The organism is Streptomyces sp. NPDC050416 (assembly GCF_044458845.1).
Taxonomy (GTDB): Bacteria; Actinomycetota; Actinomycetes; order Streptomycetales; family Streptomycetaceae; genus Streptomyces.
This window is the reverse complement of the sequence record NZ_JBITII010000001.1, coordinates 508,154-563,775: the sequence shown is the minus strand read 5'-3', so window position 1 is coordinate 563,775 and position 55,622 is coordinate 508,154. Positions and strand designations below refer to the sequence as shown.

51 protein-coding genes, 1 tRNA gene and 1 pseudogene (2 of these 53 running past the window's edge) are annotated in these 55,622 nt (G+C 71.6%); 24 read left to right on the top strand and 29 right to left on the bottom strand.

Going from position 1 to position 55,622, the window contains the following annotated elements:
• The 6 genes in view from ACIBL4_RS02555 to ACIBL4_RS02530 are tightly spaced (at most 46 nt apart) and all read left to right on the top strand, a layout consistent with a single transcriptional unit that may run on beyond the window.
• On the top strand, positions 1-455 hold the 3' end of the coding sequence (locus ACIBL4_RS02555; RefSeq protein WP_399405728.1) for a M24 family metallopeptidase. 883 nt of this gene lie to the left of the window's left edge; 455 of the gene's 1,338 nt are visible here — the last part of the coding sequence; its start codon lies off the left edge, out of view; the stop codon is at positions 453-455.
• Complete coding sequence (locus tag ACIBL4_RS02550; RefSeq protein WP_399405726.1) at positions 455-1,432, top strand: thiamine pyrophosphate-dependent dehydrogenase E1 component subunit alpha; 978 nt, start codon at positions 455-457, stop codon at positions 1,430-1,432. Before ACIBL4_RS02555 ends, ACIBL4_RS02550 begins: the two co-directional genes overlap by 1 nt.
• Positions 1,420-2,400 (top strand): alpha-ketoacid dehydrogenase subunit beta, encoded by a 981-nt coding sequence (locus tag ACIBL4_RS02545; RefSeq protein WP_399405724.1) that lies wholly within the window; start codon positions 1,420-1,422, stop codon positions 2,398-2,400. Before ACIBL4_RS02550 ends, ACIBL4_RS02545 begins: the two co-directional genes overlap by 13 nt.
• Before the next feature lie 46 nt (positions 2,401-2,446).
• Positions 2,447-3,817: an amidohydrolase family protein gene (locus tag ACIBL4_RS02540; protein ID WP_399405722.1), complete on the top strand. Its 1,371-nt coding sequence runs from the start codon at positions 2,447-2,449 to the stop codon at positions 3,815-3,817.
• The gene (locus ACIBL4_RS02535) at positions 3,814-4,695 is read left to right on the top strand and encodes a cupin domain-containing protein (protein ID WP_399405720.1); all 882 of its coding nucleotides are present in this window, start codon (positions 3,814-3,816) and stop codon (positions 4,693-4,695) included. The genes ACIBL4_RS02540 and ACIBL4_RS02535 overlap by 4 nt, the downstream gene beginning before the upstream one ends.
• A complete protein-coding gene (locus tag ACIBL4_RS02530; RefSeq protein WP_399405718.1) occupies positions 4,692-5,381 on the top strand; it encodes an SDR family oxidoreductase in 690 nt (229 codons plus the stop codon). Before ACIBL4_RS02535 ends, ACIBL4_RS02530 begins: the two co-directional genes overlap by 4 nt.
• A gap of 12 nt (positions 5,382-5,393) precedes the next feature.
• On the opposite strand, the gene ACIBL4_RS02525 is transcribed toward ACIBL4_RS02530, so the two are convergent.
• From ACIBL4_RS02525 to ACIBL4_RS02510, 4 genes are read right to left on the bottom strand one after another with little or no spacing between them, the layout of a single operon-like run.
• Positions 5,394-6,041, bottom strand: a complete 648-nt coding sequence (locus tag ACIBL4_RS02525) for an endonuclease (protein WP_399405716.1) — start codon at positions 6,039-6,041, stop codon at positions 5,394-5,396.
• 5 nt (positions 6,042-6,046) lie between these two features.
• Complete coding sequence (locus tag ACIBL4_RS02520) at positions 6,047-6,391, bottom strand: DUF3140 domain-containing protein (protein ID WP_399405714.1); 345 nt, start codon at positions 6,389-6,391, stop codon at positions 6,047-6,049.
• Positions 6,392-6,443: 52 nt separating this feature from the next.
• Positions 6,444-6,926, bottom strand: coding sequence for a DNA starvation/stationary phase protection protein (locus tag ACIBL4_RS02515; protein WP_356922785.1), 483 nt, complete (start codon positions 6,924-6,926; stop codon positions 6,444-6,446).
• Complete coding sequence (locus ACIBL4_RS02510) at positions 6,923-7,180, bottom strand: WhiB family transcriptional regulator (RefSeq protein WP_399405712.1); 258 nt, start codon at positions 7,178-7,180, stop codon at positions 6,923-6,925. Before ACIBL4_RS02510 ends, ACIBL4_RS02515 begins: the two co-directional genes overlap by 4 nt.
• 182 nt (positions 7,181-7,362) lie before the next feature.
• Between ACIBL4_RS02510 and ACIBL4_RS02505 the strand changes: the two genes are divergently transcribed.
• Entirely contained in the window at positions 7,363-8,550 is a 1,188-nt protein-coding gene (locus ACIBL4_RS02505; protein WP_399405710.1) for a thiolase family protein, read from the top strand.
• Positions 8,551-8,575: 25 nt separating this feature from the next.
• On the opposite strand, the gene ACIBL4_RS02500 is transcribed toward ACIBL4_RS02505, so the two are convergent.
• Positions 8,576-9,316, bottom strand: a complete 741-nt coding sequence (locus ACIBL4_RS02500) for a DUF6193 family natural product biosynthesis protein (protein ID WP_399405708.1) — start codon at positions 9,314-9,316, stop codon at positions 8,576-8,578.
• A 73-nt stretch (positions 9,317-9,389) separates the two neighbouring features.
• Between ACIBL4_RS02500 and ACIBL4_RS02495 the strand changes: the two genes are divergently transcribed.
• A complete protein-coding gene (locus tag ACIBL4_RS02495) occupies positions 9,390-10,163 on the top strand; it encodes a sulfite exporter TauE/SafE family protein (protein WP_399405706.1) in 774 nt (257 codons plus the stop codon).
• Here ACIBL4_RS02495 and ACIBL4_RS02490 read toward each other — a convergent pair.
• From ACIBL4_RS02490 to ACIBL4_RS02475, 4 genes and pseudogenes are all read right to left on the bottom strand, one after another.
• Positions 10,149-10,973 (bottom strand): HAD-IIA family hydrolase, encoded by an 825-nt coding sequence (locus ACIBL4_RS02490; RefSeq protein WP_399405704.1) that lies wholly within the window; start codon positions 10,971-10,973, stop codon positions 10,149-10,151. The two genes, ACIBL4_RS02495 and ACIBL4_RS02490, sit on opposite strands and share 15 nt — an antisense overlap.
• A gap of 82 nt (positions 10,974-11,055) precedes the next feature.
• Positions 11,056-13,131 (bottom strand): MDR family MFS transporter, encoded by a 2,076-nt coding sequence (locus tag ACIBL4_RS02485; protein ID WP_399405702.1) that lies wholly within the window; start codon positions 13,129-13,131, stop codon positions 11,056-11,058.
• A gap of 81 nt (positions 13,132-13,212) precedes the next feature.
• A pseudogene (cobF, locus tag ACIBL4_RS02480) lies at positions 13,213-13,792 on the bottom strand (precorrin-6A synthase (deacetylating)); the annotation flags it as partial.
• Between the two features lie 204 nt (positions 13,793-13,996).
• A complete protein-coding gene (locus ACIBL4_RS02475; RefSeq protein WP_399405700.1) occupies positions 13,997-14,599 on the bottom strand; it encodes a DUF309 domain-containing protein in 603 nt (200 codons plus the stop codon).
• 102 nt (positions 14,600-14,701) lie between these two features.
• On the opposite strand from ACIBL4_RS02475, the gene ACIBL4_RS02470 reads away from it, so the two are divergent.
• The 3 genes from ACIBL4_RS02470 (at position 14,702) to ACIBL4_RS02460 (ending at position 16,807) form a co-directional block, all read left to right on the top strand.
• Positions 14,702-14,775 (top strand) — tRNA-Pro (locus ACIBL4_RS02470).
• 155 nt (positions 14,776-14,930) lie between these two features.
• A complete protein-coding gene (locus ACIBL4_RS02465) occupies positions 14,931-15,914 on the top strand; it encodes an aldo/keto reductase (protein WP_399405698.1) in 984 nt (327 codons plus the stop codon).
• A 56-nt stretch (positions 15,915-15,970) separates the two neighbouring features.
• Positions 15,971-16,807, top strand: a complete 837-nt coding sequence (locus ACIBL4_RS02460; RefSeq protein ID WP_399405696.1) for a DUF427 domain-containing protein — start codon at positions 15,971-15,973, stop codon at positions 16,805-16,807.
• Here the strand turns inward: ACIBL4_RS02460 and ACIBL4_RS02455 are convergent.
• On the bottom strand, positions 16,761-17,501 hold the full coding sequence (locus ACIBL4_RS02455) for a TetR/AcrR family transcriptional regulator (protein WP_399405694.1): 741 nt from the start codon (positions 17,499-17,501) through the stop codon (positions 16,761-16,763). The genes ACIBL4_RS02460 and ACIBL4_RS02455 overlap by 47 nt on opposite strands.
• Before the next feature lie 152 nt (positions 17,502-17,653).
• On the opposite strand from ACIBL4_RS02455, the gene ACIBL4_RS02450 reads away from it, so the two are divergent.
• Complete coding sequence (locus ACIBL4_RS02450; protein WP_399405692.1) at positions 17,654-18,736, top strand: phosphotransferase family protein; 1,083 nt, start codon at positions 17,654-17,656, stop codon at positions 18,734-18,736.
• Complete coding sequence (locus ACIBL4_RS02445) at positions 18,733-19,818, top strand: GNAT family N-acetyltransferase (protein ID WP_399405690.1); 1,086 nt, start codon at positions 18,733-18,735, stop codon at positions 19,816-19,818. Before ACIBL4_RS02450 ends, ACIBL4_RS02445 begins: the two co-directional genes overlap by 4 nt.
• Positions 19,819-19,826: 8 nt before the next feature.
• On the opposite strand, the gene ACIBL4_RS02440 is transcribed toward ACIBL4_RS02445, so the two are convergent.
• Complete coding sequence (locus ACIBL4_RS02440; RefSeq protein ID WP_399405688.1) at positions 19,827-20,714, bottom strand: alkaline phosphatase family protein; 888 nt, start codon at positions 20,712-20,714, stop codon at positions 19,827-19,829.
• Positions 20,715-20,894: 180 nt separating this feature from the next.
• Between ACIBL4_RS02440 and ACIBL4_RS02435 the strand changes: the two genes are divergently transcribed.
• From ACIBL4_RS02435 to ACIBL4_RS02425, 3 genes are read left to right on the top strand one after another with little or no spacing between them, the layout of a single operon-like run.
• On the top strand, positions 20,895-22,724 hold the full coding sequence (locus tag ACIBL4_RS02435) for a glycosyltransferase (protein ID WP_399405686.1): 1,830 nt from the start codon (positions 20,895-20,897) through the stop codon (positions 22,722-22,724).
• The gene (locus ACIBL4_RS02430) at positions 22,721-24,448 is read left to right on the top strand and encodes an NAD(P)-binding domain-containing protein (protein ID WP_399405683.1); all 1,728 of its coding nucleotides are present in this window, start codon (positions 22,721-22,723) and stop codon (positions 24,446-24,448) included. The genes ACIBL4_RS02435 and ACIBL4_RS02430 overlap by 4 nt, the downstream gene beginning before the upstream one ends.
• A gap of 4 nt (positions 24,449-24,452) precedes the next feature.
• Entirely contained in the window at positions 24,453-25,268 is an 816-nt protein-coding gene (locus ACIBL4_RS02425) for a family 16 glycosylhydrolase (protein ID WP_399405681.1), read from the top strand.
• A 7-nt stretch (positions 25,269-25,275) separates the two neighbouring features.
• Here the strand turns inward: ACIBL4_RS02425 and ACIBL4_RS02420 are convergent, their stop codons facing one another.
• Genes ACIBL4_RS02420 through ACIBL4_RS02400 form a run of 5 tightly spaced genes read right to left on the bottom strand, consistent with a single transcriptional unit; the run spans position 25,276 to position 30,525 of the window.
• Positions 25,276-26,100 carry a polysaccharide deacetylase family protein gene (locus ACIBL4_RS02420; RefSeq protein WP_399405679.1) on the bottom strand — a complete coding sequence of 275 codons (825 nt, stop codon included), beginning with the start codon at positions 26,098-26,100 and terminating at the stop codon, positions 25,276-25,278.
• Positions 26,097-27,068: a glycosyltransferase family 2 protein gene (locus tag ACIBL4_RS02415; protein ID WP_399405677.1), complete on the bottom strand. Its 972-nt coding sequence runs from the start codon at positions 27,066-27,068 to the stop codon at positions 26,097-26,099. The genes ACIBL4_RS02420 and ACIBL4_RS02415 overlap by 4 nt, the downstream gene beginning before the upstream one ends.
• Positions 27,065-28,429 (bottom strand): lipopolysaccharide biosynthesis protein, encoded by a 1,365-nt coding sequence (locus ACIBL4_RS02410; RefSeq protein ID WP_399405675.1) that lies wholly within the window; start codon positions 28,427-28,429, stop codon positions 27,065-27,067. Before ACIBL4_RS02410 ends, ACIBL4_RS02415 begins: the two co-directional genes overlap by 4 nt.
• Positions 28,430-28,438: 9 nt before the next feature.
• Complete coding sequence (locus ACIBL4_RS02405; RefSeq protein ID WP_399405673.1) at positions 28,439-29,737, bottom strand: glycosyltransferase; 1,299 nt, start codon at positions 29,735-29,737, stop codon at positions 28,439-28,441.
• Positions 29,734-30,525 (bottom strand): glycosyltransferase family 2 protein, encoded by a 792-nt coding sequence (locus ACIBL4_RS02400; RefSeq protein WP_399405671.1) that lies wholly within the window; start codon positions 30,523-30,525, stop codon positions 29,734-29,736. Before ACIBL4_RS02400 ends, ACIBL4_RS02405 begins: the two co-directional genes overlap by 4 nt.
• Positions 30,526-30,677: 152 nt before the next feature.
• Here ACIBL4_RS02400 and ACIBL4_RS02395 point away from each other — a divergent pair, with 152 nt between their 5' ends.
• Entirely contained in the window at positions 30,678-32,528 is a 1,851-nt protein-coding gene (locus tag ACIBL4_RS02395; RefSeq protein WP_399405669.1) for a glycoside hydrolase family 15 protein, read from the top strand.
• Between the two features lie 63 nt (positions 32,529-32,591).
• Here ACIBL4_RS02395 and ACIBL4_RS02390 read toward each other — a convergent pair whose 3' ends face one another.
• The 8 genes from ACIBL4_RS02390 to iolC form a co-directional block, all read right to left on the bottom strand.
• The gene (locus tag ACIBL4_RS02390) at positions 32,592-35,705 is read right to left on the bottom strand and encodes a putative bifunctional diguanylate cyclase/phosphodiesterase (protein ID WP_399406540.1); all 3,114 of its coding nucleotides are present in this window, start codon (positions 35,703-35,705) and stop codon (positions 32,592-32,594) included.
• A gap of 72 nt (positions 35,706-35,777) precedes the next feature.
• On the bottom strand, positions 35,778-36,875 hold the full coding sequence (galE, locus tag ACIBL4_RS02385; protein ID WP_399405667.1) for a UDP-glucose 4-epimerase GalE: 1,098 nt from the start codon (positions 36,873-36,875) through the stop codon (positions 35,778-35,780).
• An 87-nt stretch (positions 36,876-36,962) separates the two neighbouring features.
• Entirely contained in the window at positions 36,963-37,748 is a 786-nt protein-coding gene (locus tag ACIBL4_RS02380; RefSeq protein WP_399405665.1) for a GntR family transcriptional regulator, read from the bottom strand.
• Between the two features lie 20 nt (positions 37,749-37,768).
• Positions 37,769-39,265, bottom strand: a complete 1,497-nt coding sequence (locus tag ACIBL4_RS02375; protein WP_399405663.1) for a CoA-acylating methylmalonate-semialdehyde dehydrogenase — start codon at positions 39,263-39,265, stop codon at positions 37,769-37,771.
• A gap of 55 nt (positions 39,266-39,320) precedes the next feature.
• The gene (iolD, locus tag ACIBL4_RS02370) at positions 39,321-41,195 is read right to left on the bottom strand and encodes a 3D-(3,5/4)-trihydroxycyclohexane-1,2-dione acylhydrolase (decyclizing) (protein ID WP_399405661.1); all 1,875 of its coding nucleotides are present in this window, start codon (positions 41,193-41,195) and stop codon (positions 39,321-39,323) included.
• Entirely contained in the window at positions 41,192-42,085 is an 894-nt protein-coding gene (iolB, locus tag ACIBL4_RS02365; protein ID WP_399405659.1) for a 5-deoxy-glucuronate isomerase, read from the bottom strand. The genes iolD and iolB overlap by 4 nt, the downstream gene beginning before the upstream one ends.
• 38 nt (positions 42,086-42,123) lie before the next feature.
• Positions 42,124-43,002, bottom strand: coding sequence for a deoxyribose-phosphate aldolase (locus ACIBL4_RS02360; RefSeq protein ID WP_399405657.1), 879 nt, complete (start codon positions 43,000-43,002; stop codon positions 42,124-42,126).
• Between the two features lie 12 nt (positions 43,003-43,014).
• Complete coding sequence (gene iolC, locus ACIBL4_RS02355) at positions 43,015-43,992, bottom strand: 5-dehydro-2-deoxygluconokinase (protein ID WP_399405655.1); 978 nt, start codon at positions 43,990-43,992, stop codon at positions 43,015-43,017.
• Positions 43,993-44,314: 322 nt separating this feature from the next.
• Here iolC and ACIBL4_RS02350 point away from each other — a divergent pair, with 322 nt between their 5' ends.
• Genes ACIBL4_RS02350 through ACIBL4_RS02330 form a run of 5 tightly spaced genes read left to right on the top strand, consistent with a single transcriptional unit; the run spans position 44,315 to position 49,269 of the window.
• Positions 44,315-45,334, top strand: coding sequence for a sugar ABC transporter substrate-binding protein (locus ACIBL4_RS02350; protein ID WP_399405653.1), 1,020 nt, complete (start codon positions 44,315-44,317; stop codon positions 45,332-45,334).
• Entirely contained in the window at positions 45,334-46,410 is a 1,077-nt protein-coding gene (locus ACIBL4_RS02345) for an ABC transporter permease (protein WP_356922816.1), read from the top strand. The genes ACIBL4_RS02350 and ACIBL4_RS02345 overlap by 1 nt, the downstream gene beginning before the upstream one ends.
• Positions 46,411-46,415: 5 nt before the next feature.
• Positions 46,416-47,327 (top strand): ATP-binding cassette domain-containing protein, encoded by a 912-nt coding sequence (locus ACIBL4_RS02340; protein ID WP_399405651.1) that lies wholly within the window; start codon positions 46,416-46,418, stop codon positions 47,325-47,327.
• A gap of 1 nt (position 47,328) precedes the next feature.
• Complete coding sequence (locus ACIBL4_RS02335) at positions 47,329-48,231, top strand: sugar phosphate isomerase/epimerase family protein (RefSeq protein ID WP_399405649.1); 903 nt, start codon at positions 47,329-47,331, stop codon at positions 48,229-48,231.
• A gap of 18 nt (positions 48,232-48,249) precedes the next feature.
• Positions 48,250-49,269 (top strand): Gfo/Idh/MocA family protein, encoded by a 1,020-nt coding sequence (locus ACIBL4_RS02330; RefSeq protein ID WP_399405647.1) that lies wholly within the window; start codon positions 48,250-48,252, stop codon positions 49,267-49,269.
• Positions 49,270-49,313: 44 nt separating this feature from the next.
• Here the strand turns inward: ACIBL4_RS02330 and ACIBL4_RS02325 are convergent, their stop codons facing one another.
• From ACIBL4_RS02325 to ACIBL4_RS02310, 4 genes are all read right to left on the bottom strand, one after another.
• The gene (locus ACIBL4_RS02325) at positions 49,314-50,330 is read right to left on the bottom strand and encodes a Gfo/Idh/MocA family protein (protein WP_399405645.1); all 1,017 of its coding nucleotides are present in this window, start codon (positions 50,328-50,330) and stop codon (positions 49,314-49,316) included.
• Positions 50,327-51,331, bottom strand: coding sequence for a Gfo/Idh/MocA family oxidoreductase (locus ACIBL4_RS02320; RefSeq protein WP_399405643.1), 1,005 nt, complete (start codon positions 51,329-51,331; stop codon positions 50,327-50,329). The genes ACIBL4_RS02325 and ACIBL4_RS02320 overlap by 4 nt, the downstream gene beginning before the upstream one ends.
• Positions 51,332-51,476: 145 nt before the next feature.
• Positions 51,477-52,253: an SDR family oxidoreductase gene (locus ACIBL4_RS02315; protein ID WP_399405641.1), complete on the bottom strand. Its 777-nt coding sequence runs from the start codon at positions 52,251-52,253 to the stop codon at positions 51,477-51,479.
• An 8-nt stretch (positions 52,254-52,261) separates the two neighbouring features.
• Positions 52,262-53,419 (bottom strand): phytanoyl-CoA dioxygenase family protein, encoded by a 1,158-nt coding sequence (locus tag ACIBL4_RS02310; RefSeq protein ID WP_399405639.1) that lies wholly within the window; start codon positions 53,417-53,419, stop codon positions 52,262-52,264.
• A 108-nt stretch (positions 53,420-53,527) separates the two neighbouring features.
• Here ACIBL4_RS02310 and ACIBL4_RS02305 point away from each other — a divergent pair, with 108 nt between their 5' ends.
• Both ACIBL4_RS02305 and ACIBL4_RS02300 read left to right on the top strand, forming a co-directional pair.
• Positions 53,528-54,556: a LacI family DNA-binding transcriptional regulator gene (locus ACIBL4_RS02305; protein WP_399405637.1), complete on the top strand. Its 1,029-nt coding sequence runs from the start codon at positions 53,528-53,530 to the stop codon at positions 54,554-54,556.
• A 65-nt stretch (positions 54,557-54,621) separates the two neighbouring features.
• Complete coding sequence (locus ACIBL4_RS02300; protein ID WP_399405635.1) at positions 54,622-55,242, top strand: TMEM175 family protein; 621 nt, start codon at positions 54,622-54,624, stop codon at positions 55,240-55,242.
• A 3-nt stretch (positions 55,243-55,245) separates the two neighbouring features.
• Here the strand turns inward: ACIBL4_RS02300 and ACIBL4_RS02295 are convergent, their stop codons facing one another.
• Positions 55,246-55,622, bottom strand: partial view of a Gfo/Idh/MocA family protein gene (locus ACIBL4_RS02295; protein ID WP_399405633.1) — the final stretch only. The gene runs 787 nt beyond the window's last position; the window shows 377 of its 1,164 coding nt (coding positions 788-1,164); its start codon lies off the right edge, out of view; it ends in the stop codon at positions 55,246-55,248.

Here is a 55,622-nt window from a genome sequence, read left to right as displayed (position 1 = left end):
ATGTGCGCTGCAGGGAGTACATGGACCAGGCGATCGCGCTCGTCCGGCCCGGTGCGACCACCGCCGACATCGTTGGCGTGTGGCCGCGTGCGGAGGAGTTCGGCTTCGCCGACGAGACCGCCGCCTTCGCCCTCCAGTACGGCCATGGCGTCGGCCTGTCGATCTGGGAGAAGCCGATCTTCAGCCGCCTGGTCTCCCTCGACCACCCCGAAGTCCTCGAAGAGGGCATGGTGTTCGCCCTGGAGACCTACTGGCCGGCCGCCGACGGCTGGTCCGCCGCCCGGATCGAGGAGGAGCTCGTCGTCACCGCCGACGGCTGCGAGGTCATCACCAAGTTCCCCGCCGAGGAACTGCTGGTGGCCGGGCGCAAGTACTGGACGGTGGGCGGCGAACTGAACACCCGCCGGGAGGCGCAGTCCCATCTCAACACCTCTCGTGACGACGGAGCGGACTGATGGACGCCGCCGGGCTCCTCGCCTGCTACGAGCGGATGGCCGTCATCCGCCGTACGGAGAAGGCCGCCCACGACCTGTTCCTCCAGGGCCTGGTGAAGGGCACCACGCATCTCGCCGCCGGGCAGGAGGCGATCGCCGTGGGCGCGAGCGCCGCCCTGCGCCCGGACGACTATGTGTTCGCCACCTATAGGGGCCACCACCATGCCCTCGCCCGGGGCGCCACGCCCGAGGAGTGCCTCGCCGAGCTGATGAGCCGGGCGACCGGGCTGTGCAAGGCCAAGGGCGGCTCCATGCACCTGACCAAGGCGGCCACCGGCATGCTCGGCTCGTACGCCATCGTCGGTGCCCATCTGCCGATGGCGGTCGGCGCGGCCTGGTCGGCCCGGCTGCGTGGCACGGACCAGCTCGCGGTCGCCTTCTTCGGGGACGGCGCGACCAACATCGGCGCCTTCCACGAGTCGCTCAACCTGGCCGCCGTGTGGAAGCTGCCGGTGCTGTTCGTGTGCGAGAACAACCAGTACATGGAGTACACGCCGATCGCCGACGTCACGGCGGTGGCCCGGCCCGCCGCCGACCGGGCGCCGGGCCACGGCATCCCGGGCGAGGTCGTCGACGGCAACGACGTCGAGGCCGTCGAGGAGGCGGTGACGCGGCTCGCGCGGCGGGCCCGGGCAGGGGACGGGCCCGCCGTCCTGGAGGCCGAGACCTACCGGCACTTCGGGCACAGCCGCTCCGACCCGGCGGCCTACCGTCCGGCCGAGGAGGTCGAACGGTGGCTGAAGCACGACCCGCTGGACCTCGCCCGGGGACGGCTCGCCGAGCTGGGAGTCGAGGCGGAGACGGTCGACGAGGCCGACGGGCGGGCCAGAGCCGCAGTGGATCGGGCCGTCGAGGCGGCGAAGGCCGGGCCGCCGCCCGATCCGCGGGAGGCGCTGACCGACGTGTGGGCGGACGGAGGTGCCGCATGGCGGACGTGATCACCTACCGGGAAGCCGTCGCCGAGGGCATCGCGCGCGAGATGCGCCGGGACACGTCGGTCGTGTGCCTCGGGGAGGACATCGCCGCGGCCGGCGGTGTGTTCAAGACGACCGTGGGTCTGCTCGACGAGTTCGGGCCCGAGCGGGTGTGGGACACGCCCATATCCGAACAGGCCATCGTGGGTGCGGCGATGGGCGCCGCGATGACCGGGATGCGGCCCGTCGCGGAGATCATGTTCTCCGACTTCCTGGCCTGCTGCTGGGACTACCTCGCCAACGAGATCCCCAAGGTCCGCTACATGACCGGCGGCCAGGTGACGGTGCCCCTGGTCGTGCGCACCGCCAACGGCGGCGGTCTCGGCTTCGGCGCCCAGCACTCCCAGGCCACCGAGAACTGGGCGCTGACCGTGCCCGGCCTGAAGATCGCGGCACCGGCCACGCCCGCCGACGTCATCGGCATGATGGCGGCGGCGATCCGCAGCGACGACCCCGTGGTCTTCTTCGAGCACAAGGCCCTCCTGGCCACCAAAGGGCCACCGCCACCGCCTGACCATGTCGTCGAGCTGGGCCGGGCGGCCGTCGTGCGCGAGGGCGCCGACGTCACGCTCGTCGCGCTCGCCTCGACGGTGCCCCTGGCACTGAAGGCCGCCGACGTGCTGTCGGGGGAGGGGATCGAGGCGGAGGTGATCGACCTGCGCTGCCTGGTCCCGCTGGACGCCGCGACCGTCCTCGCCTCGCTGAGCAGGACCTCGCGGCTCGTCACCGTCGAGGAGAACCCGTACCAGGGCGGCTGGGGCGGCACCGTCGTCTCGATCGTCGCCGACGAGGGCTTCGGCCTGCTGGACGCGCCCGTGCGGCGGGTGGCGGGGGAGTGCGTCCCGCTGCCGTTCGCCGACGCGCTGGAGGAACAGGTCATCCCCACCGCCGACAAGGTCGTCGCGGCGGTCCGCGCACTCGCCGCCTATTGAGCCGCCCGCCCACCCACGTACCGAAGACCCCATGGGAGGAAGCACGATGACCACGAGAACACTTCTGCGCAATGGTCACGTGATCTCGATGGACCCCGCCATCGGTGATCTGCCCCAGGGGGACGTCCTCGTCGAGGACGGCAGGATCGCGGCCGTCGAGCCCGAGATCGGCGCCGACGCCGAAGTCCTGGACATGAGCGGCCACATCGTGATCCCCGGTTTCGTCGACACCCACCGCCACACCTGGGAGGCGCCGATCCGCGGCGTCGCACCCGACGCCACCCTCGACGACTACTTCGTCGACATCCTCGACACCTTCGCACCCCTGTACACCCCGGAGGACGTCTACGCGGCCAACCTCGCGGGCGCGCTGGAATGCCTCAACGCCGGTATCACCACCCTCGTCGACTGGTCGCACATCAACAACACCCCGGACCACCCGGACGCCGCGATCCAGGGCCTGAAGGAGTCCGGCATCCGCGCGCAGTACGCGTACGGCAGCGCCAACACCTCCCTCGCCGACTACTGGTTCGAGAGCAAGATCGCGATACCGGCCGAGGACGTCCGGCGGATCCGCACGACGCACTTCGCGTCCGACGACGGCCTGCTGACCATGGGCCTCGCCACCCGCGGACCCGGCTTCTGCGTAGGCGACGTCGTCGCGGCCGAGTGGGCCCTCGCCCGCGAACTCGGCATCCCGATCACCGTGCACGTGGCCATGGGGCGGCTGGCCGGCCGCTTCGGCATGGTCAAGCAGCTCCACGGCATGGGCCTCCTCGGCCCGGACACCACCTACGTCCACTGCTGCTACCTCAGCGAGGAGGAGTGGCGGATGGTCGCCGACAGCGGCGGCACGGTGTCCGTCGCACCGCAGGTGGAGCTCCAGATGGGACACGGCTGGCCGCCCGTGATGCAGGCGATCGAACACGGGCAGCGGCCGTCGCTCAGCATCGACGTCGTCACCACCGTGCCCGGCGACATGTTCACCCAGATCCGCGCGGCCTTCGGCGCCGAACGCGCCCGCGTCAACGCCGACTGCTGGCAGGCCAACCTGCCCGTTCCCGGCAATATGCTGACAGCACGTCAGATGCTGGAGATCGCCACCGTCAACGGCGCCCATGTCGCGGGTCTGGAGGACCGCACCGGCTCCCTGACCCCCGGCAAGCGCGCCGACATCGTCGCGATCGACGCCACCGCGCTGAACGTCGCGCCCGTGCACGACGCGGCGGCCGCGGTGACCCTGTGCGCGGACGTGTCCAACGTGGACACCGTCCTCGTCGACGGTGTGATCCACAAGCGCGACGGCAAGCTGCTCGCCGACGCCGGGCGTGCCCTGCGGCTCGTCTCCGAGGCCCGTGACCGGCTCCTCGCGGTGAAGGAGACGAAGACGCCGAAGGGGGAGAAGGCCCCGGCATGACGCAGCATCTGGTCCGCCGCGCGGCCGAGCTGCCGGAGCCGCCGTACGACGCCCTGGGCCACCGGCGGCGGACGCTGGTCGGCGAGGACGACGGCAGTGTGCACACCGGGTTCGGCCTGTGCGAACTGCGCCCGGACGGCCGTGTGCCGGCCCACGTGCACTCGTACGAGGAGAGCTTCCACGTCCTCGACGGGGCCGTGGTCCTCGACGTGCCCGAGGGCTCGTACCTGCTGGAAGAAGGTGACTACGGCCTGCTGCCGATCGGCGTCCCGCACGCCTGGCGCGGTGCCGGGGACACCGGCGGCCGCTGGGCGGACATGCTCGCCCCCGTGCCGCGGGCCCGTTACGGGTACGACACGCAGACCGTGCCGGACCTGCCCGTCCGCGACCCCGTCCGGGTCGACGTCCGCGACCCGCGCACCCGCTCCTTCGGTCACTTCGAGCCCGCCCAGATGGACCCCGGCAAGCAGTCCCAGGACCTGCTGGCCGTCACGGCGAGCATGCGCACCGCGCTGCTGGTCTACAGCGGCATCACCGTGAAGATGATGGTCGACAGCGACCTGGGCGCGGTCGGCTCGACGATGTTCATGGTGCAGTACGCCTCCGACGGCGTGATCGGCGCCCACGACCACCCGTTCGAGGAGACGTATCTGATCCTGGAGGGCGTCGCCGAGACCACCCTCGACGGTGAGCGGTACCGGCTGGAGCCAGGGGACCTCGCGTGGGCGGGCACCGGCTGCGTGCATGGGTTCGTCAATGCCGGGCAGGGGCCCCTGCGGTGGCTGGAGACACAGGCGCCGCAGCCACCGTCGCGGCACTCGTACCGGTTCACCAGGGACTGGGATTATCTGCGCCAGACGCTTCGGGAGGGCTCATGAGCAGTGTCCTTGTCGTCGGCGGCACGTCGGGCATCGGCCTCGCGTTCGCCCGGGCCCGCGCCGAGCAGGGCGACGAAGTGGTCCTCACCGGCCGCGACGCTCACCGCGCCGACCTGATCGCCAAGGAGTTCGGCGCCCGGGGTATCGCCCTCGACCTGGGGCGGCCGCTGGAGATCGCGGCGGCGCTGGCCGGCGTGGGACGCGTCGACCATCTGGTGCTCGCGGGGGTCTCCCGGGACGACAACAAGGTGAGCGAGTACGACATCGACGCCGCCCTGCGGCTGGTCACCCTCAAACTCGTCGGTTACACCGAGGTCGTGCACACGCTGCGGACCCGGCTGCACGACGACAGCGCCATCGTCCTTTTCGGCGGACAGGCCAAGGAACGCCCCTACCCGGGGGCGACGACCGTGGCGACGGTCAACGCGGGCGTGCGGGGCCTGATGAACTCCCTCGCGGTCGAGCTCGCTCCCGTCCGGGTCAACGCGGTGCACCCCGGCGTCGTCGGCGACAGCCCGTACTGGCAGGCCAAGCCGGAGAAGGTACTCGACGTACTGCGCACCGAGACGCCCACCGGGCGGCTGGCCTCCCTGGCGGACGTGGTGGACGCGGTCGACTTCCTGCTGCGCAACCGGTCGGTCAACGCGGTGGAACTGCCGGTGGACGGAGGGTGGTTGCTCGGCTGACAGGCGGTTCGGTCACCCGGCCCGGCGCATGGCGTCCTCGGCCACGTCCTTGTCCACCGCCGCCCGCACCAGCGCGGCGGCGAGGACGGCCGGGTCGGTCCGCCCGGCCAGTTCGGTGAGACGGCCCGGGTCCTTCGGCAGCTTCAGCCGCTCGGCGCCCTGGAGGGCCTTGGCGTCGAGGTAGGGGGCGGCCTCCGGCCACACGCCCTGCACCTCGCGCAGGAAGATGTCGGCTCCGGCCGGGCCGATCCCGGGGAATTCCTGGAGCAGGTGGCGCAGCTCGGACACCTTGCCGTCCGCCTCCCGGCGCAGTCGCCGCAGATCGCCGCCCCACCGTTCGTTCAACAGCTCGGCGGCCTCACCGAGCTGGGTTGCGGTGCGCTCGTCGTAGCGCCGGTAGCCGCCCCGGCCGAGCGCGTCCACCCGCTCCTGCCAGTCGGCCTCAGCCATGCGGCGCGGGTCGCGCAGGCCCGCCTCGTGCAGGGCACGGGCGGTGGCCAGCGCGATCGAGCCGCGGATGCGGGCGCTGAGGAGATGGGCCAGCACCAGCAGCCGGTACAGCGGCTGCGGGGTGTCCTTCAGCGGGATGCCCGCCTCGTCCGCGTACGTCCGGCCGTGCGCGTCGAGGAGTTCGCGCACGACGCGCTCCTGCCGGTCCACGACCACTACCCCTTGAGGGGATCGTGGCCGACCGTCATCAGGCGGCGCCGGCGGCGCGTGTCCTCGGGCGTCACCTCGGGCAGCGGCTCGTCCTCCAGGTCCACCTGCGAGGTGACCCTGTCCACGACGTTCCGCATCACCCGCAGGTCGTCCTCGGTCAGGTCGGTGCGCCGCTTCTGCAGGATCGCCAGGACGTGCTGCCCGGTCTCCGTGCCCGCCTGGTCGGGCAGCGGCTCCGCGTCCTCGTCGGCGTCCCGCATCCGCAGCCAGGCCGCGAGCTCCTGCGAGGTCATGTTCACCACGCGGTGGAAGTCCTCCCACAGCGCGTCGAGTTCAAGGGCGTCGGTCATCACATGCCCCTTCCGTACGTACGTGCGCGCGCTGCGTACGTGCGCGCGCCGGTCAGCCCTCGCGGGGGAAGTTCTCGGCGTCGAACATCCAGCGCTGCTTCTCCAGCTCGGCGGTGATGCTGATCAGCAGATCCTGTGTGACCAGGTCGGCCTTCTCGGTCGCGTCGATGCGCTCGCGCAGCCGGCCGATGGCGTCCTGGAGGGACTCCACCATCACCTGCACGGCATCCGAGTCGCGCACCCAGCCCTCCTTGGGGGCGGGCAGCGTGAAGGCCTTGGCGATCGTCTCGGGACGGCCGTCCGGCGGGACACCGAGCGCCGCGGACCGCTCCGCCACCGTGTCGGCGAAGTTCCGCGCGGACGAGACCACCTCGTCGAGCTGGAGGTGGATCGACCGGAACCGCGGTCCGACGATGTTCCAGTGCGCCTGTTTGCCGATCAGCGAGAGCCCGAGCAGATCCACCAGGGTGTCCTGGAGTGCCTCGCACGAGACCCGGCGGGCTTCGTCGGGCAGTGTGCTCCGCACAGCCGTCATAGGGCGTTTCTCCTTCTCTCGTCGTTCCTCGTGGTCCGGAGCAGTGCGTCGCGCTCCTGCTCGCAGGTTCCGCCCCACACGCCCGCGGCCTGGCCGCTGCTCAGCGCGAAGCTCAAGCACTGGTCGATCACCGGGCAGCGCCCACAGATCCGCTTCGCGGCGTCTACGTCCCGCAGGGCCGGACCCGCCGTGCCCACGGGGAAGAACAATTCGGGGTCCTCGTCCACACAGGCGGCGCTCCGCAACCACTCCATGAACGCGCGGGTGCCCAGGGCCCACTGGGGCAAACCCGATGCGGAAGCACGCAGGCCGGTTGTTCCGACCTGCGGTAACGCCCTCCGATGGCACTCCTGTCCCCGGAATCTTCACAGGGGGCGACCGAGGGTCTATAGTCCAAAACTAGCAGTGCTAATTAAGCGGTGTGAGGAGTCCACTCGTGCGTCCCGTCCACTTCGCGGCCGCCCGCCGCACGCCCATCGGCAAGCTGCGGGGTTCCCTTTCCTCCGTGCGGCCCGACGACCTCGCCGCGACCGTCGTCCGCGCCCTGGTCGGCGACGTGCCCGCCCTCGACCCGGCCCGGATCGACGATGTCTACTGGGGTGCCGCCAACCAGGCCGGCGAGGACAACCGCAACGTCGCCCGCATGGCCGCGTTGCTCGCCGGTCTCCCCGAGTCCGTGCCCGGCGCCACCGTCAACCGCCTCTGCGCCTCCGGCCTGGAGGCCGTGACCACGGCGGCCCGCACCATCGCCGCCGGCGAGGCAGACATCGTGATCGCGGGCGGCTCCGAGTCGATGAGCCGCGCCCCCTTCGTCCTTCCCCGCCCCGACGAGGCCCTGCCGCACCGTATCGAGACCGCCGACACCCGCCTCGGCTGGCGCCTGGTCAACCCGGCGATGCGGGACCTGCACGGCCTGCTCGCCATGGGCGAGACGGCGGAGGAGGTCGCCGCGCGCTACGGCATCTCCCGTGAACGCCAGGACGACTTCGCCCTGCGCAGCCACCAGCGCGCCGCCCTCGCCCGCAGATGCGGCCACTTCGACGACGAACTCCTGCCCGTGGAACGCCCCGACGGGGTGGTCGTCGACACCGACGAGTGCGTCCGCGAGGACACCTCGTACGAGAAGCTGTCCCGGCTGAAGCCGGTCTTCCGGGACGGCGGCACGGTCACCGCGGGGAACGCCTCCCCGATGAACGACGGCGCCGCCGGCCTCCTCCTGGTCAGCGAGGACGCCCTGCGCGAGCTGGGCCTGGAGTCCCTGGGTCGCTACGTCGCCGGAGCCTCGGCAGGCGTCCACCCCGACGTCATGGGCATCGGCCCGGTCCCCGCCACCCGCAAGGTGCTGACCCGGGCCGGCTGGAACATCGGCGACCTGGAGGAGGCCGAGTTCAACGAGGCCTTCGCGGCCCAGGCCCTGGCCTGCGTGGACCAGCTCGGCATCGACCCCGACCTGGTCAACCCGAGCGGCGGAGCCATCGCCCTCGGCCACCCGCTGGGCTGCTCGGGCGCCCGCATCCTGACGACGCTGCTCCACCGGATGCGGCGAACCGGAGCGGGCCGGGGCCTGGCGACGATGTGTGTCGGGGTGGGGCAGGGGAGCGCGCTGCTGGTCGAGCGGGCGTAGCCGCCCCTCGGGCAGCGACGCGGGGTCAGCCGCCGAGCGCGGTCGGGCCGAGGCCGGCCGGCAGCCGGCGCACGGCCAGCGCCACGGCTTCCCGAGCCGTGCCGAACAGGCCCAGGTCCGGAGTGATGAAGCCCCGGCCCACTCCGAACATGCCGTCACTGCCCGCCGTCAGGCACGGCCCCATGAAGGTCAGGCCCGGCCGGGTGGTGGTCGAGAAGCGCAGCGCCCAGTGGCTCGTGAACGGATACAGGGCGCGCAGGGCGGGCTCGGCGTACGCCGCCTCGATCAGGGCCTGATATGCCTCCTGCCAGTCGTACTCCAGTTCACTCGCCTCCTGGAGCATGCCCTGCCACTCGGATTCCGTCAGGCGCGCGGGATCGTTGCCGGGCACCTCGAACCGGCCGGTCAGATGCACGAAGGACGCCGCCCGGCGGATGTCTTCGAGGGCCGCCCCGTGGTGCCACGCCCGGGCCGCCCTGGCCACCTCCGCCAGGTCGTCCGTCCTGCCGTCGATGAGCGGCATGCCCTGGAACCGAACCTCGCCCCGGACCGACCACCGCCGTTCGTGCGACCACGCGCTGATCCGCAGCGGCTCGCGGTACAGGAGGGTGCCGGCCACCGTCGCGTGGAGCAGCGGAGCGGAATCCGGAGAGGTGACGGGGACGGCGTCCAGGCGGCCTCCCGCTACCGCCCGGAGCGCCGTGGCGAGACTGCCGCAGGCCGCGGCGTCGGGATACAGAACCGCGGGATCAGGAGGGGTGGACACGGCCGCCGATTATGCCCGACCGGCGAGACGGCTCTGCGAGGCCCGGTTCGTTGCACATAGCATCAGTGCTCGCATGAACACGATGACGCTCTGGTCCATCACCGGCTGGGAGTTCGCCGCGCTCGCCTGCGCGGCCCTGCTCGTCGGCTTCTCGAAGACCGCCGTGAGCGGGGCCAACACGGTCAGCCTCGCCATCTTCGCCGCGGTGCTGCCCGCCCGTGCCTCCACCGGGGTGCTGCTGCCGATCCTGATCGCCGGGGACCTGCTCGCCGTCGCCACCTACCGGCGGCACGCCCACTGGCCCACGCTGTGGCGGCTGTTCCCGGCGGTCGCCGCGGGCGTCGTCGTCGGCACGGTGTTCCTGATGTGGGCGGACGACGCGATCGTACGGACCTCGATCGGCGCGATCCTGCTGCTGATGGCCGGGGTGACGGTCTGGCGCAGGCGTACGGCGGACGCGGAACAGGAGCCGGAGTCGGTCACGACCCCGGCGGGCCGCATCAAAGCCCGCTCCTACGGCGTGCTCGGCGGCTTCACCACCATGGTCGCCAACGCGGGCGGCCCGGTGATGTCGATGTACCTGCTGTCCGCGGGCTTCCGCAAACTCGGCTTCCTCGGCACGTCGGCCTTCTTCTTCCTGATCGTCAACGTCTCCAAGCTGCCCTTCAGCGCCGGTCTCGGCCTGATCGACGGCCGCTCCCTGCTCCTCGACCTGGCGCTCGTGGTGTTCGTCGTTCCCGGCGCGTTCTTCGGCAAGTGGGCGGTGAACAAGATCAACCAGCGGTTGTTCGAACAGCTGGTCATCGCGGCGACGGTCGTGGGGGGCCTGCAGCTACTGCTGCGCTGAACGCCGCAGCAGGGCGGGAAGGTCCGCGAAGGAGTCGATCATGTGGTCGGGCGTGCCGTCGGCGGCCCGGAGGTCCTCCGGCTGGAACTTGCCGGTCCGGACGAGGACCCCGGTGATCCCGGCCCGCTGCGCCCCGAGCACGTCGGACTCGATGTCGTCCCCGACCATCAGGGCCTCGCCCGCACCCGCGCCCAGCCGGGCGAGCGCCGCCTCGAAGAATGCTCGGGCCGGTTTGCCGGTGATCTCGGCCTCCACCCGGGCGGCCTGCTCCAGTCCGGCCAGGAACGCCCCCGAGTCCAGGCGCAGCCTCTCGGCCGTACGCCAGTACAGGTTGCGGTGCATCGCCACCAGCCGGGCTCCACGCTGGAGATGCCCGAAGGCCCGGTCCAGCGCCGTGTAGTCGAACTCCGGACCGGCGCCGCCGACCAGCACGACATCCGGCACGTCATCTGGCGCGGTATCCGGCACGGTGGAGGAGTCCGCCGCGCCGACGACGGTCACACCCTCGAGGTCCTCTGCGATGTCGCCACTGTTCAGCAGCGCGCACCGGGCAGCCGGACAGTGCTCGGCGAGGTAGGAGGCGGTGGCGGCGGGGGCGGTCAGGATGTCCTCGGCGGACACCGGGAACCCCGCCTCCGCGAGCGTCCCGGCGATCGACGCCCGCGTCCGGGACGTCGTGTTGGTGACCAGCAGCACGGCGAGCCCGGACTCCCGGATCTCCCGCAACGCCTCCACGGCTCCCGGCAGGGGACGCCACGAGACGGTCAGCACCCCGTCGATGTCGACGAGCACGGCACGCACGGACTCCATGTCTGGACGATAACCACGGTGAGCCGTGTCCGCCGGTCGGTACCCGGGGCCCGGGCGGCAGCCGCCCGCCACGCCGTGCTGATCATGCCGTACTGGTCGCCAGGGCCCTTTCCGGCCTGCCCGGCAGGCCGTGGCTCAGGTCCTCCACCAGCAGCCGCTTCGCGATCGCGTCGACCGCGACGCGCAGGTCGCTGTCCGACGGACGGCCGATGTCCTGCCCCAGCCGGTCCTCCAGCCAGGAAGCCCAGGCCCTGCTGATGACCGCGGCCTCCCGGGCGCCGGCCTCCGTGTGGGAGAGGAGGGAGCCGTCGCGGGTCAGGAACCCCTCGTCGACCATCCGATCGAAGACCGGCAGCAGCACCTCGGGCGGCATCCGGCGCCGCGCGGCGATCAGCCCGAGACTGGCATGACCGACCATCCGCGTGAACAGCTCGACCTGCATCACCGCCCAGGCCCCCGCCACATCGAGCCGGGTGTCCGACTCCAGGATGATCCGGCGCGCGGTGTCCAGGTCCGTACTGCCGATGATCTTTCCGACGGCGGCCTCCAGCACCCGCCGCGAGTCCGCGCCGCTCGGCGAGGCGAAACCCTCGCCCATGTCGGTCGATCCCGTCCGCGCGGTGTCGCGCAGCCGGACCTGCTTGAGGAACAGGGCGACGAGGAAGCCCAGCGCGGCGACCGGCACCGTCCACAGGAACACGGTCTGGAGGGTGTCGGCGTAGGCGTCGATGATCGGGCCGGCCGTGGCCGGGGGCAGTCCGTGCACGCCGTCCGGGCTGGTCGCCGCCCTGGCGACGGTGCCCGGTTCCACGCCGCCGGTCTGCGCCGCCCGCGCCACCCCCTCGCGGAGGTTGGGCGCCAGCGCGTTGGTGTAGATCGTGCCGAAGACGGCCGTGCCGAAGGAACTGCCGAGCGTGCGGAAGAACGTCACCCCGGAGGTCGCCGTGCCCAGGTCGGCGTAGTCGACGGTGTTCTGCACCGCGATCGTCAGCACCTGCATGCACAGGCCGATGCCGGTGCCCATGACGAACATGTACAGCGACTCGAGCCACGCGCCGGTGTCCGGCCCCATGAGGGACATGAGGAACAGTCCGACGCCCATCACCAGCGCGCCGACGATCGGGAACACCCGATACCGCCCGGTCCTGCTGACGACGCTGCCGCTGAAGACCGACGCGATGAGCAGCCCGGCCACCATCGGCAGCGTCCGCACGCCGGACACCGTGGCCGAGTCGCCGTCGACGTACTGGAGATACGTCGGCAGGTACGTCAGCGCGCCGAGCATCGCGAAGCCGACGATGAAGCTGAGCACCGAGCAGACGGTGAACACCGGGTTGGCGAACAGCCGCATGGGCAGCATCGGTTCGCGCGCCCGGGTCTCCATCCAGCAGAACAGGCCGAGCGCGAGCACCCCGCCCACGAAGAGCCCGATGATCAGGCCCGATCCCCAGGCGTACTCGTTGCCGCCCCAGCTCGTCGCCAGGATCAGCGCACTGGCACCGACCGCGACGAGCGCGATGCCCAGGTAGTCGATGACCGGCCGGGAGACCGACTTCACGACCGGAATGGTCCGTGCCGCCGCCAGGACGACGACGATCGCGATGGGCACGTTGACGTAGAACGCCCACCGCCACGTCAGATGATCGGTGAACAGCCCGCCGAGCAGCGGCCCGATGACCGTGGACACGCCGAACACCGCGCCGATCGCACCCTGATACTTGCCACGCTCGCGCAGCGGAATGACGTCGGCGATCAGCGCCATGGACGTGACCATCAGCCCGCCCGCGCCGATGCCCTGCATCGCCCGCCAGGCGATCAGCAGCGACATGTTGGTGGCCAGACCGCACAGGAACGAGCCCGTGATGAACACGATCGCCGAGACCTGGAAGACCACCTTGCGGCCGAACAGATCGCCGAACTTGCCGACCAGCACGGTCGCGACGGTCTCCGCCAGGAGGTACGAGGTGACCACCCACGACATGTGATCCGCCCCGCCCAGGTCCGAGACGATGGTCGGCAAAGCGGTGCCGACGATGGTCTGGTCGAGGGCCGCGAGCAGCATCCCCAGCATGATCGTCACGAAGACGACGTTGCGGCGACGGGTGTCCAGCACCGGGGGCTGGGAGGCGGGCAGTGCGGCTTCCTGCACGACGGTCACGACGTCACCTTCACACCTGGGGGCTACGTGCGCATGCCAGAACGTCCGCACGGGTGCCCGGTGATGTGCACCGCAGTCGTGTCAGTCGCGGGGGTGCCGGCGCAGCAGATACGTTTCCATGATCCAGCCCTTGCGCTCGCGGGCCTCGGCGCGCAGCCGCTCGGTCCGAGGCCCGGCCTCGGCGATCGGACCGGAGACGAGGATCTCGTCCGGCGTACCGAGGTAGGCGCCCCAGTACATCTCGGTGTCGTCGTCCGCGTACCGCCGGAAGGCCTGGTGCGCGTCGAGCATCACCACCACGCCGTCCGCGCCCTCCGGGAAGCCCTCCGCGAGCCGCCGGCCGGTGGTGATCTGCACGGGCCGGGCGACCCGGTTGAGGCCCGTCCGGTGCCGGGCGGCGAGCGCCGAGACGCTGCTGATGCCCGGCACCACGTCGTACTCGAACGCCACGCCCCCGCTCCAGCACCTCATCCAGGATCCCCAGCGTGCTGTCGTACAGCGCCGGGTCGCCCCACACCAGGAACGCGCCCGTCTCCTGCGCGCCGAGCACCTCACCGATCAGCCGCTGTTAGACCGCGGCGCGGGCGCTGCGCCACTCCTCGACGGCGGGGGAGTAGGCCGCGCCGCCGGCGGCCCGGTTCCGCTCCGGGGCCGGGGCCTTGCGCGGGGCTGCCCTGCTCAGCGGCCTGGGGTGGTTTTGCGCGGGGCTGCCCTGGTGAGCGGCCTGGGCCGCGCGGGGCCGTCCTGTCCGGCGCCTCGGTGTGGTCTTGCGCCGCGACCTCCTTGCCCGGCGCCCCGGGGTCGCCCCACACGGGGCCCGCTCGCATGCGCACCCGGCACGCTCGCACTCCGCGCCCAGCCCCTGTCAGCGCCCCGCGTCCATGCCCCGCAGGCGAGGCGCCCGAGCCCCGGCGTCCACCGGGTTGCCCTCCCGCGCCACCTCCTCGGCCAGTTCCCGTGCCCAGGTGGCGACGCTGCCGATGTCGATCCCGTGCGGCGTCGCCTCCCCGGAGGCGGATGCCCACTCCTCGGCCGCGCCCGCACCGCGCCGCAGCAGGCGCGCCCCGCCCGTGAGGTTGCCGCGGGCGGTGTGGGTCAGGCCGACCGCGAGCTGGGCGAGGCCGCGCCACAGTTCTCGTTCCGTGTCGGGGCCCGACTTCCAGGCGTCCTCGAAGACCTCGTGCGCGTGGAACGGTTTCCCCTCGTCCAGCAGTCGCTGCGCCTCGGCGACGGTCTCCTGCGGGGTGCGGACGACGCCCTCGGGCTGTCGCGGCACGCCCGGCGCGTCGTACGGCAGGGGCCGTCCGAGCCCGTCCCGGGGCCGGGCATTACGCGCCCGCCCCTCGCTGTCACGGTCCCGGGCGCCGCCGGGCGGATCCGCAGCCGTGCTCCCCGTGTTTCCCCTGCTCCCGGCGGTTTCCGGGTTTGCTGTGTTCTGCGAGCTTCCCCTGCTGTCTGTACTGCTCATACGGCGATTGTGCCCCGCCGGGGGCCGACTTTCGGCGTGGCCGGGGGTGTGGGGTAAAGTGCTGTTCGCGCGATCACGCGGTTCACCGCGGTGGGCGCGCACCGGGACGTGGCGCAGCTTGGTAGCGCACTTGACTGGGGGTCAAGGGGTCGCAGGTTCAAATCCTGTCGTCCCGACGGTGCGAAGGGTTCCGCAGGCCGATGCCTGCGGGACCTTTTTCGTTGTGTGGCCTCCTTGCCCCGCCGCACGCCCTTGACCTCTAGTGCGCTCCAAGCTGAAGACTCCCTTTCGTGCCCCGAGATCCGGGGCGCCAACGGAGGGAGCAACAGCCATGCGCTACCGCACGATCGGCACGGACCCGCGCACCCGCCGCGAGGTGAGCGTGCTCGCACTCGGCGCGATGCTGTTCGGTTCGGTGACGGACGAGAAGACGTCCTTCGCCGTCCTCGACCGGTACGTCGAAGCCGGTGGGAACTTCATCGACACGTCCGACAACTACGCCTTCTGGGTCGACGGCGGCCAGGGCGGCCAGAGCGAGGAACTCCTCGGCCGCTGGCGGCGCAGCCGCGGCATCGGCGACGAGATCGTCATCGCGACCAAGCTCGGCGCCCGCCCCCTGGCCCCCGGTACCAGCTACGTCGACAACCCCGAGGGTCTGTCGGCGAAGGTGATCCGCGAGTCCGCCGAACGCAGTCGCGAGCGGCTCGGTACGGCGAAGCTGGACCTGCTGTACGCCCACATCGAGGACCACGAGGTCCCGCTCCAGGAAACAGTCGAGGGCTTCGCCGCCCTGGTCGCCGAGGGCACCGTAGGACTGCTCGGCGTGAGCAACCACGCCGCCTGGCGGGTGGAACGGGCCCGCGCCCTCGCAGCCGCGGCCGGACTGCCCGGCTACGAAGTGCTCCAGTATGCGCACAGTCACCTGCGCCCCCGCACCGACGTACCCGAGGCCCTCTTCCCGGACGGCAGCCTCGGCCACGCCGGCCCCGACCTGCTGAGCTACCTGCGGGCCGAGCCCCGACTGACCCTGGTCGCCTACTCACCCCTGCTGAAGGGCGCCTACACCCACCCGGACCGGCTGCCCGCGGACTTCGACCACCCCGGCACCCCGGCCAGGCTGGCGGCACTGCGGGAGGTGGCCCGGGAGACCGGCGCGACCGTCAACCAGGTCGTGCTGGCCTGGCAGATCGGCGGCGACCTGCCGATCGTCCCGCTGGCCGGCGTCTCCTCGGTGGCCCAGTTGGAGGAGAACCTCGCCGCGGTGGACCTGGAACTGACCGCCGAGCAGCGGGCCAGGCTGGACGCGGCGCACTGAGCTCGTGGGACCGTGGAGGGAACCGGACATCCGGACCTCCGGAAGGAGCACCGGCCATGACCACCCACCCGGCCCACCCCGCCGCCCGGTCGATCAGGACCACCCCTGAAGGCCTCCTGTGGGAGCCCAGCGAGCGCTGGGTGCGCGGCCGCAAGGGCGACATCACCGTCGTCGACAGCCGGCACCCGGTCCTCGTCTGGGAACCCCACCTGCCCGTGCCGCAGTACGCCTTCCCGCACGACGACGTCCGCACCGACCTCCTCCGCCCGGCACAGAACCCGCCCACCGGCAAGCACACCGGCTCCCGGATCTTCTACGACCTCGACGCCGACGGCGAGGTGCGCGCGAACGCGGCCTGGACGTTCCCCGCGGACGACCTGGCCGGCCACATCGCCTTCGAGTGGTTCCTGCGCACCGACACGGGCCTCGACCACTGGTACGAGGAAGAGGAAGAGATCTTCGTCCACCCCCGTGACCCGCACAAACGCGTAGACGCGCTGCCGAGCAGCCGCCATGTCCGGGTCGAGATCGAGGGCCAGGTCGTCGCGGACACCCACGCCCCCGTCCTGCTCTTCGAGACCTCCCTGCCGACTCGCTACTACTTCCCCCGCGAGGACGTCCGCCTGGACCTGTTCGACGCCACCGACCACAGCACCGGATGCCCCTACAAGGGCACCGCCGAGTACTGGTCCTGGCGCCGCGAGGGCGATGTGCCGCCCAACATCGTCTGGAGCTACCCCGAGCCACTCCCGGCCGTGGCGCCGATCCAGGGACGCGTCGCCTTCTTCAACGAGGCCGTCGACATCACGCTGGACGGCGAGCGCCTGGAGCGCCCGGACACGCCGTTCAGCGGGATGCTGCGGAAGGCAAGCCGCTCCCGGAACCGCCCGTGAAGCTGTCGAGCAGGGCGTCGAACCCGGCAGCGAGGCCCTCCGGGCCGCCCCGCTCGGCGAGCGCCGCCGCGGTCTCCCGCAGCGTCGGCAATTCCTTGGCGGACAGCCGGTGCAGCCCGAGCCGGAAGGCCGGATCGGTCTCGTCCGGGTTGTCGACCATGGGGCGCAGCTCCACGGACACATAGCCGAGCAGCCAGGCGGTGAAGGCGCGGAACACAGCGGAGACGGTGGCCTCGTCGAACCCGGCCTGCCGCAGCAGCGCGAGCACCCGCTCGTGATCCCGCAGCACCGCGGCGGGCCGCCGGGCCAGCGGGACGGCCAGCAGACGCGTGGCCAGCAGCGGCACGGCCTGGGGGTGCGCGAGGCACACGTCGTAGGTCGCCCGGGCGATGCGGTGCAGTCCGGCCCGCCAGTCGGCGTCCTCGCCGGCGTCCGCGGCCAGCTGCTCCTCCAGCTCCAGGTACAGGGCCTCGACGAGCCCGTCGAGCAGCGCGTCCTTGCTCGACGCGTACCGGTAGAGCGCCATGGCCTCCACGCCGAGCTCGGCACCCAGGCGGCGCATGCTCAGTGCCGACAGGCCTTCGCGATCCACCAGTTCCAGGGCGGTGACCAGCACCTGCTCCCGGCTCAGCCGGCCGTAGCGGCCCCGGTCGCTGGCGCGGCGGGCCTCGCCCGGCCCAGGGCCGTTCGCCATGCTGCCTCCTCGGTGTGCGAAAGACGGAGCCGACTCCGCTACGACGTACACATACACGATGGGGGCCGAGTCGCACCTCAGCCGCGCTGCCCCGATGATGAAAAGAGGTGATATGGGCATCTTTGCGGGCATCTGGCTGGAGGGAGTGCCGGATGACGTTCACCGAGGAGCTGAGAGGCCTCCTGCCCCTACGCCCCGCCGCCCTCCTGACGCGTCCCGCCGACGTTCTCGCGGCACGCAGGCTCGCGGACTCCCTCAGCGCCCAGGGTGTCCGGCATGGTGACCCCGGCAGACCGCGGCGGACCTTCTCCGACCTCCTCGTGTTCCGGATCGACGGCGACGATGCGCCGGCCGCCATGGTCAAGCACCCCCGCAGCGCACGCGCGACCGCGTCGCTGGCGCACGAGTGCGACGCCGTACGCCGACTGGCCGGGGACGAACGGCTCGGCTCGTGGCGGCGGTTGCTGCCCCTGGTGGAGGAGCGCCGCCTGGAGGGGCCGCTGCCCCTGGTGGTGGAGACCTGTCTGCCCGGCGTGGAGGCCGATGCGCTGCTGCGGCGTTCCCCGGAGCTGGCCCGCCGGGTCGCCGAGTCCGCACTCACGACGATCCGTGAGCTGCACCTCGCCACGGGACGGACGGAGGAGGTGACGCCCCACGTCGCCGACTGGGTGGAGCCCCGGCTGGCGGTCCTGGCCGAGGAGGTCCGCTGGTGCCGCCGGGGCGAGGGCGCGCGGGCCCTGCCGGCGGTGCGTGAGCAGGTGGAGCGCGCCCTGGCCGGGCGCCGGCTGCTGGTGGCCTGGACGCACGGTGACTTCCACCCGGGAAACGTGCTGCTGACGGAGGGCCGGGGGCCCCTGTCGGGGGTGATCGACTGGGCGGGCGCCGTCCCCGACGGCCCGGCTCTGCTCGACTGCCACACCTTCGTGCTGACCATGCGGCACCAGCTCGCCGGACGGGAGTTCGGCGCAGTCGTCGCCGACGTGGTGCGGCGTGCCTCTCTCCGGCCCGAGGACAGGCGGCTGCTCGCCGAGGGGAGGGCTCTGGCTCCCGGCCCGGAGGCGGAGACCGCGCTCACGTTGCTGGCCTGGCTGTGGCACGTCGCGGGGAATCTCGAGAAGTCGGCCCGGTACGGGCGCAGCCACCGGTGGGTCGCCGACAACGTCGTCTCCGTCCTCGGTGAGGTACTGGCGCACAACAGCCCGCAGAGTCCACGCTCCCGCTGGAGAACGCCGTGAACACACCCGCTGAACTCCTGATCGACACCGCCGCAGGTCCCGCACACGTCACGAGCCCGGCTCCCCGCGCCTCCTGGTGGGAACTGGCCGCGCAGGACGCGGACACCAGCGTCACACAGACGCCGACGTGGCTCGACTGCCTGTGCGAGACGGGGCCGTACCGGGATGCCAGCCGCCTCTACGCGTTCGGCGAGGGCGTCCGGATCGTGCTGCCGCTCGTCAGCAGGGGACGGCGTCCACGACTGCTGGACGTGGAGGAGTCCTGGCCGGCCGGCTGGGGGACCGGAGGCCCGGTGGTCCCAGGAGGAGCCGGCCCCGAGCATGCGCGGGCGGTTTTCGAGGACCTGGGGCGCCGGCCGGCCCTGCGGGTCGGCGTGCGCTTCCGGCCGCAGGACGCCGAGACGTGGCAGCGGGCCGCTCCTGGGAACTTCCGGCTGGAGCCCCACCTGACCCAGGTGCTGGATCTGGACGGTGGTTTCGGCGCCGTGTGGCAGCACCGTTTCCACGGCCGGGCCCGGCGTGACATCAAACGCGCCGAGAAGGCGCACGTCGAGGTCGAGGTGGACCGCACCGGCCGGCTCGTCCCGGTCTTCGAGCGGCTGTACGACCAGTCCATCGAGCGCTGGGCCAGGAAGCAGCACGAGCCGCTGGCTCTGGCCCGGTGGCGCCAGCGTCGGGAGTTCCCCATGGGGCGACTGGCCACCGTGGCCGCCCGATTCGGCGAGTCCTGTGCGATCTGGGTGGCCTGGCGTGACGGGGAGCCCGCCGCCTCCATCGTCGTCCTGCGGCACGGCCCGTACGCCAAGTACTGGCGGTCGGCCATGAACCGGGACCTGGCCCATCGGACCTGGGCCGTCCCTCTGCTGACCCGGCTGGCCATCGAGGAGGCGTGCGAGACAGGCTGCCAGGTCTACGACATGGGCGAGTCCGCCCCGGGCTCCTCCCTGGAGCACTTCAAGGCGGGCTTCGGAGCGGTGGGCCGCCCGTCCCCCCGTTACGCGCGGGAACGGCTGCCCGTCTCCGCTGTGGAGCACGGGCTGCGTAAGGCCGTCAAACGCGTCATCCGGTTCCAGGACGCCTGACGGACCGGTCAGTCGCTGTCCTTCCAGATGTCCAGGGGCTTCGCCTGGGCGCTGTGGCCGAGCGGGTCGAGGTCGTAGGCGTCCAGGATCGTGCGCAACAGCCCGTACAGGTTGTTGGGCTGATCATGGTCGCCCGGCTTCACCTGCTCGCCCACGACGACGGTCGGGATGTGGTTGTCCTCGTCCTCGCCGCCCTCGTCCTCGTCCCACGTGACCACCAGCAGGCTGTTGTGGGACATCGCCCACTCCGCGTAGTCCCCGAGGTTCTCCCGGAGCCAGGCGTCGCCCTGCTTGATGCTCCCGTCGTGCATGTCGTTGTCCAGGTTGGGGACGACGAAGGAGACCTCCGGCAGGTCCGAGAAGTCCTTCGGGAAGTCCGTCCAAGGGCGGTTGACGGAGTCCGGCAGGTTGGTGAAGTTCACCCACGGCGCGTGCCGGCGTACGTAGGGGCCACTGGTGCAGCCCTCGAAGCCGACGCTCGGCAGGCTCTCGGCGTAGCCGGTGAACGCCAGGTCGTCCTGTATCAGCTGGGAGGCGAGGTTGCGGGACGAGAAGTCGTTCGGGCAGTCGTTGTCGACGCCCTGCGTGGAACCCGAGAACAAGGCCAGATAGTTCGGCTGGCTCGGATAGGTGATGGCGAAGAACTGGGTGAGGTTGGCGCCCTTGCGTGCCAGTTCGTTGAGGAACGGGGCCTCGGGTGAGCCGATGATGTCCTCATAACCCCGGTTCTCCTCGACGACCACCACGATGTGGTCCGGCCGGGGGACGCCGTCGCCCTCCTGCGAGGAGCCGCAGCCCGCGACCGGCAGGAGCATCCCCAAGGCGGCGGACGCGGCGACGAGCGACTTCCGCATGCGGTCCCCCGGGCGGGACGGCGTCATCAGTCGTGCTGTCACTGCTTTCCCCTGACGGTCGGTCCATCCGCGCTGCCGGTCGCAGCAAAGGGCAGTAACGTAATTTTTAGCACTTATGGCGCATATTGGTCGGCATGGATCGCTGGTGTGTGCCGATGAAGGGAGCGCCGCACACGGCGCTCCCGGCCTGGTCGTCGCACCCGCCGTGCGGGAGGCATATCCATGGGCAAGCGTTCGCCGCTGACGATGGGTCAGTGGGCGCCGCGTGCTCCCCTGGAGACGCGGCGACCCGGCGGGACGCCGGCGCCGCCGTCCGGCCGCCGGCGTACCACGGCAGGGCAGTGGGTGGCGCGTGCGGCCCTGCCCGTCGCGCTCGCCCTGTGGCTGCTCTCCCTGCGCCACGTGAACCTGAACGCCATGACGGACCTGGGTCTGCTCCAGGTGCTTCCGGTGCTCTTCTGGGTCGCTCTCGGTCTGCTCGCCGCCGGCTTCTGCGTGGCCCTGTCCGACCGGCGGACCCGGGGCGGCTGGTTCACCGCCTACGTCCTCGGCCTGATCGCCATCCTGCACGCCACTCCCGCCCTGCTGTACCCCACCCTGCGCTACGGCTGGGCGTGGAAGCACGTGGCGGTCGTGGACGCCATGATCCGCAACGGCGGCAGTGTGCCCGGTGCGGAGAAACTCGACGTCTACGACCAGTGGCCGGGCTTCTTCCACCTCAACGCCCTGGTGGTGCAGGCAACCGGCCTGGAGTCGTCGCTCGGCTACGCGGTGTGGGCCCCGCCCGTCAACAATGTCCTGCTGCTCGCCCCGCTGCTCCTGATCTACCGGGCCGTGACCACGAACCGGAGGCTCGTCTGGGGAGCCGTCTGGATCTTCTACTCCTGCTCGTGGGTCGGGCAGGACTACTTCGCGCCCCAGGCGTTCGCGTTCCTGCTCTTCGTCGCGCTCATCGCCCTCGTCATGGGGCAACTGCGGGCCTGTGCCGAGCGGCCACCGGGCGACAAGGCCAGGGCATGGCCCGTCGGCCGGTACCTGCTCGTCGTGCTGATCATGGCCGTGATCGTCTGCTCGCACCCACTGAGCCCGCTGATGACGGTCAGCGCCCTGGTCGCACTGTCGCTTCCGCGCCGCAACCGGCGCGTGCTGCTGCCGGTGCTGGGCGCCGGGGTGCTGCTGACCGTGGTCTGGGACGTCACCGTCGCGCGCCCCTTCGTCTCGGCCAACCTGGGCGAGTTCGTCAGCGCGCTGCTGGAGCCGGAATCCAACGTGGTCTCCGGGCTGGCCACCCTGGGCGCCGCCGCACCCGGGCAGGTGCAGGTCTCGTGGATCGACCGGAGTCTGTCGGCCGCGGTCTTCCTGCTGGCGGCCCTGGCGTTCGTCAGGCGCCGCTGGACCCGCCGCACCGGCTTGCCGCTGCTCGTCCTGGCTCCGCTGCCGGTCCTCGTCGCGAACTCCTACGGCGGCGAGATGATCTTCCGTGCCTACCTGTTCGCGCTGCCCGCCGCCGCCCTGCTCATCTCGGCCCTGCTGTTCGAGTCACGAAGACATCCACGGCTGCGCGTGTTCCTGGTCGCCCCGCTGCTGCTGGCGATGCTGGGCGGCCTGCTCTTCGGCTACTACGGCAAGGAGTCGGCCAACTACTTCACCAAGGAGGAGGTGGCGGCCACCCACTTCGTCACGGCCACCACGCCTCCCGGGTCCCTCATCGTCTCCCTCACGTCGGACGTGCCCGGCCTGGAGATGAACTACGACAAACATCCGCGGATCCAGCTCAACGAACAGGACCTCAAGGTCCGGCAACGGCTGGTGGCGAACCCGATCGAGGGTCTGGAGCCGTTCATCGACGGTGCCACCGTGCGCGAACCGGCGTACATCGTGCTGAGCCGCGCCCAGGCCGCGGAGTGCTACCTCAACGGCAGCCTGCCCGCCGACACCATGCAGCGCATGGACCGGGCGATGTCGAATACCTGGGGATTCGTGCGGGTGTTCCGCAACCAGGACGCGGTGGTCTTCCGCTACCAGAACCCCGACGCGGGAGAGGCGTCATGACCACGCTCCCCACGAGCCTTCCGCCACGCTGGAGATGGCCGCTGCGCATCGCGCTCGCGCTGTCCGGCTGGCTCGCCCTCGCCGCGACCCTGGCCCTGCCGGACGAGGGTGTCCCGCGGCTTCTGATCATCTGCGTGTTCCTGCTGCTGTGCCCGGGGTTCGCGGCCACCCGGTGGGCCAGGCCCACGCCCTGGCACGAGCGGGGGTGGCCGTTCGTCGTGGAGACCGCATTCCTGGCCGTGGTGCTCAGCCTGTGCCTGGGTGTCCTCGCGGTGGAGCCGTTCTACCTCAGCGAATCCTTCACCACCACGCGCGTGATCGTCACCCTCGCCGTCATGACGTCCCTCCTGGCCCTGCTGCCCCCACCGGGCAGTCGCCGGCCCCGACCGAGGCCCATCGCCCCGGACGACGCACCGCCGTCGCCCGGCGCCCGGCCCGCGTCGGCGACGGACACACCGCACGAGCCGGGCACGACGGCACCCGGCAAACCGCCCCCGCGGCCGCGGGGCCCCGGCCCGCCGAGCGACGGAGGCATCGTCGCCGTCGTCGGAGCCGGACCCTACGGCCTGGCCACCGCCTGCCACTTGCAAGCGGCCCGGGTACGGCTGCGGGTCTTCGGGGAGACCATGGAGTCGTGGCGTGCCCACATGCCCGACGGCATGCTCCTGCAGACCGTCCCGGCCGCCTCGGCGATCGCCGCCCCACGGCAGGGGTACGCCCTCGCGGACTTCCGCGCCGCACGGGGCCTGGACGGGGCCAACGACACCCGCCCGGTGTCGCTCGCCGAGTACATCGACTACGGACGCTGGTTCCAGGAGCACCTGGTGCCGGAACTGGAGCCGCGCCGGGTGCGCCGGATCCGGGCCGCGGAGGACGGCTTCCGGCTGCTCCTCGACTCCGGCGAGGAACCGCTCGCCGCCTCCGTGGTGCTCGCCACCGGCGCGGTGGCCTACGCCTACGTCCCCCGGGTGTTGCGTGCGTGCGCCGAGGAAGGGCTCGCCTCACACACCAGCCGGCACCGAGATCTGCGCCGCTTCACAGGAGAGCGCGTGGCCGTCCTCGGGGCCGGGCAGTCCGCCCTCGAGTACGCGACCCTGCTGCACGAGGCGCGGGCCCGCCCCACCGTCGTCGCCCGCACGCCGGCCGTGATCTTCGACCCACCGCCGCCGAACGGCGCGGGCGACCGTTCCCGGCCGCCGGGGCCAGGTTCACCGCTCGGCAGCGGGCACCCGCTGCTGGGCGCCGTGTGCCGGAACGGGGCGGCCTACCGCCGCCTCCCCGCACCGCTGCGCATGGAGTTGCTGCGCGCCGTACCGCGACCGTCCGGCGCCTGGTGGCTGAAGGAGCGGGCCGCGGGCCGGTTCCCGGTGCTGGGCGGCCGTACCCTGGTCGCCGCCGAGCCGGGGTACGGGGTGGTCCGGCTGCGGCTGCTCGACGAGCACGGCTGGCCGCAGGACATCGTGGTCGATCACGTCCTGGCCGCCACGGGCTACCGGGTCGACCTTCGCCGCCTGGACCTTCTCGATCCGGACCTGCGGCAGTCCCTGCGCGTCTTCGCCGGAGCGCCGGTGCTGACCTCCGGGTTCGAGTCGTCGACGCCCGGCCTGTACTTCACCGGGCTCGCGGCGGCCCCGAGCTTCGGGCCACTGCTGCGGTTCGTCACCGGCACCGGTTTCGCCGCCCACCGCCTCACCGCCGCCGTGACGGCCGGAAAACGGCGGTAGCCCCGTGCGCGCGCGACGGCTGCGCCCCGCCCTGGCCGCGTTGGCACTGGTGCTGGCCTTCGGCTGCGGCGCCACGGAGCCGGACGTGGCCCGGCCGAAGCCCGTGCCGCAGGACTGGGACCTGACGTTCCGCGACGAGTTCGACGGCTCGGACCTCGACACCGACCGCTGGGCGACCTGCTACGACTGGAACAAGGACGGTTGCACGAACAGCGGCAACGACGAGGAGCAGTGGTACCTGCCCGGCCAGGTCTCCGTCGGGGACGGTGAGCTGAGCCTGGACGCCGAGCGGCGCAGCACACGCGGCAGCGACGACAAGACGTACCCCTGGCGGTCCGGCATGATCTCGACCGGCAGGGACGACTGGTACGGCGACCCCCGGCACGTCTTCACCTACGGGTACTTCGAGGCGTCCATCCGCATTCCCGAGCAGGCGGGCATGTTCCCGGCCTTCTGGCTGATGCCGGCGTCCAAGTTCACGCCCCCCGAACTCGACATCATGGAGTTCCTCGGAGGCACCGAGCAGGTCTTCATGTACGCGCACTGGCGCAGCCCGGAGGGCGACCAGCGGGCACGTGGCACCTACGGGCCCGTTCCCTTCCCGGACAAGCACCACGTCTTCGGCATGCTCTGGACCCCCGACGAGGTGAGCTGGTACGTCGACGGGATCCGGCGCTTCCGGGTGACCGAACCCGAGCGGATCCCGCACGTGCCGATGGAGGTCCTGGTCAACCTCGCGGTCGGAGTACCGCAGTCGCCGCCCCCCTCGGTGGACTCCGCTCGGATGACGGTGGACTGGGTGCGTGTCTGGCAGGAGTGACGGACCCTCACCCGGCGGGCGTGGGCAGCGATGGGTAGGGGTGGTCGATGCCGGCCAGCAGGCGCCGGTAGCCGCGCCAGGCCTTGGTCCTGGTCCGCTCGGGGAACGGAGCCACGGGCGCGCCCGCGCCGTGTGCCCAGGCCAGGAAGCGGTCCCGTGTGGTGTCGGCGCGCACCATCAGCCGGGCGATGCGCAACGGTTCGTCCGCGCCGGAGCTGAAGCCGTACCGGACGGCCGTGGCCGAGGTCCAGCCCGCCTCGTCCACCAGCCGGCGGACCGAGCGGCTGGAGTAGCCATGAGGGTAGGCGAAGGCGTCGACACGATGCCCGAGGGCGTCCTCCAGACGGGCCTTGCAGCCCTCGACCTCCTCCCGGGCGTCCTGCCGCAGGAGAGTGTCCAGCTGGGGGTGGCTCCGGGTGTGCCCGCCGATCTCGACGAGCAGGTCCAGTTCCCGCACCTGACGCCAGGTCAGCATCGGTGCGGGCGGGAGGAGACTGCCCCTCTCCGGCGGCCAGGACGGTCCACCCAGCGCGCCCGTCGTGACGTAGAGGGTCGCCGGCAGCCCCCGGTCGGCGAGCAGCGGTGCCACGGTGGAGTGGAAGTCAGCGAACCCGTCGTCGAAGGTCAGCACGGCCGAGCGGGGCCGCAGCGGCGGACCGCCGCGCAGCGCGGCGACCAGGCGCCGCAGCGGGACGATCTCGAGACCGCTGTCCGTGAGGAGATCGAGCTGCTCGGCGAAGACCCGCGGGCGCACCGTGAAGGGGGCGATCCACGACGCGGGGTCGGCGGACACCGAGTGGTACAGGAAGACGGGGACGGGCTGGTGGGTCATGCCGCCCGCTCCCTCGCCGGAACGCGGTGGGCCGGTTCAGCGGGCGTGGAGCGCCGGGTGCGCACCGAGCCCACGGCGTACCCCGCGGCGGTGGCGCCGAGACCGAGGGTCAGGGCGAGGACCGTCCGCGCCGGGGCCGGCCGGGCGCGGCGGAGGGCCTCGCGGTAGGCGCGGGGGATGGTCGACGTGAGGTAGGCGCGCTCGCTGGACAGGGCGGCGGGGCCTTCGCTGTACTTCGCCACCAATGCTTTGGAGAGCCCCTCGGCGTAGCAGCGCGCCCGGAAGTACGACCATGTGGCGCGTGCGGCGGGGACGCGGTGCCGGACGGCGACCGAGGGGTCGTAGAGCAGGACGGCGTCCGGCCGGCGGGACCTGATGCGCAGGCACAGTTCGGTCTCCTCGCACCCGAGGGGCCGGGTCCCCACCCGGCCCAGGTCCGTGCGGAAGCCGCCGGCCGCGCGGAGCACATCCCTGCGGAAGGACATGTTGGCCCCGATGAAGTTGCGGATCGGTGCGGGCTCTTCGGGCAGTCCGCGGTACGAGCAGCCGACCACCCAGTCGAACTCCGGGGGGAACCAGGGGGGCCGGTCCGTCTCCCACCAGGGCACGACGAGCCCACCGACCCCGGCGACCCGAGGATCGCGGTGGTCCGCCAGGATGCGGGCCGTCCATGACGGATGTGCGGTGGCGTCGTCGTCGAGGAAGGCGACCACGTCCCCGACGGCCGCCTCGACGCCGGTGTTCCTGGCGCCGGACAGGCCCTTGTGCTGCTGGTTGGGCAGCACCCGGACGTCGTGCAGCATGCGGGTGGCGAGGCGGTGGAGTTCCGGGCAGTGGTCGACGACCAGCAGGACCTCGTCCGGCGGACGGGCCTGGGAGTGGACCGAGGCGATGGCGGCCTGGATGTCCTCCCAGCGTCCGAGTGTGTAGGCGCACACGATGACGGAGAGGCTCGGTGCGGTGTTCATGAGGTACTCCCGGAGCTCATGGCGTCCTGCCGGGAAGGGGCCGTCAGCCAGCGGGTCCGCCAGATCAGCAAGGGCGTGGCGATGAGGCACTCCGCCGCCAGCCAGGCGACACCCGCGCCCGTCACCCCGAGCACCGGCAGCAGCAGATGCACCAGCCCCAGCACCAGCACGCACAGGGTGATCTGCAGCCCGACCACCAGGCGCATGCGCCGGCGGGCACGCAACACGTCCACGGCCACGCTGAACACCAGGTTGGGCAGTGCGGAGAGGGCGAGCAGACGCAGCAGGGTGGTGCCGTTCTCGGCGTAGCCGGGCCCGAACAGCTTCAGGATCCACGGGGCCGCGGCGACGATCACGGCGACACCGGTGGCCAGCAGCATCCCGGAGTGGCGCAGTACCCGCAGCCCGTGTTCCGCCAGCCGTTCGGGGCGGCGCACCGCCTCGACGACCAGCGAGCTGCCCATGTTGCGCACCACCAGGAACAGCACGTAGCCGATGATCCAGGCGAGTGAGAAGTAGGCGCTCTGCTCCGCCCCGAGGGCGCTCAGCACCATCAGGGGCACGAGCGTGTAAGCGGCCATGCGGAACAGGGAGCCCGTGTAGTCGGCCGCGGCGTAGCTGAGCAGCCGCGGCGGGCGCACGGCGTCCGGGTTCTCCCGTTCGTGGCGTGGGACCGCCCGTCGCAGCAGGAGGTAGTTGGCCACGAGAAGGGAGACGAGCAGGGCTCCCGCCCAGGACAGCAGGATCCCGGTCTTCAGGACCAGGAGCGCGCCACCGGCGAGCAGCGCGATCTTGACGAATGCGAAGACCATGTTCTCCGCCACCACCCAGCCAGGGCGGCGCATCGCTGTCAGTGCCCCGTCCTGCAGGACGAAGATGGTGTACGCGGCGGTCGCCGCCACGAACCAGACCGCGACCAAGGGGTCCCGCAGAAAGGCCAGTTCGGGCGAGAGGGCGGGCACGAGGAGGACGAAGACGAGGCAGACCACGGCGCTCCACGAGGCGGTCACCGCGTAGCAGGTGAGCAGCAGTCTGCGGGTCTGGCGTCCGGAGCACGGCAGGAACCGGATCAGGAAGTCGTTGAGGTTGAGCTGGCCGATGTTGGCCAAGAGCAGGGACGCTGACAGGGCGGAGTAACTCACACCCACGACCTCGTCGTCGTACCAGTGGGTGGCGAACAGCCAGAAGATCGCGCCGACTCCCGCGTTGACCAGGGAACTGATCGCCAGCAGATGGCCGTTGCGCACCAGCGGCTCGCTGGGCAGGACGCGGGCGATCCCGGCGCGCACCGCCGTGGTCAGAGACCGCCCCGGGCCGGGTGTGTCCGTGGCCTCGGGCATGGTGTCCTGCGTCGTGTACACAATCTCTCCTCAGGCCCCGGCGCCGCCGGTGTGGTTCCGGCGGCGGCTGCGCAGATAGCCGACCGGTCCGTACAGCAGGCCGCGCCGTTCCAGGTGAGCGAGCCGTCGTGTCCGGGGGGTGTCCGCGTGCGCTGCGCGGTGCGTCCGTGCCAGGGCGTACCGGACGCCGCGGGGCAGCCTGCGCAGCAGGGCCGGGATCATGCGGGGCTCGTTCACCAGGGCGCCGGTGAGGTACGCGCCGAGACCGGCCCCGTAGCCGAACGCCTGGGCTTCCAGGGCGTCTTGCGTGCGGCGGTGGCGGTGCCAGACGATCGCTTCCGGCTGGTAGGCCAGGGTGTGACCGGCCGTCAGGACCCGGAAGAACGCGAGCAGGTCGTCGCCGCCGTGGGCCGGGGTCCCGGTGCCCGTGGCCGGGTCGAAACCGCCGAGCGCCCGCAGCGCGGACATGCGGAAGGCCATGTTGGTGCCGGAGCCGAAGCGCCCCGCCGTGAACGGGAACAGAGGGTCCTTCGGCGGGTCGCGCAGGGACCAGGTGCGCGGTGCGTACCCCTTGGCGAAACCGCCATGGTGCTCCAGCGCCGCCTGGGCCGCGGTCTCCAACTCGGCCGGGACGATGAGTCCGGTGACGCAGCCGACACCGGGATCCTGGGCGAAGCCCTCCGCGATCGCGGTGAGCCAACCCGGATCGACCAGGGTGTCGTCGTCGGTGAAGGCGGCGATCTCGCCGCAAGCGGCGGCCAGGCCCCGGTTGTGCGCGTGGGCCAGGCCTGCCTTCGGCTCCCGGACGTAGCGCACCCGGCCCCCGTACACGTCCCGGACCAGCCGCTCGGCCGCGTCGTCGGCCGGGGCGTTGTCCACGACGATCACCTCGAAGCGCGGGTAATCCGCCCGGAGCAGGGAGTTCAGGCACTGGCGGAGCATCCCGGGCCGGTTGTGCGTCGCGATGATCACGCTGATGAACGGCGCGGCGGACGAGGCTCTCGGGACGGTTCGTGATCCCGCGGCCGGCATCACGAACCGTCGGCGTGCCGTGTCCGCCACACACCGCCACAGGTCCTCGGGGCCGCCGCCCGAAGCCGCCGCGCCGGATGCCGAGATCAGACCCAGGGGATGCCCGCGCAGCCGCACCAGGGCCAGCACCGGCGCGGTAGGGCGGATCGGCCCCGGGCCGCCGGGCGGACGAAACTCGTACGGCCGCGCCAGATCCACGTCGACGACCTCGACCGGGAAGTACCCGGACGCGGTGGGGCGCGTGTCCGGGTACTCCGGATGACGGATTCTGGCGGCTGGACGGAGACTGAAGCTCATGCCGGGCTCCGTCCGGCCCTGGCCCCGGGCCGTTCGGAAAGCAGCGTACGCAGCACCCGGCGGCCGTCGGAGATGGCGTGCAGGTTGGATCGGCCGCTGCGCCGGGGCAGTTCGAGGCTCGGGACCTCGGCGATGCGCAGACCCGAGCGCAGGGCATGGGCGATCATCTCGGTCTCGATCTCGAATCCGGAGGAGTGCAGGTTCAGGTCGTCGAGGAATTCGCGGCGGAAGGCGCAGAACCCGTAGCACAGGTCCGTCAGCTTGGCGTCGTACAGGTGGTTCACGGCGGCCAGCAGCACCTGGTTGCCGAGCCGCCGGATGCGCGTGATGTCGAGCGAGCCGCCGCCCGCGATGAACCTGGACCCCTTCACGAAGTCGAAACCGTTGTCAAGGAAGTGCACGTAGTGGGGGATCTCCCCGGGCAGCATGCTGCCGTCGGCGTCCATCATCACGATGTAGTCGCCGGTCGCGGAAAGGAAGCCGGTGCGCAGGGCGTTCCCCTTGCCCGGACCGCTCTGGGCGACGGGGTGGACGGCCGGCAGGCACCGGATCGCCATGTGGACCGTGGCGTCGACGGAGTCTCCGTCGACCAGGATGACCTCGTCGACACAGTCCGGGATCTGCTCGAAGACCCAGGGGATGTTGCGGGCCTCGTTCCGTGCCGGGACGACCAGGCTCACGGTGGCGCGCGGCGGGGGACGGTCTCCGGCCCGGCGCAGGGGGTGCGGGGACCCGTTGGCACGGGCGTCGAAGGAGGTGCGCTCGGTCAGCTGCTGAGTGTCGTTCATAGTGCCGGTATCTCCGCGTCGGCGTCTCGCGGTGACGCCATATATTTATGGTGTATACGTACATCTTGCCCGTTTTGTTCCTGAGGTCAAGAGGAGTGTGACCGGAGTAGGGTGGAAAGCGGCAAAGTGCACGACGGCGTAGCCCTCCGATCATGAACGCACGCATCGAGGATTACGCCCTCATCAGCGATCTGGAGACGGCCGCCATGGTCGGCCGGGACGGGTCGGTCGACTGGTTGTGTCTGCCCCGTTTCGACTCGCCCGCCTGTCTGGCGGCCCTGCTGGGTACCGAGGACAACGGACGCTGGCGGGTCGCCCCCGTCGCCGCCGGGCTCTGTGCCCGCCGGTCCTACCGAAGTGACACGCTCGTTCTGGACTCCGTGTGGGAGACCGCCACGGGCGCGGTGCGTGTCACGGACTTCATGCCCCCGCGTGCCGGCGTGCCGTGCATCGTCCGCATCGTCGAGGGACTGTCCGGCACGGTCGACGTGCGCAGCGAACTGCGGCTCCGGTTCCACCAGGGCCGTGTCGTCCCGTGGGTCCGGGAGGTAGGCCACTGCACCGTCGCCGTCGCCGGACCGGACGCCGTCTGGCTCGGCGGCGACGGCCACGTGCGGGACAGGGGCGACCCCGACGCCACGGTCTGGGACTTCACCGTCACCGCGGGGCGCCGCCTGGCTCTGACCCTGGGATGGACCCCGTCCCGTCGGTCCGTGCCGCCCACGCCCCTGTCCGTCCCGGCGGAGACCGCCGTGAAGGAGACCGTCGACTTCTGGCGGCGCTGGGCAGCGCAATGCCGCTACCAGGGGCCGTGGCGGGACGCCGTCGTGCGGTCCCTCATCACCCTCAAGGCGCTCACCTACGCCCCCACGGGCGGCATCGTCGCCGCCCCCACCACCTCGCTGCCCGGATGCATCGGGGGCGAGCGCAACTGGGACTACCGGTTCTGCTGGCTGCGCGACTCCACCAGCGCCCTGTCCTGCCTGCTGCGCAGCGGATACCGGGACGAGGCCACGGCATGGCTGGGCTGGCTGGTGCGGGCCCTCGCGGGGGACCCCGCCGATCTGCAGACCGTTTACGGAGTCAAGGGGCAGCGGCTGCTGCCGGAGACCGAGGCGCCCTGGCTGTCCGGTTACGAGGGGTCCCGGCCCGTGCGGTTCGGGACCTCGGCGGTGGGCGGCTTCCAGCTGGACGTGTACGGCGAGGTCATGGACACGCTGTGGCTGTCGCTGCGCGCCGGGATCCCGATGCCCGCTCATGTGTGGGACGTGGTCGAGTCGCTCATGGGCTTCCTGCTCCGACACTGGCGCGAACCGGACCAGGGGTTGTGGCAGGTGGGGGGCCCGCGGCGGCAGTTCACGCACTCCAAGGTGATGACGTGGGTGGCCGCCGACCGTGCCGTGCGCATGGGTGAACTGCTCGGACGCAACGCCTCCGCCGGGGAATGGCAGGCCATGCGGGACGAGGTGCACCGGCAGGTCTGCCGGGAGGGCTGGGACCCTGCCCAGGCGTCCTTCGTGCAGTCGTACGGCGCGCCGGGCCTGGACGCTTCAGCCCTGCTCATTCCCCGGGTCGGGTTCCTGCCTGCCCGCGACGAGCGGGTGCGCGGGACCGTGCGCGCCATGGACGGCCTCAAGCGCGGAGGGTTCGTACGCCGGTACGCGCAGGGCGGTGCCGGGCCCGGGCAGGCGGACGGCATCGACGGCGCCGAGGGCACGTTCGTGTCGTGCTCGCTCTGGTACGCCGACGCCCTCGCCGTGACGGGGCACCGGCAGCAGGCCCGCGAGGCCTTCGAGCGGGTCCTCGCCATCCGCAACGACGTCGGTCTGCTGGCCGAGCAGTGGGACCCGGACACGGGTCGCCAACTGGGCAACGCGCCCCAGGCTTTCAGTCACATCGCGCTGGTGGAGACGGCGTTCGGCCTGTCACCGCCGCCCACACCAGCACCGTCATGGACTTCGTCCCGTAGACGCCGTAGCGCGGTGCCGGCCGGCCGACGGTGACCCGGCCCGGTCTCGCACATCCGCGCGCCCTCTGGCAGTCAGGTCAGTCCCGTGCCGGCCCGCTCAGTCCTGCGCCGACGCCCCCTCGGCGTTCCGCCGCCGCAGCACCGCCTCGCCCTGCTCGACCGTCAACGGACGGGCGAACAGGAAGCCCTGCCCGTACCGGCAGCCGATGTCCGCCAGCAGTTCCCGCTGGGGCTGCTCCTCGATGCCCTCGGCGATCACCTGGAGGCCGAGCGTGTCGGCGAGATGGACGATGCCCTCGACCAGGGCGACCTGCCGGGGGTCCTCCGGGATGCCGTCGATGAAGGACTTGTCGATCTTGAGTACGTCGACGGGGAAGTCACGGAGATAGCGCAGCGAGGAGAACCCGGTGCCGAAGTCGTCGACGGCGATGCGCACCCCGCGGTCCTTCAGCGCCTGGATCTGCGCGTCGATCTGGTCGGTCCGCCGCATGAGCACCGACTCGGTGAGTTCCAGCTGGAGCGTGCCGGGGGCGAGGCCGGTGCTGTCCAGGGCGGTGCACACCTCGTCCAGGAAGCCCGTATCCCGCCACTGCCGGGCGGACACGTTGACGCTGAGATACGGCGGCGGGTCGAGCAGCCGCGTGCGGTGCTGGAGCCGGGCGATGTCGGCCGTGGCCCGGCGCAGCACCCAGGCTCCCAGTGCCGAGATGTGCCCGGTCTCCTCGGCGAGCGGGATGAACTGCCCCGGCGGGACCGGATCGGGCCCGAGCTCCGGCCAGCGGGCCAGTGCCTCGAAGCCGACGACCTCGCCCCCGGCGATCTCCACCACGGGCTGGTAGCGCAGGCCGAACTCCTCCTCGCTGACGGCCTTGTCGAGCCGCGCCTGGAGGTCGTGCCGCTCCACCACCCGGACCCGTTGCTGGGGCTCGAACCGGCGCCAGGTGCGCTTGCCGGACGCCTTGGCCGCGTAGAGCGCCAGATCGGCGAGCGCCAGCAGTTCCCCGGCGTCCGTGCTGTCCCTGGCCGTGGCCACGCCCACGCTGGCCGAGACGCCCACCGACTCCTCCGCCAGGTGGAACGGCCGGCTGAGCGTGCGGACCACGTGTGCGGCCAGCACCTCGGCGTCGAGGGGCTCGTGGGCGTCCTCCATCAGCACGGCGAACTCGTCGCCGCCGAGCCGGGCGGCGGTGTCGGTACGGCGCAGCGTCCCCGACAGGCGTTCTGCCACGGCACACAGCAGCCGGTCGCCGACCGCGTGGCCGAGCGTGTCGTTGACGATCTTGAAATCGTCCAGGTCGACGAAGAGCAGACACGTGGTCGTCGCCTCCCGGTGACCCCGGCGCAGCGCGCGTTCGGTCCGCTCCAGCAGCAGAGTGCGATTGGGCAGTCCGGTCAGGGAGTCGTGGAAGGCCCGCTGGGTGAGTTCGTGCTCCAGCTGCCGCTGCTCGGTGACGTCGCGCAGGGTGACGACCAGACCGCCGATGGTCGGGTCCAGCCGCAGGTCACGGCAGCGCACCTCCACCTCGATGCGGTCCGTGTCCCGGACCACCCGCCACAGGTCGTACGCTTCCTGGCGCCCGCTGCCGCGCGGGTCTGCCAGGGTGCGGACCGCCCGGTCCCGCTCCCGGGGGTCGACCAGGTCCGGCAGCCGCATCCCGGTGAGCGCGGCACCGCCGAACACGGTCCGCGCGGACGGACTGGCGTAACGGACGGTGGTGTCGTCGTTGACGATGAGGATGACGTCCGAGGCGTTGTGCACCAGGGTGCGGAAGTAGGCCTCGCTCTCCTTGTGGATGACCTCCCGGCGGAGCGCGATGCGTTCCGTCGCCAGCCCCGTGTGCGAGGCGAGCAGCTCCAGCGAGCCGCGCATCTCGGTGAGTTGCCGCTCGGAGCCGGCCGCCAGCAGCGCTCCCGGGAGCTCGCCGCCGTCCGGCCGCTCGGGCTGGACCATGGGACAGAGCAGGGCGGTCGGCAGGCCGCCGATCCGGGCGGCGAGGCCCGGTCCCAGCGCAAGGACCGGAACCATGAGGGTGCGGCTGCGGGCGAGGCCGCCCGGCCCGTCCCGCGCGGCCTCGCCGCAGTCGGTGCCACGGGGGCAGGGCGAGCGTGTCAGACGGGCGTACAGGTCCTGCGTCTCCCCGGCCGAGAGGAGCAGCGTCGCGTGGCGGCCCTGCGGCCCGAAGAGGGCGGTGACCGCCGCGTCGCAGGCCCGCGCGATCTCCTCCGGCCAGAAGGCCCCGACCAGGGAGGCGGCGGCGGTGCGCAGGGCCAGTTCCCGGGTCATGGCTCTGCGGTGCGCGACGACCATCAGGGTGAGCCGGAAGATCACCAGCAGGAACAGCACGCCGGAGAGCGCGGCCAGTTTCCTGGCGTCGTAGACCAGGCCCTGGCTCTCCTCGTGGACGAGGATCGCGGGCGGGGTCAGTGTCGCGATGCCGAGCAGCAGCAGCCGGCGCCGGGGCGGCAGCAGGGACCGCGGAGCGGAGTCCGCGGCGGCCGGCCGCGCCATGGAGGGGTGCAGCGCGGCCAGTCCCCAGGCCGTGTAGAAGACGATCCAGCCCGAGTCCAGCAGCGTGCCCGCCTGCCAGGTGCCGTTGAGCCGGAGGACGCCGTAGGCGATGTCGGAGCAGAGCAGGGTGAGGGTGCCCAGGACGAGCAGCTGGACGGCGCGACTGGGGCCGAGCCCCGGGCCGCGGGTCAGGAGCCGGACCAGCAGGGCCAGGACCAGGACGTCCCCGAGCGGGTAGGCGATGCTGATCGCGCGCTGTGGCCAGCTCAGCCCCTCCAGCCGGGCCAGCGGCTGCACCAGGTACACCCACACCGGCAGGGCGAGCCCGGCCGTGATGACCACGGCGTCCAGCAGGCCCGGCAGGTCACGGCCCGCCCAGCGGTAGCGCGCCAGCCCCGACAGCCCCAGGGCGAACAGGGGGTACCCGAGGAGGTAGCAGGCGTCCGCCGGCGACGGGAACGGATTCGACGCGGAGAAGTACGCCTCCTGCGCGTTGTAGTAGGTGTCGCCTGCGGCGAAGGCCAGCAGCCCGGCGGCCAGCACCAGCCACGGCCAGCGGTGTGCGGGCCGGTGGACCCGCACACCCACGAGCACGGCCGTCGCCCCCGCCAGTCCGATGAGGGCCCACAGCGGCGTACGCAGGGACGGAACACTCATGTAGAGAGCGGTGAGGACCCCGACCAGCGTGAGGTGAACGGCCATCAGCCGGCGAGCGGGGGGCGCGTTACGACTCGCCGTACGGGTCGCGCGCAAAGCCAGGGGCCGCATGACGGCCTAGTCCTTCGTCTCCGGGTGCGCGGACTCCACATATCCGTCCGGGTTGAGCCGCTGGAAGCGCCAGGCGTCCCGGCACACGTCGGCCAGGTCCCTGGTGGGGTGCCAGCCCCAGGCGCGTGTCACGGCCGTCGCGTCGGCGACCAGCTCGGCGACGTCCCCTGGGCGACGCGGCGCGACGTCGTACGGCAGGGGTTTGCCGCAGGCTCTCGAGAACGTGTCGATCACGTCGAGGACCGAACTGCCCGAGCCCCCTCCCAGGTTGTACACGTGCAGGCCCGGGGCGCCGCCCAGGTGGTCCAGTGCCACCCGGTGCGCCTCGACGGCGTCCATGACGTGGAGATAGTCCCGGATCCCGGTGCCGTCGCGGGTCGGGTAGTCGTCGCCGAACACGGAGAGCTTGTCGCGCCGGCCGACGGCCACCTGCGCGAGGTACGGCAGCAGGTTCTCGGGGGTGTGGCGCGGGTCCTCGCCGAGCAGACCGCTGGGGTGGGCCCCGGCCGGCACGGGATAGCGCAGGCACACCACCGTGTAGCCGGGATCGCGGCGGCAGACGTCGGCGAGGATCTGTTCGCAGATCCACTTCGAGGCCGCGTACGGCGTTCCGGGACGGGCGGGCGTGTTCTCGTCGAGCGGACCGCGCCCGGCGTCGCCGTAGACCCAGCAGGAGGACGGATAGACCAGCCGGTGCACGCCGTGCTCGTGCATGGTCCGCAGCAGGGCGGTGGTGCCGCCGACGTTGGTGTCGTAGTACGGGACGGGCATCCGTGTCGACAGGCCCCCCGCCTTGTGCGCGGCAAAGTGCACGACGGCGTCCACGGAGTGTCGGTCGAAGACGGCCGAGAGGGCGTGCCGATCACGGATGTCCAGTTCGTAGACGGCGCCGACGAAGCGGCCGGCGATCCGTTCCACCCGGGCGAAGACCTGCGGAGTGCTGTTGGAGTAGTCGTCGACCACGATCACCTCGTAGCCGTGGTCCAGCAGTTCCACGCAGGTGTGACTGCCGATGAAACCGGCCCCGCCCGTGACGAGGACCGTCGAGGGCGCCCAGGAAGATCGGGACCCTCGAGCGGTCGGCGACTGGTTCCTGCGGGCCATACCAGACTCCCGCGTCGGGTGCGGTCGGGGCGGCACCGTATGTTTACGGTGTATATGTACGACTTTGCACCCGGGCTCGGGGTCCGGTCAAGGTCTCACCAGCAACTGGAAGTCGAACGTGTACCGCGACGCCCGGTAGAGGTGCGTCCCGTACTCGACCGCGCGGCCGGTGTCGTCGTAGGCCGTACGCTGCATGGTGAGCAGCGCCGCGCCCTCCTCCTCGTCCAGCCGGGCGGCCTCCTGCGCGGTGGCCGCGCGGGCGCTGACGCGCTGCCGGGCGCTGTGCAGGGTGATGCCCGCCGAGCGCATCACGCGGTACAGGCCCGTCGATTCCAGGCGTGTGTCGTCGAGGGGCACGAGAGACGTCGGCAGGTAGTTGCACAGCAGGGCCACCGGCTGGCCGTGCGTGCAGCGCAGCCGGTCCAGGACGGTGACCTCGCTGCCCTCCGCGACGCCGAGGGCGGCGGCCACGTCACAGGAGGCCGGGACGACCTCGAGGCGCACGACCTGCGTGGTGGGCCCCTGCCCGGCCTCCTCCAGGTCGTCGTAGAGGCTGCTCAGCTCCAGCGGGCGCTTGACCTGGCTGTGCACCACCTGCGTGCCCACCCCGCGCCGCCGGACCAGCAGCCCCTTGTCGACGAGGGACTGGATGGCCTGGCGGACCGTGGGACGGGACAGGCCGAGGCGTACCGAGAGGTCGACCTCGTTGCCCAGGAGGTCCCCCGGGGCGAGGGCCCCGTGCTCGATCGCCGCCTCCAGCTGCCGCGCGAGCTGGTAGTACAGCGGCACGGGGCTGCCACGGTCCAGGGCGAAGTCCAGCGAGCTGAGCGCGGGAGCGGCCGCGGTGCGGGCCCGGCCACCGGTCCTCGCCATGGATGATCCCCCCTTGGGCGTCAGGAGTTGCTCGGGAAACCGAGGTTGATGCCGCCGGCGTCGGCCGGGTCCGGCCAGCGCGTGGTGATCACCTTGCCCTGGGTGTAGAAGGCGATGCCGTCGTTGCCGTAGACGTGCAGGTCGCCGAAGAGCGAGTCCTTCCAGCCGCCGAAGGAGTGGTAGCCGACCGGGACCGGGATCGGCACGTTGACGCCGACCATGCCCGCCTTGACCTCCAGCTGGAAGCGGCGGGCGGCGCCGCCGTCCCGGGTGAAGATCGCGGTGCCGTTGCCCCAGCGGGAGTCGTTGATCAGCTTGATGGCCTCTTCGTACGTGTCCGCGCGGACCACGCACAGCACCGGGCCGAAGATCTCGTCGCGGTACGCGTCCGCCGTCAGAGGCACCCGGTCCAGGAGGGAGACGCCGAGGAAGAAGCCGTCCTCGTGGCCCTCGACCGAGAAGCCGGTGCCGTCGACGACGACCTCCGCGCCCTGCTCGGCGGCCGACGCCACGTACGACGCCACCTTGTCGCGGTGCTCGCGGGTGATCAGCGGGCCCATCTCGGACGCCGGGTCGTTGCCCGGGCCGATCTTCAGGTTCTTCGCCCGCTCGGCGATCTTGCCGACCAGCTCGTCGCCGGTGTCGCCGACCGCGACCACGACCGACACGGCCATGCAGCGCTCGCCCGCCGAGCCGTACGCCGCGTTGATGGCCTGGTCGGCGGCGTGGTCCAGGTCGGCGTCGGGCAGGACCAGCATGTGGTTCTTGGCGCCGCCCAGGGCCTGCACCCGCTTGCCGTGCTCGACCGCCTTGAGCTGGATGTACTTGGCGATCGGGGTCGAGCCGACGAAGGAGACCGCCTCGATGTCCGGGTGCTCCAGAATGCGGTCCACGGCCGTCTTGTCGCCCTGCACGACGTTCAGGACGCCGTCCGGCAGGCCCGCTTCGGAGGCCAGCTCGGCCAGGCGGAAGGAGGCCGACGGGTCCTTCTCCGAAGGCTTCAGCACGAACGTGTTGCCGCACGCGATGGCCAGCGGGAACATCCACATCGGCACCATCGCCGGGAAGTTGAACGGCGTGATGCCCGCGACCACGCCCAGCGGCTGGCGGATCGATGCCACGTCGACCCGGGTGGAGACCTGCGTGGACAGCTCACCCTTGAGCTGGACGCTGATACCGCACGCGAGTTCGACGATCTCCATGCCGCGCGCGACCTCGCCGAGCGCGTCGGAGTGCACCTTGCCGTGCTCGGCGGTGATCAGCTCGGCGATCTCGTCGCGGTGGGCGTCCAGCAGCTCGCGGTACTTGAACAGCACCGCCGTGCGCTTGGCGAGCGAGGACTCACCCCAGGACTCGAAGGCGGCCTTGGCGGAGGCGACGGCGGCGTCCACGTCGTCGACGGCCGCGAACGCGACCTGCTTCTCCTGGGCGCCGGTGGCCGGGTTGTAGACGGGGCCGAAGCGGCCGGAGGTGCCCTCGACGGGCTTGCCGTCGATCCAGTGGGTGATGGTCTTCATGGTGCGCAAGGGCCTTTCGTGAGCCTGGGATTCAAGCCTGGAGTGCAGCGGGTGTTCACAGGTGGCGACGGCGTCCGGCGACCTGCCGGTCGTAGCGCTCGCGGGCCTCGACGGCGGCCTCGCGGGAGGCGGTCTCGGCCACCGGCACGTCCCACCAGGCCTCGGCCGGGGGAGCGGTCGGGGCCGGGTCGGTCTCGACGTACACGCACGTCGGCCGGTCGGAGGCGCGGGCCGCGGCCAGCGCCTCGCGCAGTTCGCGCACCGTCTTGGCGCGCAGGACGTCCATGCCGAGGCTGGCCGCGTTGGCGGCCAGGTCGACGGGCAGCGGGGCGCCGGTGAAGGTGCCGTCGGCGGCCCGGAACCGGTAGGCGGTGCCGAACCGCTCGCCGCCGGTCTCCTCCGACAGCCCGCCGATGGAGGCGTAGCCGTGGTTCTGGAGGAGGACGATGTTGAGCGGCAGACCCTCCTGGACGGCCGTGACGATCTCCGTCGGCATCATCAGGTAGGTGCCGTCGCCGACCAGCGCCCACACCGGCGTACCGGGAGCGGCCTGCTGGACGCCGATGCCGGCCGGGATCTCGTAGCCCATGCAGGAGTAGCCGTACTCCAGGTGGTACTGGCGCGGGCTGCGGGAGCGCCACAGTTTGTGCAGGTCGCCGGGGAGCGACCCGGCCGCGTTGATCACCACGTCGTCGTCGCCCACGGCCGCGTCCAGCGCGCCGAGCACCTGCGTCTGGGTCGGGACCGCGCTCTCATCGTCGGCGCGGTAGGCCGCCTCGACGACCTCGTCCCAGCGCTCCTTGCCGGCGCGGTACTCGGCCTCGTACGCCTCGCTCACGCGGTGGCCGGAGAGCGCCTCCAGCAGCCTCTCGAGGCCTGACTTCGCATCGCACACCAGCGTGCGCGCGGCCAGCTTGTGCGCGTCGAAGCCGGTGATGTTGAGGTTGAGGAACCGCACGTCCGGGTTCTGGAAGAGCGTGCCGGAGGCCGTGGTGAAGTCCGTGTAGCGGGTGCCCACGCCGATGACGAGGTCGGCGGTGCGGGCGAGGTCGTCGCTGACGGCCGTGCCGGTGTGGCCGATGCCGCCGAGGTCGGCGGGGTGGTCGTGGCGCAGTGACCCCTTGCCCGCCTGGGTGGAGGCGACGGGGATGCCGGTGGCGTCCGTGAACGCCTTCAGCGCCGCCTCCGCCTCGCTGTGGTGGACGCCGCCGCCCGCGACGATCAGGGGGCGCTCGGCCGACCGGATCGCCTCGACCGCCGCCGTCAGCTCCACGGGGTCCGGCGCGGGACGCCGTACGTACCAGACGCGCTCGGCGAAGAACTCCTCCGGCCAGTCGTACGCCTCCGCCTGCACGTCCTGGGGCAGGGCCAGGGTGACGGCGCCGGTCTCGGCCGGGTCGGACAGCACGCGCATCGCCTGGAGCGCCGACGGGATGAGCGCCTCGGGGCGCGTGATGCGGTCGAAGTACCTCGACACCGGGCGCAGGGTGTCGTTGACCGACACGTCGGCCTCGACCGGGTGCTCCAGCTGCTGGAGCAGCGGGTCGGCGGAGTGCGAGGCGAAGTAGTCACCGGGCAGGAGCAGCACCGGCAGCCGGTTGATCGTCGCCAGGGCGGCACCGGTGACCAGGTTGGTGGCGCCCGGGCCGATCGAGGTCGTCACGGCCTGCGCGGACAGGCGGTTGAGGTGCCGGGCGTAGCCGACCGCCGCGTGCACCATCGACTGCTCGTTGCGGCCCTGGTGGAACGGCATGACGCCCTCGCCCGCCTCCAGGAGGGCCTGGCCGACACCCGCCACGTTGCCGTGGCCGAAGATGCCCCAGGTCCCGGCGATCAGCCGGCGCCGCACGCCGTCCCGCTCGGTGTACTGGACGGACAGGAACCGCACCAGCGCCTGGGCGGTCGTCAGTCGGCGGGTGGTGGCGCTCATGCGGAGGTCTCCGGGGCGGTGTAGAGGGGCAGTCGGGGATCGACCGGCTGGTCCGGCCAGGTGTCGCGGACCCAGGCGTGGTCGGGGTGGTCGCAGATCAGCCAGGCGCGCTCGGCCTCCGGGCCCGCCATGACGTTGAGGTAGTACATGTGGTGGCCGGGCGTGGCCATCGACGGCCCGTGCCAGCCGTCCGGGATCAGCACGACGTCGCCGTCGCGGACCTCGGCCAGGACATCGGTGTCGCGGCCCGGGCCGGACGGGGAGACGCGCTGGTAGCCGAGGCCGGGGATGCCGTCGTGGCCGGCGAACTCGAAGTAGTAGATCTCCTCCAGCACGGACTCCTCGCCCGGCCGGTGCTCGTCGTGCTTGTGCGGCGGGAACGACGACCAGTTGCCGCCCGGGGTGATCACCTCGACCGCGATGAGCTTGTCGCACTCGAAGACCCCGGCCGCGCCGAAGTTGTTGACCTGCCGGGAGCAGTTGCCGGTGCCCCGCAGTTCCACGGGCACCTCGGAGGCGGGGCCGTAGCGGGCGGGCAGCCGGCGGGTGCAGCGCGCGCCGGTCAGCGCGAACCGGCCGCCGGCGGCGGACGTCACGGTCGCCCGGGCGTCGCGCGGCACGTACGCGAAGTCGCTGACGCCGCTGAAGACGTCCCTGCGGCCCTGGAGCTCGAAGGTGTCCTGGCCGAAGTCGTCCGTCGCGGCGACCGTGCAGCCGCCGCTGAGCGGGACGACGATCCACTCGCTGTCGCCGGCCTCGAAGGAGTGCGTGCCGCCCGGCGGCAGCTGCAGGATCCGCAGGCTGGAGTGTCCCCAGCCGGCCTTCTCCGGCGTGACGTCGACGGTGTAGGGGCCGCCGAGGGCCTTACCCGCGGGGAGGTGATACGTCATCGTGTGCCTTTCGGGTCACAACAGGCCGACAGAGCGACTCACAACAGACCGACGGCCGTGTCCACCGCCTCTTCCACGCTGCCCCCGGCCGGGTAGAGCAGCGAGCGCCCGACGACCATGCCCTGCACGGTGGGCAGGCGCAGGGCCTTGCGCCAGCGTTCGTACGCGCCCTCCTGGTCGCCGCCGACCTCGCCGCCGAGCAGGACGACGGGGAGCGTGGAGGTCTCCAGCACCTGGGCCATGTCGTCCGGGTCGTCGGTGACGGGCAGCTTCAGCCAGGTGTAGGCGGAGGTGCCGCCCAGGCCCGCGGAGATCGCGATGGAGCGGGTGACGGCCTCGGCGGACAGGTCGTTGCGCACCTTTCCGTCGACCCGCCGGGAGATGAACGGCTCGACGAACAGGGGGAGTTGCCGGGCGGCCATGGCGTCGATGGCACGGGCGGTGGACTCCAGGGTGGTGAGCGAGCCCGGGTCGTCGTAGTCGATGCGGACCAGGAGCTTGCCGGCGTCGAAGCGGAGCCGGGCGATGTCCTCGGCGCGGTGGCCGGTGAAACGGTCGTCCATCTCGAACACGGCGCCGGCGAGGCCGCCGCGGTTCATCGAGCCCATGACGACCTTGTTCTCCAGCACCCCGAGCAGGAGCAGGTCCTCCAGGATGTCGGCGGTGGCGAGCACCCCGTCGACCCCGGGCCGCGACAGCGCGAGGCAGAGCCGTTCCAGCAGGTCGGCGCGGTTGGCCATGGCCAGGCGCCGGTCGCCGACCGCGAGGGCGCCGCGCGCCGGGTGGTCGGCGGCCACGATCATCAGCCGGCCGCTGTCGCCGATCAGCGGGCGGCGCACCCGGCGGGCGGCCGCCTCGGCGACGGCCTCGGGATTGCGGGCCCGGACCGTGGTGAGGTCGGGGATGCCGATGTTCAATGCAGGCTCCGTTCAGTGACTCGTGCTCGGCGACGACACCGTGGCGAGGAGGTCCTCGACCTCGGACTCGGCGGGCATCGCGGAGGAGCAGGCGAGGCGTGAGGCGACGAGGGCGCCGGCGGCGTTGGCGTGCCGCATGGTCTTCTCCAGGTCCCAGCCGGCGAGCAGGCCGTGGCAGAGGGAGCCGCCGAAGGCGTCGCCCGCGCCCAGGCCGTTGACCACCTCGACCGGCACCGGCGGCACTTCGGCGCGGGTGCCGTCGCGGTGCACGGCCAGGACGCCCTTGGGGCCCTGCTTGACGACGGCCAGTTCCACGCCCGCCTCCAGCAGCGCGTCGGCGCAGGCCTGCGGTTCGCGCACGCCGGTGGCGATCTCGCACTCGTCGAGGTTGCCGACCGCGACGGTGGCGTGGCGCAGCGCCTCGCGGTAGTACGGGCGGGCCTCCTCGGGGTCGGCCCAGAACATCGGCCGCCAGTCGAGGTCGAAGACGGTGATCCCGGCCTTGTCGCGGGCCTTGAGGGCGGCGAGCGTGGCGGAGCGGCTCGGCTCCTCGCTCAGGCCGGTCCCGGTGATCCAGAAGATCCGGGCCCCGCGGATCGCGAAGAAGTCCAGCTCGTCGGTGTGGATCTCCAGGTCGGGGGCCTTGGGGCGGCGGTAGAAGTACAGCGGGAAGTCGTCCGGCGGGAAGATCTCGCAGAAGGTGATCGGCGTCGGGTGGGCGTCGACCGGGGTGACCCAGCGGTCGTCGACGCCGAAGGACGTCAGCTCCTCGTGCAGGTAGGTGCCGAAGGGGTCGTTGCCGGTCCGGGTGATCACGGCCGTACGGCGTCCGAGGCGCGCCGCGGCGACCGCCACATTGGCCGCCGAACCTCCCAGAAATTTCCCGAACGTCTCCACCTGGGGCAGCGGGACGCCGGTCTGGAGGGGATAGAGGTCGACCCCGATGCGGCCCATCGTGATCAAGTCGAAATACTGGGCTGGCTCGGCCATGCGCGACCTCCTCGGGAAGCTGGGGATGCGGGTCCTGAGCCCGCCTGACACCGTGGGGCGTGGGTGACCTGGGACCTGCCGCCCTACAGGTGTAGGCGGCGAAGGACGACCCTGTCAATAGTTTGTACTTACATTCGGACCTGCTTGTGAAATGATGTCTTAACAAAGTATTGACAGCGAGCGCGGCAAGGACTTGTATCCCGTGGCATCGCAACAGTCTGTTTGCGGCATCATGATCCGGACTCCGTAAGGCTCCGGGACCACGGATCCCTCGTGATCCCTCCCCTTTCCCCCGCAGTAGCACAGTGAGGTGCCAGGAAAGATGGACCGCTCTTCTCACCCCCGCTCCCGCAGGATCGCGCCGGTTGTCGCCGTTGCCGCGGCGGCGGCCCTGACCCTCGCCGGCTGCTCCAGCAGTTCCGGGGGCAAGAAGTCCGAGGAAGGCGCCGCGAACGCCTCCGCCGGCAAGGCGACCACGCCCCGTATGACCGTCGCCCTCGTCACGCACCAGGCTCCCGGTGACACCTTCTGGGACACCGTGCGCAAGGGCGCCGAGGCCGCCGCCGCCAAGGACAACATCAAGCTCGTCTACTCTGCCGACCCGAACGCGGGCAACCAGGCCAACCTGGTCCAGAACGCGATCGACCAGAAGGTCGACGGCATCGCCGTCACCCTGGCCAAGCCCGACGCCCTCAAGGGCGTCATAGGCAAGGCCGAGAAGGCCGGCATACCCGTGGTCGGACTCAACTCCGGCCTGAGCGACTGGAAGAAGCTCAACCTGCTGGAGTTCTTCGGCCAGGACGAGTCCGTCGCGGGCGAGGCCTTCGGCAAGAAGCTCAACGAGGTCGGCGCCAAGAACGTCCTCTGCGTCATGCAGGAGCAGGGCAACGTCGGCCTGACGCAGCGCTGCGACGGCGTGGCGAAGACCTTCGAGGGCAAGGTCGACCCGCAGAACGTCAACGGCACCGACATGCCGGCCGTGAAGTCGACGATCACCGCCAAGCTGAAGCAGGACCCCTCCATCGACTACGTCGTCACCCTCGGCGCCCCCTTCGCGCTGACCGCGGTGCAGTCGGTCTCCGACGCCGGCAGCAAGGCGAAGATCGCCACCTTCGACCTGAACAAGGACCTGATCAAGTCCATCAAGGCCGGCGACATCCAGTTCGCCGTCGACCAGCAGCCCTACCTCCAGGGCTACCTGGCCGTCGACGGCCTGTGGCTCTACAAGAACAACGGCAACTACAGCGGCGGCGGCGAGCAGCCCGTGCTGACCGGCCCGGCCTTCGTCGACAAGTCCAACGTCGACAAGATCGGGGAGTTCGCCGCGAAGGGCACCCGGTGATGAGCATGACCCAGCAGGCCACGCCGGCGGTGGACACACCGCCGGCCCCCGGCCCCAAGCAGTCCGACGGCCGCACGCGGCAGCGCCCGCTGGCGCTGCGGCTGCTGGCCCGGCCCGAGGTCGGCGTCTTCCTCGGCGCCGTCGCCGTGCTCGTGTTCTTCCTGTTCGCGGCACCGCCGGTGCGCGACGGCAGTTCGATGGCCAACATCCTGTACCAGTCGTCGACCATCGGGATCATGGCGCTGCCCGTGGCCCTGCTGATGATCGGCGGCGAGTTCGACCTGTCGGCCGGTGTCGCGGTGATCACCTCGGCGCTCACCGCGTCGATGCTCAGCTACCAGCTGACCATGAACGTCTGGGTCGGCGTGATCGTCGCCCTGCTCGTGTCGCTCGCGATCGGCGCGTTCAACGGCTGGCTGCTGGTCAAGACCGGGTTGCCCAGCTTCCTGGTCACCCTCGGCACCTTCCTGATCCTCCAGGGCGTGAACCTCGCCGTGACCAAGCTGGTCACCGGCAACGTCGCCACGGACGACATCAGCGACATGGACGGCTTCTCCCAGGCGCAGAAGATCTTCGCGTCGACGTTCGAGGTCGGCGGGGTCAACGTCAAGATCACCGTGGTGTGGTGGCTGGTCTTCGCGGCCCTGGCCACCTGGGTGCTGCTGCGCACCAAGTACGGCAACTGGATCTTCGCGGTCGGCGGCAACAAGCACTCCGCCCGGGCCGTCGGTGTCCCGGTGACCTTCACCAAGATCTCCCTGTTCATGCTGGTCGGCTTCGGCGCCTGGTTCGTCGGCATGCACCAGCTGTTCTCGTTCAACACCGTGCAGTCCGGCGAGGGCGTGGGCCAGGAGCTCATCTACATCGCCGCGGCCGTCATCGGCGGCTGTCTGCTGACCGGTGGCTACGGCTCCGCGATCGGCCCGGTCTTCGGCGCCTTCATGTTCGGCATGGTGCAGCAGGGCATCGTCTACGCCGGCTGGAACCCGGACTGGTTCAAGGCCTTCCTCGGCGTGATGCTCCTGGGCGCCGTCCTCATCAATCTGTGGGTCCAGCGCACGGCGACCCGGAGGTGACCGCAATGACCAGCAACGAAACCGGCACCCACGGGGCCGTCCTGAAGGACACGCCGTCCGCGGAGGACCGAGCCCTCGTCGAACTCCGCGGCGCCGGCAAGTCCTACGGCAACATCCGCGCCCTGCACGGCGTCGACCTGAAGGTCTTCCCCAACCAGGTCACCTGCGTCCTCGGCGACAACGGCGCCGGCAAGTCCACCCTCATCAAGATCATCTCGGGTCTGCACCAGCACACCGAGGGCGAGTTCCTCGTCGACGGCGAACCCGTGCGCTTCTCCACCCCGCGCGAGGCCCTCGACAAGGGCATCGCCACGGTCTACCAGGACCTCGCCGTCGTCCCGCTGATGCCGGTGTGGCGCAACTTCTTCCTCGGCTCCGAGATGACCAAGGGCCCCTGGCCGCTGCGCCGTCTCGACATCGAGAAGATGAAGAAGACCGCCGACGAGGAACTGCGCAACATGGGCATCGTCCTCGACGACATGGAGCAGCCCATCGGCACGCTCTCCGGCGGCCAGCGCCAGTGCGTCGCGATCGCCCGCGCCGTCTACTTCGGCGCCCGCGTCCTCATCCTCGACGAGCCGACCGCCGCCCTCGGCGTCAAGCAGTCCGGTGTGGTGCTGAAGTACATCGCCGCCGCCCGCGAGAAGGGCCTCGGCGTCATCTTCATCACCCACAACCCGCACCACGCCTACATGGTCGGCGACCACTTCAGCGTGCTGCGCCTGGGCACCATGGAACTGTCCGCCTCCCGCAGCGAGGTCAGCCTCGAGGAGCTGACCAACCACATGGCCGGCGGCACCGAACTGGCCTCCCTCAAGCACGAGTTGGCGCAGGTCCGCGGCGTCGACGTCGAGGAGCTCCCCGAGGCGGGAGACCTCACCGCCCCCGTAGCCACGTCTTCGGAAGGAAAGTCCTGACATGGCCCTCGCGCTCGACCGCATCCGGGTCGGCTCCGCCCCCGACTCCTGGGGCGTCTGGTTCCCCGACGACCCCCAGCAGGTGCCCTGGGAACGCTTCCTCGACGAGGTCGCCGAGGCCGGCTACTCGTGGATAGAACTCGGCCCGTACGGCTACCTGCCGACCGACCCGGCCCGGCTCACCGACGAGGTGGCCAAGCGGAACCTGAAGGTCTCCGCCGGCACGATCTTCTGCGGCCTGCACCGCGGCCCGTCCGAGTGGGACTCCACCTGGGAGCAGGTCAGCCGGGTCGCCGCCCTCACCCAGGCCATGGACGCGAAGCACCTGGTCGTCATCCCGTCCTTCTGGCGGGACGACAAGACCGCCGAGATCCTGGAGCCCCCGGAGCTCACCCCCGAGCAGTGGCGCAACCTCACCACGGGCATGGAGCGCCTCGGCCGTGAGGTGAAGGACCGGTACGGCCTGGACATCGTCGTCCACCCGCACGCCGACACCCACATCGACACCGAGGAGCACGTCGAGCAGTTCCTCGACTCCACCGACTCCGACGCGGTCAACCTCTGCCTGGACACCGGGCACTACGCCTACTGCGGCGGCGACAGCGTCAAGCTGATCGAGACGTACGGCGAGCGCATCGGCTATCTGCACCTCAAGCAGGTCGACCCGGACATCCTCGCCGACGTCGTCAAGAATGAGATGCCGTTCGGCCCCGCCGTGGCACGCGGAGTCATGTGCGAACCGCCCGCCGGTGTCCCCGAACTGGGTCCCGTGCTCACGGCCGCCCAGAAGCTCGGCGTGGACCTGTTCGCCATCGTCGAGCAGGACATGTACCCCTGCGAGCCGGACAAGCCGCTGCCGATCGCGGTGCGCACCCGCAAGTTCCTGAGGTCCTGCGGCGCCTGACGACCCGAAAGGACGGCCATGGCTGAGCGCGCCACTCTGGGAGTCGCGGTCATCGGTACCGGAAGGATGGGCGCGGACCATGTGCGCCGCATCCACGAAGTCATCAGCGGAGCACGGGTGGTGGCCGTCGCCGACGTGGACGCGGAACGCGCGAAGGCCGTCGCCGCCCGCGTCGACGGCTGCGCCGCCCACACCGACCCGGCCGCCGCGCTGGCGGCCGCCGACGTCGACGCCGTCCTGATCGCCTCCCCGGGCCCGGCCCACGAGGCCACGCTGCTCGCCGCCTTCGAGCGCGATCTGCCCGTCCTGTGCGAGAAGCCGCTCACCCCCGACGCGGCCTCCGCCCTGCGTGTCCTCGAAGCCGAACTGCGTCTCGGCCACCGCCGTGTCCAGGTCGGCTTCATGCGCCGCTACGACCCCGAGTACGCGAAGCTGAAGGCCCTGCTGACGACGGGTCAGCTGGGCCGTCCGCTGATGGTGCACAACCGGCACCGCAACGTCGCCAGCCCGCCCTTCTTCACCAGCTCCATGCTCATCAGCGACTCGGTCGCCCACGAGGCGGACGCGACCCGCTGGCTGCTCGACCACGAGATCACGGCGGTCACGGTGCTGCGCCCGGCACCGTCCGCCAACGCCCCCGACGGACTGCGCGATCCGCAGTTCGTCGTCTTCGAGACCGACGGCGGCGCCCTCTCCGACGTGGAGATCTTCGTCAACTGCGGCTTCGGCTACCAGGTGCAGGCGGAGGTGGTCTGCGAACGCGGCACCGCACGCATCGGCGACGGCCACGCCCTGGTCACCAACATGGCCGGCCGCTGGGGCGGCACCATCGCCCAGGACTGGACCGAACGCTTCGAGACCGCCTACGACCGGGAGGTCCAGGCGTGGGTCGACGCCACCCGCCGCGGCGAGGTGACCGGCCCGAGCGTCTGGGACGGCTACGCCGCCGCCGCGGTGTGCGAGGCCGGGGTGCGGGCGCTGGAGGACGGCGGCCGGGTCGAGGTCGAACTGGTCGAGAAGCCCGCGCTGTACGCGTGAACACGCCGGGCGGGCCGGGGTGCCCCGGCCCGCCCGGCGTGTTCTCAGATCCCGGTACGGGGCCGGGGCTCGAACCCGGCTGCCCGGTAACAGTCGTCGATGAGCGCCATCGTCGTCACCGCGTCGTCCTCGTCCAGCGGCAGCGCCGCACCGTCACGCACGCGAGCCGCGAACGCCTCCAGCTGGTACGTGTACGACGAGCGCGTCCCGAGGCGCTCCGTGCGCTCGCCCTCCGGGGTGCGGACCACGATCCGGTCGTCCATCTGCGGCAGCACGAAGTTCGGGGCCGTCGCCTCGCCCCGGGAGCCGGTGATCCGGATGCTCATCTCCAGCCCCTCGTACGCCATGTGGCAGCGGGCCGAGCCGGTAGCGCCGCCGGGGAACTCCAGGTCGGCGTCCAGCCACTCGTCGACCCCGGGCGCACCCGCGCGCTCCCCGCCCCGGGCACCGGCCAGGCGGGGCGGGCCGCCCGCCCAGGGGGCGAGCATGCGCAGCGCGTGCAGGCTGTAGCAGCCCAGGTCCATCAGGGCGCCGCCGGCCAGCGGCAGCGACCAGCGCGGGTCGGTGTCCGGCGGGGCGGCGATGGCGACCATCGCCTCCACGTGCCGCAGTTCGCCGAGTTCACCCGAGTCCAGGAGCTCGTGCAGGCGGCGGGTGACCGGGTGGAAGAGGTAGTGGAAGGCCTCCATGAAGACCGTCCCGGCCTTGACCGCGGCCTCCCGGACCTCCGCCGCCTCCCGCGCGTTGCTCGCCGACGGCTTCTCCGACAGCACGTGCTTGCCCGCCGCGAGGGCGGCCAGGTTCCACGGGCCGTGCAGGCCGTTGGCGAGCGGGTTGTAGACGATGTCGACCTCGGGATCGGCCACCAGCTCGGCGTACGAACCCGCCACCCGCTCCACGCCGTGCTCGGCGGCGAACGCCTCGGCTCGGGCGTGGTCGCGGGCGGCCACCGCGACGAGGCGGTGGCCGGTCGCCCGGGCCGGGTCGATCAGGGACCGCTCGGTGATCCGCGCGGCTCCCAGCACTCCTATGCGCAGTGGTTCCCGGCCCTTCTCGCTCATGCCTGCCGTACCTCCTCGATCGTCACGGGACGGTGCTCGTGCAGCGACAGTGTGCACGCGTCGGCGATCCAGCCCGCCTCCAGGGCGTCCTCGATCGTGCAGGGGGAGGGGCGGGTGCCGGCGACGACCTCGGTGAACGCGGTCAGTTCGGCGCGGTAGGCGGCGGTGAAGCGGTCCATGAAGAAGTCGTGCGGGGTGCCCGCCGGGAAGGTCACGCCGGGCTCGACCGAGCGCAGCGGCAGCTTGTCCTCCAGACCGACGGCGATGGAGTCCGTGAAGCCGTGGATCTCCATGCGGACGTCGTAACCACGGGCGTTGTGGCGGGAGTTGGAGACGACCGCGATGGTGCCGTCGTCCAGGGTGAGGATCGCGCCGGTGGTGTCGGCGTCACCGGCCTCCTTGATGAAGTCGGCACCGCGGTTGCCGCCCACGGCGTACACCTCGGTCACCTCGCGGCCCGTCACCCAGCGGATGATGTCGAAGTCGTGCACCGAACAGTCGCGGAAGATGCCGCCGGAGGCGGCGATGTACGCGGCGGGCGGCGGCGCCGGGTCCAGCGTGGTCGAGCGGACCGTGTGCAGCATGCCGAGCTCCCCGCTCTGCACGGCGGCGCGGGCGTTGACGAAACCGGTGTCGAAGCGGCGGTTGTAGCCGATCTGGATCGGCACGTCCTTGCCCTGGACGGCCTTCAGCACCTCGACGCCCTCGCTCATGGTCTTGGCGACGGGCTTCTCGCAGAAGACCGGGATGCCGGCCTCGACCCCGGCCAGGATCAGCGCGGGATGGGCGTCCGTGGCGGCCGCGACGACGATGCCGTCCACGCCGGCGGCCAGCAGGGCCTCCGGCGAGTCCACGACCACGGCCCCGAACCGCTCGGCGGCGGCCTTGGCGGCGTCCGCGAACGGATCGGTGACGACGAGGGACTCGACGACGTCGAGCCCGGAAAGGGTCTCGGCGTGAAAGGCCCCGATACGGCCGAGCCCGAGGATTCCGATACGCATGGGTATTGCTCCTATTGTCAACAGGGGGTGGTGCTACGCCCCTTTTTTTGGGGGCGCGGGGCTGTGCTGATATGCGGCTCCGCCGCGTGGGCGCGACCAGCCACCACGGCGCCGCACACGACCGACGACAATGCGCGGCAAATCCTTAGTCGAGTCCGCCCAACACGTTCTGGTCCCAATCGATCACCGACCCGGTGACCACCCCGGACCGCTCCGACAGCAGAAACACAACAAAGTCGGCGATCTCATCCGGCTGGCCCAACTTCCCCATCGGCAACTTCGCGGCAGCCTCCTCACGCCAGTCGTCCCCGGCCCCGTGGAAGGCCTTCTGCGTCGCATCCTCCCCTTCCGTCGCCGTCCAGCCGATGTTCAGCCCATTGATCCGCACCCGGTCCCACCGATGCGCGTGCGCGGCGTTCCGCGTCAGCCCGATCAGGCCGGCCTTCGCCGCGACGTACGGCGCCAGAAAGGGCTGACCCCCATGCGCCGACGACGTGATGATGTTGACCACCGTGCCGGGCGCCTCGCGCGCCACCATGTCCGCGACCGCCGCCTGCATCGCGAAGAACGGCCCCTTGAGGTTGATCGCGATGTGCTGGTCGAACAACTCGGGCGTGGTGTCCAGCAGCGTCCCCCGGGAGGTCAGCCCGGCGGAGTTCACGAGGCAGTCGACCCGGCCGTACGCCTCCACGACCCGGGCCACGGAGGCCTTCGTCTGCTCCGCGTCCGACAGGTCGGCCCGCACGTACAGGGCCTTGCCGCCCGCGGCGGTCAGCTCCGCCACCAGGGCCTCACCGGGCCCGGGGCGCCGCCCGGTGACGGCCACGACCGCCCCCTCGCGGACCGCGGCCCGCGCGATGGCGGCGCCGACACCCTGAGTGCCGCCGTTGACAAGGACGATCTTGTCGTCGAGAAGTCCCACGAGGTTCCTCAGCTCTCTCGTCGTTCGGTACCGGCCCGCAGCTCCGCGCGGAGCGCCTCCGGCGGCCACCCCTCGTACAGGGCCCGCCGTACGAGGTCCGCCTGCGAGGGCGGGGCCAGGCCGTCGACCGGCGGGTCGCTGTCGAGGTTGGTCGGGAAGGGGTAGCCCTCGGCGCTCGCCGCGATCACGTTGGCCAGCCACGCGTCGCTCGCGCCCTCGGCCTTCCGCTTCAGCAGGACGGGATACACCGCGTTCGCCACGGCCTCCCGGTCCACCGTCTCCATCGCGCGCCCGAACGCGGACGACACCTGCAGCAGGTTGGCCATGCGCCGGATGTCCGCCGAGCGGTTGGTGCCGGCGGCGTGGAAGAGGGCCGGGTTGAAGAAGACCGCGTCGCCCTTCGCGAGCGGCAGCTGCACCTGGTGCGTCTCGAAGTACGCCCGGAACTCCGGGCGCCGCCAGGCGAGATAGCCCGGCTCGTACTTCTGCGAGTGCGGCAGGTACATCGTCGGCCCGGACTCCACCGGCATGTCGCAGTGCGCGACCGCGCCCTGGAGGGTCAGCACGGGGGAGAGGCGGTGCACGTGCCCGGGGTAGGCGGCGGCGGCCTCGTCGGACAGGAAGCCCAGGTGGTAGTCGCGGTGCGCGGTCTGGGCGGCGCCGCCCGGGTTGACCACATTGAGCTGCGAGGTGACCTGGTAGCCGGGGCCCAGCCAGGCCGTCGCCACGAGGGCGAGGACGTCGTTGGCGTAGTAGTCGCAGAACACCTCCGCGTCGTACAGGGCCGCCTTCTCCAGCGCGTTCCACACCCGGTCGTTGGCGCCCGGCTTCGCGAAGTGGTCACCGGCCGTGGCACCCGAGGCGCGCTGCTCGGCGATCAGGGCGTCGAACACGGCGGTGGTCCGGTCCACGACCTCCGGGTCGGGGAAGGCGCCGCGGAAGACGACGATGCCGGGCCCGTCGGCGAGCGCCCGCACCAGCTCGGCCTGGACCACCCGGTCGCCTTCGAGCAGGCCGGTGTCGTAGACCGGCACGTTCCGCTCCACGGCGGAGGCGTGCGGATAGTCGGCGGGATCGGTCGCCTGCTCGACCAGCGCGCGGAACGCGTCGAGGTGGCAGTCCTGGTCGGACAGCCAGGCGCGGCGGTGTACGGAAGTGAAGGACATCGTCGTCCCTTCGGGGTCACGGAGCGACGCAGCCCTGCCATTCTTGTCAGTACAAACCCCTCGAACAACCAGCAGTGAGCCATCAAAAACCCCTCAAGGAGCCGGAGCATGGGCCACCCCTTCCCGATCCGGGAGATCGCACGTCAGGCGGGCCTGAGCGAGGCGACCGTCGACCGGGTCCTGAACGGCAGGGGAGGGGTGCGCGAGAGCACGGCCCGGGAGGTGCGCCAGGCCATCGCCGACCTGGACCGGCAGCGCACCCAGGTCCGGCTCGTCGGCCGGACCTTCATGGTCGACATCGTGATGCAGGCGCCCGAGCGCTTCACCACCGCGATCCGCGCCGCCCTGGAGGCCGAGCTGCCGTCCCTGCACCCGGCGGTGCTGCGCTCCCGCTTCCACTTCCGCGAGACCGGCCCGGTCGGGGAGCTGGTGCGGATCCTGGACCGGATCGCCCGGCGCGGCTCGCAGGGCGTGATCCTCAAGGCCCCGGACGTCCCCGAGGTCACCGCCGCCGTCGGCCGCCTCGCAGCCGCCGGCATCCCGGTCGTGACCCTGGTGACCGACCTGCCCGCCAGCGCCCGCCTCGCCTACGTCGGCATCGACGACCGGGCGGCCGGCGCGACGGCCGCCTATCTGACGGGCCAGTGGCTGGGGGAGCGCCCGGGCAACATCCTGACCAGCCTCAGCAGCGGATTCTTCCGCAACGAGGAGGAGCGCGAGATGGGCTTCCGCAGCGTCATGCGGGCCCGGCATCCCGAGCGCACGCTGGTCGAGATCGCCGAGGGGCAGGGTCTTGACGCCACCCAGTACGACCTCGTCCGGTCCGCGCTGGAACGCGACCCGGACATCCGCGCCGTGTACTCGATCGGCGGCGGCAACATCGCCACGCTGCAGGCCTTCGACGACCTCGGCCGCGAGTGCGCCGTGTTCGTCGCGCACGACCTCGACCACGACAACACCCGGCTGCTGCGCGCGCACCGCCTGTCCGCCGTGCTCCACCACGACCTGCGCCAGGACGTGCGCGAGGCCTGCCACACCGTCATGCGGGCCCACGGGGCGCTGCCGCCGGCCGGTCCGTCGCTGCCGTCGGCGATCCAGGTGGTGACGCCGTACAACATGCCCCCGCCCGTACGGTGACACCGCCGGTGCCGCCCTGGCGTGTATCCCCGCTCGGCGCCCCCCGGCTGCCTACCGTCGTGCGCATGCGGAATTCGACCCCGGACGGCCCGCCCGACCGACTGCTGGCACTCTCCGACGGGGTGTTCGCGATCGCCATCACCCTGCTGGTCCTGGACCTTTCCGTGCCCCGCGGGCTCGGCACCGCGGAGTACCACCGCGCTCTGCGCGAGCTTCTCCCGGACCTGGGGGCCTACGCACTCAGCGTGGTGGTGCTGGCCGGTTTCTGGCGCGATCACCGCAGGATCTTCCGCTCCGTCCGGCAGGTCGACGGACAGGTGATCTCGCTGACCGTGCTCGGTCTGGGCGTGGCGGCTCTGCTGCCCTTTCCCACCAGGCTGATCTCGGACTACGGCACCGAACCCGCGTCGGTCGCCATCTACGCGGCGGCCGTCGCGGCTCTCGGCGCCAGCCACCTCGCGCTGGCCACCCTGCTCGCCGTCCGCCCCTGGCTGCGCGGCGGCGCGGTGCCGGAGGAAGGCTTCCGACTCTACGGCCTCGACATGGCCACGACGGTGGCGGTGTTCCTCGTCACCATCCCGCTGGCTCTGACGATCGGCGTCGCGGCCATGTGGTGGTGGCTCGTCCTCTTCCCGGCCAAATACGCGCTCACCCGATGGGTCCGCAAGCCCTCCGCAGGCCGCTGACCGTCACCGCCGCGCGTCCACGGCCACCCAGGCCCCGCTCGCCGCCGACCGTGACACGGCGTCCAGGACGGCCGCGCTCTGCACGGCGTCCGTGAGCGTGGCCCCGTGCGGGGCACCCTCGGCGATCGAACGCAGGAAGCGGTACGCCTCGATGACCTTCAGGTCGTCGTACCCCATGGCGTTCGCCGCGCCGGGCTGGAACGCGGCGAACTCGCCATGGCCCGGGCCGACGTACACCGTCGTCACGGCCTGGTCCTGGTACGTCGTCCCGCGGCTGATCCCCAGCTCGTTCATGCGGCGGAAGTCCCAGAACACCGCGCCCTTGGTGCCGTGCACCTCGAAGCCGTAGTTGTTCTGCTCGCCGACCGAGACCCGGCAGG

Excerpts from the sequence above, each read along its gene's own strand:
- ACIBL4_RS02550 (WP_399405726.1), top strand. The coding sequence starts at position 455 with ATGGACGCCGCCGGGCTCCTCGCCTGCTACGAGCGGATGGCCGTCATC.
- ACIBL4_RS02545 (WP_399405724.1), top strand. The coding sequence starts at position 1,420 with ATGGCGGACGTGATCACCTACCGGGAAGCCGTCGCCGAGGGCATCGCG.
- ACIBL4_RS02540 (WP_399405722.1), top strand. The coding sequence starts at position 2,447 with ATGACCACGAGAACACTTCTGCGCAATGGTCACGTGATCTCGATGGAC.
- ACIBL4_RS02535 (WP_399405720.1), top strand. The coding sequence starts at position 3,814 with ATGACGCAGCATCTGGTCCGCCGCGCGGCCGAGCTGCCGGAGCCGCCG.
- ACIBL4_RS02530 (WP_399405718.1), top strand. The coding sequence starts at position 4,692 with ATGAGCAGTGTCCTTGTCGTCGGCGGCACGTCGGGCATCGGCCTCGCG.
- ACIBL4_RS02520 (WP_399405714.1), bottom strand. The coding sequence starts at position 6,391 with ATGACCGACGCCCTTGAACTCGACGCGCTGTGGGAGGACTTCCACCGC.
- ACIBL4_RS02515 (WP_356922785.1), bottom strand. The coding sequence starts at position 6,926 with ATGACGGCTGTGCGGAGCACACTGCCCGACGAAGCCCGCCGGGTCTCG.
- ACIBL4_RS02510 (WP_399405712.1), bottom strand. The coding sequence starts at position 7,180 with ATGGAGTGGTTGCGGAGCGCCGCCTGTGTGGACGAGGACCCCGAATTG.
- ACIBL4_RS02495 (WP_399405706.1), top strand. The coding sequence starts at position 9,390 with ATGAACACGATGACGCTCTGGTCCATCACCGGCTGGGAGTTCGCCGCG.
- ACIBL4_RS02490 (WP_399405704.1), bottom strand. The coding sequence starts at position 10,973 with ATGGAGTCCGTGCGTGCCGTGCTCGTCGACATCGACGGGGTGCTGACC.
- ACIBL4_RS02475 (WP_399405700.1), bottom strand. The coding sequence starts at position 14,599 with ATGAGCAGTACAGACAGCAGGGGAAGCTCGCAGAACACAGCAAACCCG.
- ACIBL4_RS02465 (WP_399405698.1), top strand. The coding sequence starts at position 14,931 with ATGCGCTACCGCACGATCGGCACGGACCCGCGCACCCGCCGCGAGGTG.
- ACIBL4_RS02460 (WP_399405696.1), top strand. The coding sequence starts at position 15,971 with ATGACCACCCACCCGGCCCACCCCGCCGCCCGGTCGATCAGGACCACC.
- ACIBL4_RS02455 (WP_399405694.1), bottom strand. The coding sequence starts at position 17,501 with ATGGCGAACGGCCCTGGGCCGGGCGAGGCCCGCCGCGCCAGCGACCGG.
- ACIBL4_RS02450 (WP_399405692.1), top strand. The coding sequence starts at position 17,654 with ATGACGTTCACCGAGGAGCTGAGAGGCCTCCTGCCCCTACGCCCCGCC.
- ACIBL4_RS02435 (WP_399405686.1), top strand. The coding sequence starts at position 20,895 with ATGGGCAAGCGTTCGCCGCTGACGATGGGTCAGTGGGCGCCGCGTGCT.
- ACIBL4_RS02430 (WP_399405683.1), top strand. The coding sequence starts at position 22,721 with ATGACCACGCTCCCCACGAGCCTTCCGCCACGCTGGAGATGGCCGCTG.
- ACIBL4_RS02420 (WP_399405679.1), bottom strand. The coding sequence starts at position 26,100 with ATGACCCACCAGCCCGTCCCCGTCTTCCTGTACCACTCGGTGTCCGCC.
- ACIBL4_RS02415 (WP_399405677.1), bottom strand. The coding sequence starts at position 27,068 with ATGAACACCGCACCGAGCCTCTCCGTCATCGTGTGCGCCTACACACTC.
- ACIBL4_RS02405 (WP_399405673.1), bottom strand. The coding sequence starts at position 29,737 with ATGAGCTTCAGTCTCCGTCCAGCCGCCAGAATCCGTCATCCGGAGTAC.
- ACIBL4_RS02400 (WP_399405671.1), bottom strand. The coding sequence starts at position 30,525 with ATGAACGACACTCAGCAGCTGACCGAGCGCACCTCCTTCGACGCCCGT.
- ACIBL4_RS02395 (WP_399405669.1), top strand. The coding sequence starts at position 30,678 with ATGAACGCACGCATCGAGGATTACGCCCTCATCAGCGATCTGGAGACG.
- ACIBL4_RS02390 (WP_399406540.1), bottom strand. The coding sequence starts at position 35,705 with ATGGCCGTTCACCTCACGCTGGTCGGGGTCCTCACCGCTCTCTACATG.
- galE (WP_399405667.1), bottom strand. The coding sequence starts at position 36,875 with ATGGCCCGCAGGAACCAGTCGCCGACCGCTCGAGGGTCCCGATCTTCC.
- ACIBL4_RS02380 (WP_399405665.1), bottom strand. The coding sequence starts at position 37,748 with ATGGCGAGGACCGGTGGCCGGGCCCGCACCGCGGCCGCTCCCGCGCTC.
- ACIBL4_RS02375 (WP_399405663.1), bottom strand. The coding sequence starts at position 39,265 with ATGAAGACCATCACCCACTGGATCGACGGCAAGCCCGTCGAGGGCACC.
- iolD (WP_399405661.1), bottom strand. The coding sequence starts at position 41,195 with ATGAGCGCCACCACCCGCCGACTGACGACCGCCCAGGCGCTGGTGCGG.
- iolB (WP_399405659.1), bottom strand. The coding sequence starts at position 42,085 with ATGACGTATCACCTCCCCGCGGGTAAGGCCCTCGGCGGCCCCTACACC.
- iolC (WP_399405655.1), bottom strand. The coding sequence starts at position 43,992 with ATGGCCGAGCCAGCCCAGTATTTCGACTTGATCACGATGGGCCGCATC.
- ACIBL4_RS02350 (WP_399405653.1), top strand. The coding sequence starts at position 44,315 with ATGGACCGCTCTTCTCACCCCCGCTCCCGCAGGATCGCGCCGGTTGTC.
- ACIBL4_RS02345 (WP_356922816.1), top strand. The coding sequence starts at position 45,334 with ATGAGCATGACCCAGCAGGCCACGCCGGCGGTGGACACACCGCCGGCC.
- ACIBL4_RS02340 (WP_399405651.1), top strand. The coding sequence starts at position 46,416 with ATGACCAGCAACGAAACCGGCACCCACGGGGCCGTCCTGAAGGACACG.
- ACIBL4_RS02335 (WP_399405649.1), top strand. The coding sequence starts at position 47,329 with ATGGCCCTCGCGCTCGACCGCATCCGGGTCGGCTCCGCCCCCGACTCC.
- ACIBL4_RS02330 (WP_399405647.1), top strand. The coding sequence starts at position 48,250 with ATGGCTGAGCGCGCCACTCTGGGAGTCGCGGTCATCGGTACCGGAAGG.
- ACIBL4_RS02325 (WP_399405645.1), bottom strand. The coding sequence starts at position 50,330 with ATGAGCGAGAAGGGCCGGGAACCACTGCGCATAGGAGTGCTGGGAGCC.
- ACIBL4_RS02320 (WP_399405643.1), bottom strand. The coding sequence starts at position 51,331 with ATGCGTATCGGAATCCTCGGGCTCGGCCGTATCGGGGCCTTTCACGCC.
- ACIBL4_RS02310 (WP_399405639.1), bottom strand. The coding sequence starts at position 53,419 with ATGTCCTTCACTTCCGTACACCGCCGCGCCTGGCTGTCCGACCAGGAC.
- ACIBL4_RS02305 (WP_399405637.1), top strand. The coding sequence starts at position 53,528 with ATGGGCCACCCCTTCCCGATCCGGGAGATCGCACGTCAGGCGGGCCTG.
- ACIBL4_RS02300 (WP_399405635.1), top strand. The coding sequence starts at position 54,622 with ATGCGGAATTCGACCCCGGACGGCCCGCCCGACCGACTGCTGGCACTC.